Origin of the sequence: Virgibacillus profundi, from assembly GCF_002287375.1 — a bacterium.
Lineage (GTDB): Bacteria > Bacillota > Bacilli > Bacillales > Amphibacillaceae > Virgibacillus_K > Virgibacillus_K profundi.
Genome location: NZ_NPOA01000004.1, coordinates 115,344 through 167,132 on the forward strand (window position 1 = coordinate 115,344; position 51,789 = coordinate 167,132).

The 51,789-nt window shown below is 31.1% G+C and carries 102 protein-coding genes and 1 tRNA gene (2 of these 103 running past the window's edge); all 103 read left to right on the plus strand.

What is annotated here, in order from left to right; translation table 11 throughout:
- Positions 1 to 235, plus strand: partial view of a hypothetical protein gene (locus tag CIL05_RS06995; RefSeq protein WP_095654805.1) — the final stretch only. 377 nt of this gene lie to the left of the window's left edge; the window shows 235 of its 612 coding nt (coding positions 378–612); its start codon lies off the left edge, out of view; it ends in the stop codon at positions 233 to 235.
- Positions 236 to 793: 558 nt separating this feature from the next.
- Positions 794 to 1,270 carry a J domain-containing protein gene (locus CIL05_RS07005; RefSeq protein WP_095654807.1) on the plus strand — a complete coding sequence of 159 codons (477 nt, stop codon included), beginning with the start codon at positions 794 to 796 and terminating at the stop codon, positions 1,268 to 1,270.
- 99 nt (positions 1,271 to 1,369) lie between these two features.
- A complete protein-coding gene (locus CIL05_RS07010; protein ID WP_095654808.1) occupies positions 1,370 to 1,564 on the plus strand; it encodes a hypothetical protein in 195 nt (64 codons plus the stop codon).
- A gap of 32 nt (positions 1,565 to 1,596) precedes the next feature.
- Positions 1,597 to 1,869, plus strand: coding sequence for a hypothetical protein (locus CIL05_RS07015; protein ID WP_095654809.1), 273 nt, complete (start codon positions 1,597 to 1,599; stop codon positions 1,867 to 1,869).
- 24 nt (positions 1,870 to 1,893) lie between these two features.
- A complete protein-coding gene (locus CIL05_RS22095; protein WP_165769061.1) occupies positions 1,894 to 2,061 on the plus strand; it encodes a hypothetical protein in 168 nt (55 codons plus the stop codon).
- 111 nt (positions 2,062 to 2,172) lie between these two features.
- Complete coding sequence (locus CIL05_RS07020; RefSeq protein WP_095654810.1) at positions 2,173 to 2,439, plus strand: hypothetical protein; 267 nt, start codon at positions 2,173 to 2,175, stop codon at positions 2,437 to 2,439.
- A 30-nt stretch (positions 2,440 to 2,469) separates the two neighbouring features.
- Complete coding sequence (locus CIL05_RS07025) at positions 2,470 to 2,703, plus strand: hypothetical protein (protein ID WP_095654811.1); 234 nt, start codon at positions 2,470 to 2,472, stop codon at positions 2,701 to 2,703.
- Positions 2,704 to 2,804: 101 nt separating this feature from the next.
- Positions 2,805 to 3,215, plus strand: a complete 411-nt coding sequence (locus CIL05_RS07030; RefSeq protein ID WP_095654812.1) for a hypothetical protein — start codon at positions 2,805 to 2,807, stop codon at positions 3,213 to 3,215.
- 555 nt (positions 3,216 to 3,770) lie between these two features.
- Entirely contained in the window at positions 3,771 to 3,983 is a 213-nt protein-coding gene (locus tag CIL05_RS07035) for a hypothetical protein (RefSeq protein WP_095654813.1), read from the plus strand.
- Between the two features lie 35 nt (positions 3,984 to 4,018).
- Positions 4,019 to 4,258, plus strand: coding sequence for a hypothetical protein (locus tag CIL05_RS07040; protein ID WP_095654814.1), 240 nt, complete (start codon positions 4,019 to 4,021; stop codon positions 4,256 to 4,258).
- Positions 4,259 to 4,354: 96 nt separating this feature from the next.
- Complete coding sequence (locus CIL05_RS07045; protein ID WP_095654815.1) at positions 4,355 to 6,220, plus strand: LPD29 domain-containing protein; 1,866 nt, start codon at positions 4,355 to 4,357, stop codon at positions 6,218 to 6,220.
- Positions 6,221 to 6,376: 156 nt separating this feature from the next.
- Positions 6,377 to 6,622, plus strand: coding sequence for a hypothetical protein (locus CIL05_RS07050; protein ID WP_095654816.1), 246 nt, complete (start codon positions 6,377 to 6,379; stop codon positions 6,620 to 6,622).
- Positions 6,623 to 6,664: 42 nt separating this feature from the next.
- Entirely contained in the window at positions 6,665 to 6,886 is a 222-nt protein-coding gene (locus CIL05_RS07055) for a hypothetical protein (RefSeq protein ID WP_095654817.1), read from the plus strand.
- 36 nt (positions 6,887 to 6,922) lie between these two features.
- Entirely contained in the window at positions 6,923 to 7,603 is a 681-nt protein-coding gene (locus tag CIL05_RS07060; RefSeq protein ID WP_095654818.1) for a hypothetical protein, read from the plus strand.
- Positions 7,604 to 7,676: 73 nt separating this feature from the next.
- Entirely contained in the window at positions 7,677 to 7,877 is a 201-nt protein-coding gene (locus CIL05_RS07065; protein WP_095654819.1) for a hypothetical protein, read from the plus strand.
- A gap of 92 nt (positions 7,878 to 7,969) precedes the next feature.
- Positions 7,970 to 8,401, plus strand: coding sequence for a DUF7659 family protein (locus tag CIL05_RS07070; RefSeq protein WP_095654820.1), 432 nt, complete (start codon positions 7,970 to 7,972; stop codon positions 8,399 to 8,401).
- Positions 8,402 to 8,426: 25 nt separating this feature from the next.
- Positions 8,427 to 8,663, plus strand: a complete 237-nt coding sequence (locus tag CIL05_RS07075; RefSeq protein WP_095654821.1) for a hypothetical protein — start codon at positions 8,427 to 8,429, stop codon at positions 8,661 to 8,663.
- Between the two features lie 160 nt (positions 8,664 to 8,823).
- Positions 8,824 to 9,168, plus strand: a complete 345-nt coding sequence (locus tag CIL05_RS07080; protein WP_095654822.1) for a hypothetical protein — start codon at positions 8,824 to 8,826, stop codon at positions 9,166 to 9,168.
- Between the two features lie 116 nt (positions 9,169 to 9,284).
- Entirely contained in the window at positions 9,285 to 9,653 is a 369-nt protein-coding gene (locus CIL05_RS07085) for a hypothetical protein (RefSeq protein ID WP_095654823.1), read from the plus strand.
- A 103-nt stretch (positions 9,654 to 9,756) separates the two neighbouring features.
- Positions 9,757 to 9,966, plus strand: coding sequence for a hypothetical protein (locus tag CIL05_RS07090; protein ID WP_095654824.1), 210 nt, complete (start codon positions 9,757 to 9,759; stop codon positions 9,964 to 9,966).
- A gap of 82 nt (positions 9,967 to 10,048) precedes the next feature.
- Positions 10,049 to 10,186: a hypothetical protein gene (locus CIL05_RS22100; RefSeq protein WP_165769062.1), complete on the plus strand. Its 138-nt coding sequence runs from the start codon at positions 10,049 to 10,051 to the stop codon at positions 10,184 to 10,186.
- Between the two features lie 26 nt (positions 10,187 to 10,212).
- Complete coding sequence (locus tag CIL05_RS22105; RefSeq protein WP_165769063.1) at positions 10,213 to 10,368, plus strand: hypothetical protein; 156 nt, start codon at positions 10,213 to 10,215, stop codon at positions 10,366 to 10,368.
- Positions 10,349 to 10,726, plus strand: a complete 378-nt coding sequence (locus tag CIL05_RS07100; RefSeq protein ID WP_133065296.1) for a hypothetical protein — start codon at positions 10,349 to 10,351, stop codon at positions 10,724 to 10,726. The genes CIL05_RS22105 and CIL05_RS07100 overlap by 20 nt, the downstream gene beginning before the upstream one ends.
- Before the next feature lie 102 nt (positions 10,727 to 10,828).
- Positions 10,829 to 11,041 (plus strand): hypothetical protein, encoded by a 213-nt coding sequence (locus CIL05_RS07105; RefSeq protein ID WP_095654827.1) that lies wholly within the window; start codon positions 10,829 to 10,831, stop codon positions 11,039 to 11,041.
- A 34-nt stretch (positions 11,042 to 11,075) separates the two neighbouring features.
- Entirely contained in the window at positions 11,076 to 11,258 is a 183-nt protein-coding gene (locus CIL05_RS07110) for a hypothetical protein (protein ID WP_095654828.1), read from the plus strand.
- A gap of 39 nt (positions 11,259 to 11,297) precedes the next feature.
- On the plus strand, positions 11,298 to 11,489 hold the full coding sequence (locus CIL05_RS07115; protein WP_095654829.1) for a hypothetical protein: 192 nt from the start codon (positions 11,298 to 11,300) through the stop codon (positions 11,487 to 11,489).
- A gap of 57 nt (positions 11,490 to 11,546) precedes the next feature.
- Complete coding sequence (locus CIL05_RS07120; RefSeq protein WP_095654830.1) at positions 11,547 to 11,822, plus strand: hypothetical protein; 276 nt, start codon at positions 11,547 to 11,549, stop codon at positions 11,820 to 11,822.
- A 38-nt stretch (positions 11,823 to 11,860) separates the two neighbouring features.
- Positions 11,861 to 12,034, plus strand: a complete 174-nt coding sequence (locus CIL05_RS22110) for a hypothetical protein (RefSeq protein WP_165769065.1) — start codon at positions 11,861 to 11,863, stop codon at positions 12,032 to 12,034.
- A gap of 38 nt (positions 12,035 to 12,072) precedes the next feature.
- On the plus strand, positions 12,073 to 12,318 hold the full coding sequence (locus CIL05_RS07125) for a hypothetical protein (RefSeq protein WP_095654831.1): 246 nt from the start codon (positions 12,073 to 12,075) through the stop codon (positions 12,316 to 12,318).
- A 212-nt stretch (positions 12,319 to 12,530) separates the two neighbouring features.
- Positions 12,531 to 12,695: a hypothetical protein gene (locus CIL05_RS22115; RefSeq protein ID WP_165769066.1), complete on the plus strand. Its 165-nt coding sequence runs from the start codon at positions 12,531 to 12,533 to the stop codon at positions 12,693 to 12,695.
- A gap of 26 nt (positions 12,696 to 12,721) precedes the next feature.
- Positions 12,722 to 12,901, plus strand: a complete 180-nt coding sequence (locus CIL05_RS07130) for a hypothetical protein (RefSeq protein WP_095654832.1) — start codon at positions 12,722 to 12,724, stop codon at positions 12,899 to 12,901.
- Positions 12,902 to 12,942: 41 nt separating this feature from the next.
- Complete coding sequence (locus tag CIL05_RS07135; RefSeq protein WP_095654833.1) at positions 12,943 to 13,152, plus strand: hypothetical protein; 210 nt, start codon at positions 12,943 to 12,945, stop codon at positions 13,150 to 13,152.
- A 28-nt stretch (positions 13,153 to 13,180) separates the two neighbouring features.
- On the plus strand, positions 13,181 to 13,567 hold the full coding sequence (locus CIL05_RS07140) for a hypothetical protein (RefSeq protein ID WP_095654834.1): 387 nt from the start codon (positions 13,181 to 13,183) through the stop codon (positions 13,565 to 13,567).
- A gap of 43 nt (positions 13,568 to 13,610) precedes the next feature.
- Complete coding sequence (locus tag CIL05_RS07145; RefSeq protein ID WP_095654835.1) at positions 13,611 to 13,940, plus strand: hypothetical protein; 330 nt, start codon at positions 13,611 to 13,613, stop codon at positions 13,938 to 13,940.
- A gap of 120 nt (positions 13,941 to 14,060) precedes the next feature.
- The gene (locus CIL05_RS07150) at positions 14,061 to 14,750 is read left to right on the plus strand and encodes a hypothetical protein (RefSeq protein ID WP_095654836.1); all 690 of its coding nucleotides are present in this window, start codon (positions 14,061 to 14,063) and stop codon (positions 14,748 to 14,750) included.
- 102 nt (positions 14,751 to 14,852) lie between these two features.
- Positions 14,853 to 15,119, plus strand: coding sequence for a hypothetical protein (locus CIL05_RS07155; protein WP_095654837.1), 267 nt, complete (start codon positions 14,853 to 14,855; stop codon positions 15,117 to 15,119).
- Between the two features lie 27 nt (positions 15,120 to 15,146).
- On the plus strand, positions 15,147 to 15,326 hold the full coding sequence (locus CIL05_RS07160; RefSeq protein ID WP_095654838.1) for a hypothetical protein: 180 nt from the start codon (positions 15,147 to 15,149) through the stop codon (positions 15,324 to 15,326).
- Positions 15,327 to 15,395: 69 nt separating this feature from the next.
- Positions 15,396 to 15,752, plus strand: a complete 357-nt coding sequence (locus CIL05_RS07165) for a hypothetical protein (RefSeq protein ID WP_095654839.1) — start codon at positions 15,396 to 15,398, stop codon at positions 15,750 to 15,752.
- Positions 15,753 to 15,940: 188 nt separating this feature from the next.
- Positions 15,941 to 16,249 carry a hypothetical protein gene (locus tag CIL05_RS07170; RefSeq protein WP_095654840.1) on the plus strand — a complete coding sequence of 103 codons (309 nt, stop codon included), beginning with the start codon at positions 15,941 to 15,943 and terminating at the stop codon, positions 16,247 to 16,249.
- Between the two features lie 46 nt (positions 16,250 to 16,295).
- Positions 16,296 to 16,670: a hypothetical protein gene (locus CIL05_RS07175; protein WP_095654841.1), complete on the plus strand. Its 375-nt coding sequence runs from the start codon at positions 16,296 to 16,298 to the stop codon at positions 16,668 to 16,670.
- Positions 16,671 to 16,692: 22 nt separating this feature from the next.
- Positions 16,693 to 16,866 (plus strand): hypothetical protein, encoded by a 174-nt coding sequence (locus CIL05_RS22120; RefSeq protein WP_165769067.1) that lies wholly within the window; start codon positions 16,693 to 16,695, stop codon positions 16,864 to 16,866.
- Between the two features lie 59 nt (positions 16,867 to 16,925).
- Positions 16,926 to 17,162, plus strand: coding sequence for a hypothetical protein (locus tag CIL05_RS07180; protein ID WP_095654842.1), 237 nt, complete (start codon positions 16,926 to 16,928; stop codon positions 17,160 to 17,162).
- Positions 17,163 to 17,235: 73 nt separating this feature from the next.
- Positions 17,236 to 17,403 carry a hypothetical protein gene (locus tag CIL05_RS22125; RefSeq protein ID WP_165769068.1) on the plus strand — a complete coding sequence of 56 codons (168 nt, stop codon included), beginning with the start codon at positions 17,236 to 17,238 and terminating at the stop codon, positions 17,401 to 17,403.
- 62 nt (positions 17,404 to 17,465) lie between these two features.
- Complete coding sequence (locus CIL05_RS07185; protein ID WP_095654843.1) at positions 17,466 to 17,651, plus strand: hypothetical protein; 186 nt, start codon at positions 17,466 to 17,468, stop codon at positions 17,649 to 17,651.
- A 21-nt stretch (positions 17,652 to 17,672) separates the two neighbouring features.
- Entirely contained in the window at positions 17,673 to 18,431 is a 759-nt protein-coding gene (locus CIL05_RS07190) for a PIG-L deacetylase family protein (protein ID WP_165769069.1), read from the plus strand.
- A 132-nt stretch (positions 18,432 to 18,563) separates the two neighbouring features.
- Positions 18,564 to 19,130 carry a hypothetical protein gene (locus CIL05_RS07195; protein ID WP_095654845.1) on the plus strand — a complete coding sequence of 189 codons (567 nt, stop codon included), beginning with the start codon at positions 18,564 to 18,566 and terminating at the stop codon, positions 19,128 to 19,130.
- A gap of 311 nt (positions 19,131 to 19,441) precedes the next feature.
- Positions 19,442 to 19,660: a helix-turn-helix domain-containing protein gene (locus tag CIL05_RS22900; protein WP_095654847.1), complete on the plus strand. Its 219-nt coding sequence runs from the start codon at positions 19,442 to 19,444 to the stop codon at positions 19,658 to 19,660.
- 1 nt (position 19,661) lies between these two features.
- Complete coding sequence (locus CIL05_RS22130; protein ID WP_165769070.1) at positions 19,662 to 19,808, plus strand: hypothetical protein; 147 nt, start codon at positions 19,662 to 19,664, stop codon at positions 19,806 to 19,808.
- Between the two features lie 88 nt (positions 19,809 to 19,896).
- On the plus strand, positions 19,897 to 20,085 hold the full coding sequence (locus tag CIL05_RS07210; RefSeq protein WP_095654848.1) for a hypothetical protein: 189 nt from the start codon (positions 19,897 to 19,899) through the stop codon (positions 20,083 to 20,085).
- Positions 20,086 to 20,185: 100 nt separating this feature from the next.
- Positions 20,186 to 21,028: a phage antirepressor N-terminal domain-containing protein gene (locus CIL05_RS07215; RefSeq protein WP_095654849.1), complete on the plus strand. Its 843-nt coding sequence runs from the start codon at positions 20,186 to 20,188 to the stop codon at positions 21,026 to 21,028.
- A 295-nt stretch (positions 21,029 to 21,323) separates the two neighbouring features.
- Positions 21,324 to 22,370, plus strand: coding sequence for a tyrosine-type recombinase/integrase (locus CIL05_RS07220; RefSeq protein WP_095654850.1), 1,047 nt, complete (start codon positions 21,324 to 21,326; stop codon positions 22,368 to 22,370).
- Between the two features lie 68 nt (positions 22,371 to 22,438).
- Entirely contained in the window at positions 22,439 to 23,779 is a 1,341-nt protein-coding gene (locus CIL05_RS07225; protein WP_095654851.1) for a DNA sulfur modification protein DndB, read from the plus strand.
- Positions 23,780 to 23,798: 19 nt separating this feature from the next.
- On the plus strand, positions 23,799 to 24,767 hold the full coding sequence (locus tag CIL05_RS07230) for a phage lytic cycle repressor MrpR family protein (protein ID WP_095654852.1): 969 nt from the start codon (positions 23,799 to 23,801) through the stop codon (positions 24,765 to 24,767).
- A gap of 258 nt (positions 24,768 to 25,025) precedes the next feature.
- Positions 25,026 to 25,220, plus strand: a complete 195-nt coding sequence (locus tag CIL05_RS07235) for a hypothetical protein (protein ID WP_095654853.1) — start codon at positions 25,026 to 25,028, stop codon at positions 25,218 to 25,220.
- A 427-nt stretch (positions 25,221 to 25,647) separates the two neighbouring features.
- Positions 25,648 to 25,881: a hypothetical protein gene (locus tag CIL05_RS07240; RefSeq protein WP_133065297.1), complete on the plus strand. Its 234-nt coding sequence runs from the start codon at positions 25,648 to 25,650 to the stop codon at positions 25,879 to 25,881.
- Between the two features lies 1 nt (position 25,882).
- Complete coding sequence (locus CIL05_RS07245) at positions 25,883 to 26,071, plus strand: hypothetical protein (protein ID WP_095654855.1); 189 nt, start codon at positions 25,883 to 25,885, stop codon at positions 26,069 to 26,071.
- A 198-nt stretch (positions 26,072 to 26,269) separates the two neighbouring features.
- Complete coding sequence (locus CIL05_RS07250) at positions 26,270 to 26,647, plus strand: hypothetical protein (RefSeq protein WP_095654856.1); 378 nt, start codon at positions 26,270 to 26,272, stop codon at positions 26,645 to 26,647.
- 33 nt (positions 26,648 to 26,680) lie between these two features.
- The gene (locus CIL05_RS07255) at positions 26,681 to 26,902 is read left to right on the plus strand and encodes a hypothetical protein (RefSeq protein ID WP_095654857.1); all 222 of its coding nucleotides are present in this window, start codon (positions 26,681 to 26,683) and stop codon (positions 26,900 to 26,902) included.
- A 33-nt stretch (positions 26,903 to 26,935) separates the two neighbouring features.
- Positions 26,936 to 27,076, plus strand: a complete 141-nt coding sequence (locus tag CIL05_RS22135) for a hypothetical protein (protein ID WP_206207758.1) — start codon at positions 26,936 to 26,938, stop codon at positions 27,074 to 27,076.
- Between the two features lie 26 nt (positions 27,077 to 27,102).
- Complete coding sequence (locus CIL05_RS07260) at positions 27,103 to 27,336, plus strand: hypothetical protein (protein WP_095654858.1); 234 nt, start codon at positions 27,103 to 27,105, stop codon at positions 27,334 to 27,336.
- A 25-nt stretch (positions 27,337 to 27,361) separates the two neighbouring features.
- Positions 27,362 to 27,550: a hypothetical protein gene (locus CIL05_RS07265; RefSeq protein WP_095654859.1), complete on the plus strand. Its 189-nt coding sequence runs from the start codon at positions 27,362 to 27,364 to the stop codon at positions 27,548 to 27,550.
- Between the two features lie 30 nt (positions 27,551 to 27,580).
- On the plus strand, positions 27,581 to 27,898 hold the full coding sequence (locus CIL05_RS07270) for a hypothetical protein (RefSeq protein WP_133065298.1): 318 nt from the start codon (positions 27,581 to 27,583) through the stop codon (positions 27,896 to 27,898).
- 225 nt (positions 27,899 to 28,123) lie between these two features.
- Positions 28,124 to 28,381, plus strand: a complete 258-nt coding sequence (locus CIL05_RS07275) for a hypothetical protein (RefSeq protein ID WP_095654861.1) — start codon at positions 28,124 to 28,126, stop codon at positions 28,379 to 28,381.
- A gap of 100 nt (positions 28,382 to 28,481) precedes the next feature.
- Positions 28,482 to 28,886: a hypothetical protein gene (locus tag CIL05_RS07280; RefSeq protein WP_095654862.1), complete on the plus strand. Its 405-nt coding sequence runs from the start codon at positions 28,482 to 28,484 to the stop codon at positions 28,884 to 28,886.
- A 358-nt stretch (positions 28,887 to 29,244) separates the two neighbouring features.
- Positions 29,245 to 29,436, plus strand: coding sequence for a hypothetical protein (locus CIL05_RS07285; protein ID WP_095654863.1), 192 nt, complete (start codon positions 29,245 to 29,247; stop codon positions 29,434 to 29,436).
- Between the two features lie 39 nt (positions 29,437 to 29,475).
- Positions 29,476 to 29,700 (plus strand): hypothetical protein, encoded by a 225-nt coding sequence (locus CIL05_RS07290; protein ID WP_095654864.1) that lies wholly within the window; start codon positions 29,476 to 29,478, stop codon positions 29,698 to 29,700.
- Between the two features lie 27 nt (positions 29,701 to 29,727).
- On the plus strand, positions 29,728 to 30,063 hold the full coding sequence (locus CIL05_RS07295; RefSeq protein WP_095654865.1) for a hypothetical protein: 336 nt from the start codon (positions 29,728 to 29,730) through the stop codon (positions 30,061 to 30,063).
- 40 nt (positions 30,064 to 30,103) lie between these two features.
- Positions 30,104 to 30,289, plus strand: coding sequence for a hypothetical protein (locus CIL05_RS07300; protein ID WP_095654866.1), 186 nt, complete (start codon positions 30,104 to 30,106; stop codon positions 30,287 to 30,289).
- Between the two features lie 22 nt (positions 30,290 to 30,311).
- Positions 30,312 to 30,449 carry a hypothetical protein gene (locus CIL05_RS22140; protein WP_165769072.1) on the plus strand — a complete coding sequence of 46 codons (138 nt, stop codon included), beginning with the start codon at positions 30,312 to 30,314 and terminating at the stop codon, positions 30,447 to 30,449.
- 34 nt (positions 30,450 to 30,483) lie between these two features.
- Positions 30,484 to 30,738, plus strand: coding sequence for a hypothetical protein (locus CIL05_RS07305; protein ID WP_095654867.1), 255 nt, complete (start codon positions 30,484 to 30,486; stop codon positions 30,736 to 30,738).
- Positions 30,739 to 30,756: 18 nt separating this feature from the next.
- A complete protein-coding gene (locus CIL05_RS07310) occupies positions 30,757 to 30,972 on the plus strand; it encodes a hypothetical protein (protein WP_095654868.1) in 216 nt (71 codons plus the stop codon).
- 51 nt (positions 30,973 to 31,023) lie between these two features.
- Positions 31,024 to 31,302, plus strand: a complete 279-nt coding sequence (locus CIL05_RS07315) for a hypothetical protein (RefSeq protein WP_095654869.1) — start codon at positions 31,024 to 31,026, stop codon at positions 31,300 to 31,302.
- A 59-nt stretch (positions 31,303 to 31,361) separates the two neighbouring features.
- Positions 31,362 to 31,751 (plus strand): YopX family protein, encoded by a 390-nt coding sequence (locus CIL05_RS07320; protein ID WP_095654870.1) that lies wholly within the window; start codon positions 31,362 to 31,364, stop codon positions 31,749 to 31,751.
- 54 nt (positions 31,752 to 31,805) lie between these two features.
- Entirely contained in the window at positions 31,806 to 31,991 is a 186-nt protein-coding gene (locus CIL05_RS07325) for a hypothetical protein (protein ID WP_095654871.1), read from the plus strand.
- A gap of 64 nt (positions 31,992 to 32,055) precedes the next feature.
- Positions 32,056 to 32,129: transfer RNA gene (locus tag CIL05_RS07330), tRNA-Ile, on the plus strand.
- A gap of 58 nt (positions 32,130 to 32,187) precedes the next feature.
- On the plus strand, positions 32,188 to 34,110 hold the full coding sequence (gene ligA, locus CIL05_RS07335; protein WP_095654872.1) for an NAD-dependent DNA ligase LigA: 1,923 nt from the start codon (positions 32,188 to 32,190) through the stop codon (positions 34,108 to 34,110).
- A gap of 92 nt (positions 34,111 to 34,202) precedes the next feature.
- Complete coding sequence (locus CIL05_RS07340) at positions 34,203 to 35,540, plus strand: hypothetical protein (RefSeq protein ID WP_095654873.1); 1,338 nt, start codon at positions 34,203 to 34,205, stop codon at positions 35,538 to 35,540.
- A complete protein-coding gene (locus CIL05_RS07345; protein WP_095654874.1) occupies positions 35,537 to 38,101 on the plus strand; it encodes an SNF2-related protein in 2,565 nt (854 codons plus the stop codon). The genes CIL05_RS07340 and CIL05_RS07345 overlap by 4 nt, the downstream gene beginning before the upstream one ends.
- A 224-nt stretch (positions 38,102 to 38,325) precedes the next feature.
- The gene (locus CIL05_RS07350) at positions 38,326 to 39,714 is read left to right on the plus strand and encodes a PcfJ domain-containing protein (protein ID WP_095654875.1); all 1,389 of its coding nucleotides are present in this window, start codon (positions 38,326 to 38,328) and stop codon (positions 39,712 to 39,714) included.
- 1 nt (position 39,715) lies between these two features.
- Positions 39,716 to 39,925: a hypothetical protein gene (locus tag CIL05_RS07355; RefSeq protein WP_095654876.1), complete on the plus strand. Its 210-nt coding sequence runs from the start codon at positions 39,716 to 39,718 to the stop codon at positions 39,923 to 39,925.
- Positions 39,926 to 40,009: 84 nt separating this feature from the next.
- The gene (locus CIL05_RS07360) at positions 40,010 to 40,249 is read left to right on the plus strand and encodes a hypothetical protein (protein ID WP_095654877.1); all 240 of its coding nucleotides are present in this window, start codon (positions 40,010 to 40,012) and stop codon (positions 40,247 to 40,249) included.
- 231 nt (positions 40,250 to 40,480) lie between these two features.
- On the plus strand, positions 40,481 to 40,699 hold the full coding sequence (locus CIL05_RS07365; protein ID WP_095654878.1) for a hypothetical protein: 219 nt from the start codon (positions 40,481 to 40,483) through the stop codon (positions 40,697 to 40,699).
- 195 nt (positions 40,700 to 40,894) lie between these two features.
- Positions 40,895 to 41,077 (plus strand): hypothetical protein, encoded by a 183-nt coding sequence (locus CIL05_RS07370; RefSeq protein WP_095654879.1) that lies wholly within the window; start codon positions 40,895 to 40,897, stop codon positions 41,075 to 41,077.
- Positions 41,055 to 41,537, plus strand: a complete 483-nt coding sequence (locus tag CIL05_RS07375; RefSeq protein WP_095654880.1) for a hypothetical protein — start codon at positions 41,055 to 41,057, stop codon at positions 41,535 to 41,537. Before CIL05_RS07370 ends, CIL05_RS07375 begins: the two co-directional genes overlap by 23 nt.
- Complete coding sequence (locus CIL05_RS07380; RefSeq protein ID WP_095654881.1) at positions 41,515 to 41,763, plus strand: hypothetical protein; 249 nt, start codon at positions 41,515 to 41,517, stop codon at positions 41,761 to 41,763. The genes CIL05_RS07375 and CIL05_RS07380 overlap by 23 nt, the downstream gene beginning before the upstream one ends.
- Before the next feature lies 1 nt (position 41,764).
- Entirely contained in the window at positions 41,765 to 41,947 is a 183-nt protein-coding gene (locus tag CIL05_RS07385; protein WP_095654882.1) for a hypothetical protein, read from the plus strand.
- 215 nt (positions 41,948 to 42,162) lie between these two features.
- Positions 42,163 to 42,477, plus strand: a complete 315-nt coding sequence (locus CIL05_RS07390; protein WP_095654883.1) for a hypothetical protein — start codon at positions 42,163 to 42,165, stop codon at positions 42,475 to 42,477.
- Between the two features lie 12 nt (positions 42,478 to 42,489).
- Positions 42,490 to 42,663: a hypothetical protein gene (locus CIL05_RS22145; protein ID WP_165769073.1), complete on the plus strand. Its 174-nt coding sequence runs from the start codon at positions 42,490 to 42,492 to the stop codon at positions 42,661 to 42,663.
- 536 nt (positions 42,664 to 43,199) lie between these two features.
- Positions 43,200 to 44,693, plus strand: a complete 1,494-nt coding sequence (locus CIL05_RS07405; protein WP_095654886.1) for a DEAD/DEAH box helicase family protein — start codon at positions 43,200 to 43,202, stop codon at positions 44,691 to 44,693.
- 240 nt (positions 44,694 to 44,933) lie between these two features.
- Positions 44,934 to 45,143: a hypothetical protein gene (locus tag CIL05_RS07410; RefSeq protein WP_095654887.1), complete on the plus strand. Its 210-nt coding sequence runs from the start codon at positions 44,934 to 44,936 to the stop codon at positions 45,141 to 45,143.
- 129 nt (positions 45,144 to 45,272) lie between these two features.
- Positions 45,273 to 45,590, plus strand: coding sequence for a hypothetical protein (locus CIL05_RS07415; protein WP_133065299.1), 318 nt, complete (start codon positions 45,273 to 45,275; stop codon positions 45,588 to 45,590).
- A gap of 94 nt (positions 45,591 to 45,684) precedes the next feature.
- Entirely contained in the window at positions 45,685 to 46,125 is a 441-nt protein-coding gene (locus tag CIL05_RS07420; RefSeq protein ID WP_095654889.1) for a hypothetical protein, read from the plus strand.
- A gap of 85 nt (positions 46,126 to 46,210) precedes the next feature.
- Positions 46,211 to 46,516, plus strand: coding sequence for a hypothetical protein (locus CIL05_RS07425; RefSeq protein WP_095654890.1), 306 nt, complete (start codon positions 46,211 to 46,213; stop codon positions 46,514 to 46,516).
- A gap of 18 nt (positions 46,517 to 46,534) precedes the next feature.
- Positions 46,535 to 47,587: a hypothetical protein gene (locus tag CIL05_RS07430; RefSeq protein ID WP_095654891.1), complete on the plus strand. Its 1,053-nt coding sequence runs from the start codon at positions 46,535 to 46,537 to the stop codon at positions 47,585 to 47,587.
- A gap of 36 nt (positions 47,588 to 47,623) precedes the next feature.
- Entirely contained in the window at positions 47,624 to 48,040 is a 417-nt protein-coding gene (locus CIL05_RS07435; RefSeq protein WP_095654892.1) for a hypothetical protein, read from the plus strand.
- A gap of 218 nt (positions 48,041 to 48,258) precedes the next feature.
- Positions 48,259 to 48,582 (plus strand): hypothetical protein, encoded by a 324-nt coding sequence (locus CIL05_RS07440; RefSeq protein ID WP_095654893.1) that lies wholly within the window; start codon positions 48,259 to 48,261, stop codon positions 48,580 to 48,582.
- A 15-nt stretch (positions 48,583 to 48,597) separates the two neighbouring features.
- Positions 48,598 to 48,867, plus strand: coding sequence for a hypothetical protein (locus CIL05_RS07445; protein ID WP_095654894.1), 270 nt, complete (start codon positions 48,598 to 48,600; stop codon positions 48,865 to 48,867).
- A gap of 19 nt (positions 48,868 to 48,886) precedes the next feature.
- Entirely contained in the window at positions 48,887 to 49,405 is a 519-nt protein-coding gene (locus tag CIL05_RS07450) for a hypothetical protein (protein ID WP_095654895.1), read from the plus strand.
- Between the two features lie 128 nt (positions 49,406 to 49,533).
- The gene (locus CIL05_RS07455) at positions 49,534 to 49,947 is read left to right on the plus strand and encodes a hypothetical protein (protein ID WP_095654896.1); all 414 of its coding nucleotides are present in this window, start codon (positions 49,534 to 49,536) and stop codon (positions 49,945 to 49,947) included.
- 102 nt (positions 49,948 to 50,049) lie between these two features.
- A complete protein-coding gene (locus CIL05_RS07460) occupies positions 50,050 to 50,238 on the plus strand; it encodes a hypothetical protein (RefSeq protein ID WP_095654897.1) in 189 nt (62 codons plus the stop codon).
- A gap of 45 nt (positions 50,239 to 50,283) precedes the next feature.
- Entirely contained in the window at positions 50,284 to 50,439 is a 156-nt protein-coding gene (locus tag CIL05_RS22150) for a conjugal transfer protein TraF (protein ID WP_165769075.1), read from the plus strand.
- A gap of 96 nt (positions 50,440 to 50,535) precedes the next feature.
- The gene (locus CIL05_RS07465) at positions 50,536 to 51,480 is read left to right on the plus strand and encodes a YorF family protein (RefSeq protein ID WP_095654898.1); all 945 of its coding nucleotides are present in this window, start codon (positions 50,536 to 50,538) and stop codon (positions 51,478 to 51,480) included.
- A 120-nt stretch (positions 51,481 to 51,600) separates the two neighbouring features.
- Positions 51,601 to 51,789: the beginning of a DEK C-terminal domain-containing protein gene (locus CIL05_RS07470; RefSeq protein WP_095654899.1), read on the plus strand. The gene runs 1,008 nt beyond the window's last position; only the first 189 of its 1,197 coding nucleotides appear in the window; the start codon lies at positions 51,601 to 51,603; the stop codon falls past the right edge of the window.

The window sequence follows — 51,789 nt, forward strand, 5'->3', positions numbered from 1 at the left end:
AGATAGTAAAGGCTATTACATTATAGAAAAAGGATTGAACTTATTCAATCCTAACAAATTATACCTAACAGAAAAAGACGCTAAACAGTATCATAAAAAGGAATATTTAAATATAAAATTGAATGAATTAAAGAAGAACAAAAGCAATTGGATAATAAAAGAAACAATCACAGAAAAAGAATTTGCTAATAGATGTAATTTTTTAGATAGAATGAATAATGTAAAAATGATATAAAATAATTCTAAAATATGAAAAGAGGTACTACAAAATGAATCCAATTTCATTATTAAAAACCATTGAAACTATGTCACATGAGGAAGTTTTCAACTATGCATTTTACCACCTAAACGGTACACAAATAAGAAACATTATAAATTATTATGACAATGAATTTTCCACCTTCTTACAATATGATGAAAATTTACAATCATTAAATGATAACATAAAAGATAAGATGCAAATTTTCAGAGATAGACTATATTAAAAGCTTATATCTAAAAAACGAATCATTTTAAGCTATCCTACACGCTTTAAAATATGATTATAACCTATAAATCACGTATCACTCAAAAGCAGCATATTACGCTTTAAAATGATTTATAGGTTATTGTGATACTTTCAAGCATATAACCATACACAATAACTATATAATATTATATTAATAAATTTCAATATTCTTATTGACATTATCCCATAATAGGTATATAATATTATATATCAAGTCAAACAGTATCAGATCAATCACAAATACATAAACACACATTTTTATAAAATATCACTGGAGGTTATCACATGAATATTAAATTTTTCAATCAATCAGTATCAACTATAAAGGAACTAAAACAAGCTTACCGCAAACTTGCTAAACAATTCCATCCAGACTTAAACGAACACGACACAACCGAACAAATGAAACAAATCAATAAAGAATACGAATATCTATTTGCCACAGTAGAAACTACAAAGGATAACAAAGAAGGGCACACAGTCAATGATAACTACAGATCAATCATAAACCAATTACTCAAACATGAGGGTATTACAATCAATCTAATAGGCACATGGATATGGTTAGAAGGAAACACATACCCAATTAAAGATGAAATTAAAAAGCTAGGTTTCAGGTTTCAAAGATCATCAAAAAAATGGTACTTAGGAGAATTTGACACTAAAAAGAAAAAAGGCAAATTATCATGGAATCAGAAAATAGAAAAATATGGGCAGGAACAATTACATTCTAAAGGTAATAAGCCTTTCCAATTGACTTAATAAAGTGAGATTTTTCTCACTTTAAAGGTTGCAAACTAAAACAACAAATTGCAGCTTTTAAAGTTAGAAAAATACAATTACAAAAAGGAGTATTATAAAATGAATAAAGATCAATTTACAAATGAAAGAGTATGTAAGTTATTAGATGAAAAAGGAAACTGGAAATATACAGTCAAAGCAATTTATGACGGTAGAGGGTTTTATAAGTGGTGTATTCTTGCATTAGCTAAACATACAACAAAAAGTAAATGGGCAAAATTAAATAAAAAGAATACACTAGAAATTTACGAATAACAAATAAACTAAATACAAAAGGAGAAAATAAAATGGACAAATATTTTATCGATATTTCAAAAGGTGACAATCACGGATTTATTTATCTTTATGAGAATTATCTATCCAATAATGAAAATGAAATTACTGTTATAAATGAACCACAGTTTCACACTTTAACAGTTTCAAAAAATAACATTATAGAGATATCCAAAGAACAATATTCTTTATTGTTAGAAGTCAATTATCAAGGTTTGGATAATGTGGATATATTGACACAAATTTTTAAGAAATTAAATTTTAAAGATGGAATATACAATATCTAAAATAACCATAAAAGGAGAATACACATGAACAACCTAACAAAAGAGGAATCAAAAGCACTAAGAATGTTAATTGTAAATGAGATCAACGAGGTTAATTATGATATGAATAAGCATAACGAAAAAGAACTATCAGAGGAATTAAAAATATTGAAAAGCTTATGGAAAAAGTTTTCATCTGTCACACCTTTTTAAAGTAATATAAAAAACCGTACAAGTCTTTTTAATGATACATAAGCCTATTAGAACTATTAAAAAGACTTGCAACAGTCTTTAAATACATACTTTAAAAAGGAGACCATAAAAATGAATAAATTTACAGTAACAAACGAGTTTATAAATCAAATGATAGAAATTGCTAACAATCAAGGGATAGATTACAACATGTTTGAAGGTTCATTGACTGACAATTTTATATTTTACGACACAGAGAGAATAAAAATTACAGAGGTTGGCCAATCAAAATATCTCATTATCAAAGAAAATTTTGTCAATACATGGACAAGTGAATTGGAATTAATAGCAACAAATGAAATCAGCACAGTTGAAAAATATGAAGAAATTTTTATTTAAAATACAATCAATCAAAAGGAGATCCAAAAAATGAAAACAAACCTATACCAAAAGTTTAAAAAATATCAAGTTTCAAACGTATCATCTGTAAGGGAATTTATAGAAAGGTATTACAAGCCTACACGCTTAAAAGATACACAAGGAATGGAAGGCAGAAAAGAAAGGCTTATTTCCAATTATGAAAAAGAATTAAAAGAGTGTGGTTATTGCTTCATTTCACATCATGACAATATTACTGGTGAAGTAGTTTCATTCTATGGATAATCACATGCAGGATGTTTTGTTTCCTGCTTTAATGTAATAATATTATATTGGATTGTTACATTAAAGCAATAAATAAAATTCAATCTAAAAGGAGAATACAAATGACATATACTATTCAATCAAAAGAAACAGATTTAATCAATGTATTAAACAATCTCAACGAAGATCATAAAATTACAATCATAGGTATTAATGATTTTGGCTTCCCTCAAGTATCACAAACGAAATTTCATTCAATAGAGATCAAAGAAAATTATTCTCAAAGGTTTGTATATCTCATTCATAAACCAAAACACAAACGCAAGCATTATAAAAAGTCGTTGGATAGCAAAGACATAATTATACTTAATGACTGGCATGACATTAGCACAGAATCACAGCATAAAACGACATATAAGGATGACCATATTATCAAAAAATCCATATATACTTCATTCGATACTACTTTCTTAAAAGAAATAGATTTAATCTATAACACAGAAAAACTATACTCACACATTGCAGCAAATTAGTAAATTCGTTTTTCTAATATGGATATGATCATTAACACCATTCTAAACAGATCGTATCCATCCATGGACAAATGAATTACATAATAGAATAACCAACAAACATAAGTCTAAAAGGAGGTTGCAAGCATGATTAAACGCTTAATCATTGATGCATTGATAGACGTATTACCAAAGAATCGAACAGATTTTTATATGTGTATTCTATTCGTATTATCAGTATCATTCTTATGTTTCACCATGATAAACTCATAATAAATAAAAAATATTATATTTAACAAAACACTTTACACTTTTAAAATTTTATGTTATACTGTATTTACAAGGTTAAGAAACACTTAAAAACTTTGTTCCTTGTCTTAAATGTTTAATATTTATTATACTGTATTCGCATTGAACATTTAAGAGAGGGATAGGAACTCTTTTTATAGTAGGCAATATAATTTATTCTTTGCCCAAAGGATTGAAACACGTATTCTAATTGCAGCAATTCAATCTTTTAGGGAAAGAATAAACAATGTAAACTACACAATAATAACAAACTAAAGGAGCAAACAAATGTATAAGCATTATGAATTTAAAGGCACACATAAAGCAAATAATAAGCCAATCAATATCCATGTATACATAAAAGATAATACTCTTACATTACACGCATTCGGACAAATAACAAATTATCCTGCAATCATTGAAAAAGAGGTTATTCAATCATTACAACATGATTACAATTTAACTTTAATCACTGATGATCAACTGGAAAATGTTTCATAATTTGATAAACAAAATATCATTGGAGGATCATAAAAATGCAAAATAAATCAGAATTTATAACACTTGTAAAAGCAATTTTAAGCGACATGAGAGCCAATAACGATTTAATCAATACCAACAACAGGGAAAGGCTATTATCCTATCTAGGACAGTTTGATGCCAGCACAAACAAGTTAATATTAGACTTTTATAAGATTAATAAAACTATTGCTAAAAATGGAGGCATTCCAGTATTAAAAGAGATCATTAATAAATTTGAAACAAAAACATTCTAATAAATAATAAATATTGTATTGACATTTATATACTCTATATGGTAGAATGTAATTAACAGTTAAGCAACAACAAATATTATAAAAGGTGGCAATCACATGTTAAACGTAGAATTAAAAATCAATGACGAATTAAAAGGAATCGAATTATATTTTGACTCTATACCTAATCCAGAGGTTAGAAATACTTTAAAATCAAGTAAATTTCGCTTCTCAAGTCGTAAAAAATGTTGGTATGCGAAACAAAATGAAGATACTTTTAAAATAGCTAACGCATTAACAAATAGTAATATTACAACAACAGATACACAAAATGCAGCAATTAAGAAAACAACCAACAAAAATACACTATCTCTATGGGAAGCTACACAATGGATAGATATAGAAGTTAATAACAATCAAGAAACAAAACAAATGGCAAAGGAAATAAGACAACATCTTAAAAAACGTTTTCCACAATGTAAAATAAGCGTTACAAGCGATTACAACCATATCAATGTAACCATTAAACAATCACCATATAATGAAGATAGCCAGTATTTAAAAGCTATTAGAAACTATTGTAACAACTTAGTTAATGCGTATAAACATTGCTACAATGCAGGCGATCCATATACAGACATTCCTGCAAGCTATAATTTCTATTTCTTCAATACAAGTGTTAACTATGATTACAACCAAACAGAAGTCACGGAAGAAGTTAAAAAGAATATGGAATTATTTGATCAACAACAGGCATTATATGAGCAAGCAGAAGAAGCAAGAAAAGAAGAAGAGTATCAAGAATACATGAAACAACAAGAGTTACGCAATATTGAATATAAAAAGCAACAAGAAGAAACACAGAAGCAAGTTGAACATATTAACAATAGTATTAACGTAAAATCATTAGAAGATGATAAACAATACTATATTATTGGTGCAGAATTCGCAAACTTAAATAAAAACAATACTTTGGATCAATATATAGAAGAAGTACAAAAAGGTGATTATTCACTTGAAAATGTAAAGGTTACAAAAGAGCTGCATTTTGACAATCAAGAAGCATTAACAAATTATTCCAATATGTTACTAAACAATTTTGAATTTTTACAAGAGACAGGAGGAAGCTATACAGAGGATAACCGTATTAATTCAATGACAGACTTTCACAACATGGATAAAATGGAAAGAAACACCGTACAATGGAATTTAACGGGTGTAGCAGTATTCTACAATGATAAATTACAATTTGTTATAGATGCACAAGGACATGACTATGCACGTTATGTTGGATTAACTGATAACGCAACAATACAAATAGATTTTACTTTTGATCAAGTACTAGAAGGTGAAGAACTTCAAGAATTAAAATTAAAAGCTGACGAACTGGAAAGCATTTCTACTGATACAATAACAGAATTAAATATAATTGACACATGGCAAACTGAACACTGGACAGAATACAAGGACACCATAAAAGATAAATTAAAACAGTATCAATTTAAACTAACTAAAGGTATCATACAACAATTAGAAATAGAGTCACTCAAAACTAACATGTATAAACTGTTAATCGAAGTAGACGGCATACAGGATCAATTTATGGAAGCTAATATTAAACAAGGCGAAAAGCTTACACTATTCTATATATCAGATTGGGGAAGTATAGTTACAAGTAGAATTACTTTTGATAATTGTATCCCAACAAAATACGCACAGTATGACAACGCTATTAAATTAACATTTACACCAGAACGAAAAAGAAAGTTACATTATAACTATTTTCATTCCACACTATTAGTATATAAAGGATGGCACGAACTACCAGAAGAAGTATTACACACTGTAGAACATACTGGCAATATGAGAATAACAAAAAGTAAATACCATTCAGTCGATAATAGGCAATATGATGAGATATTAAGCCATTATAAGCGACAGGATATTATTCCAATCATAAACACCTACAAGCCAGTATTTTAACTGTATAGCAGCAGTTTATAGGTTTCCTGCTATAACAAAAAACCTATAAATAATTAATATTATACTTGCTTTATATATCCCATATATGGTATAATGAACTTACAGTAAAGAAACTAATAATTACCAATCACAAGAATATCTTTAGGAGGTTGTAACATGTATAAGAAGCAAGATACAAATGAATTTATCGCTTTCAAGTCTTTATTCAATCAAAATTTACATGACGCATTAATGGACAATGACATTGCAGCATTGATGGATATGCTTCATAAGGATTATAAACATGAAACATATAACGATTTTTATAATCATACTAAAATAAACACAAAGGAAATTAAAGAACAGTACAATCAATTCATGCAAGACATCGCAAATGATCCATACTTAATTTATAAACTATAACAGTATCACAGATCATGATAATATCAATAGGAGGGTTAACAAATGGAATCATTCTACAAAGGCTACAAATTTACAATTGAAGCAACAGATATTATAGGTGGAATCCGAATTTATCACAATAATGAAAAGCATGTTGTAGCACGAAAAGGAAGTTACGAAGGCAGAACATTTTCAGATTTGTTTGCAATCACTGAGGAACTAAAGGCATTAATTGATAATGACAATTTTACTTCAATTAAACAATTGCCAGATCACAAATTTTGAATTAGATTAAAAATACAATACATGGAGGAATTTAAAATGACAGTAGCAACTATTAACATTGAAGAAATCTTAGGACATATGGTAAAAGCTGAAATTAGTGTAAATGGAATGCTTGGAACAACCAGAATTAATGAAGAGGGTAGAATTGTTTACAGTTTACACAATCAGTCTTTGTTCTTTTTACCTAAAGGAAAGAGAAACAAGGGTTATGCAATTAGGGGTGAGGAAAACATTCATAGTGTAGAAATAATTAAAAAGGATAACAAAAAGCACAATGAATATATTAATGACTATTTAAATAGGGAGCAATTAGAAAGAGATCATATTGAAAGAAGAAGGGAACACAATAAGCAACAGGAGCAAGCTAGGAAAGAACAATTCGATAGAGAGCGTCAAAGAGAAAAAGCAGCAAAAGAAAAAGAGATTAAAGAAGCTAAGGCATTAGGTGGCTATGAAGAATTAGAAAATGAAGTTATTGAACTATACGAACAAGACGGAGAATTTTATAATGAAAGTTTTGTAAAAACATTCACTGTTCCTTTATTGAATAAATTGATTAATAAAAGTATTCCCAACATAAACGAATATAATAAACACTATTTCGATAAGAAACGTAATCCCAAACTTTGTAAGCTAATTGAAGCTAAACTAAACATTAAATTGGTAAACACTCAAAAAGGAAATGTAATCAAATTAAATGAGTATTTAAATCAATAAATAAACAATAACATACTTGACTTCTATATACTCTAAATGGTACAATGTATATAGAAGTTAAGGAGGGAAAATAATGAATACAAGCACGAAAGAATATGAGGACTTGATGAGATGGGTAATGAATGATATTAGAGATTTACCCAAAGATGTAAAAGGAAAGGCCAGAAAGCAATTTAACGACTATCTTATGATGACAGTTATGAACTTGGATATGTTTTGCGTAATAAATAATGAGACTGAATTTCAACGCTTTAAAACGGATCTGATAAACTGAATATAGTTACATAGCAGGTTAGCAAATGAACATGTTAGCCTGCTGCAATTCAATAATCAATCAACAATAATATTAACAGGAGGTTTCACAAAATGAATTTATACAGTCAATTAAAACAAGCACACGAAAAAGAGGTAAACAGTTTTCCCATGAAATTTGCTTTTAGTGATGATCAATTTAATCAAAGTATGCAAGAATTAGGATTAACCAAAGATGATACTGATAAAGTGATTAGTATTGGTGCAGGAGGTTTCATCCGTAAAATTGATATAGAAGCATATAGAGAGTTATTTGCACGAATGGAACGGGAACATGATCAAGCTATAGAAAACGATACAACAGGCACAGGGTTTATTAAAGATATGTTTAAATATGAGTTAGGCAACCATGAATATGGCTACACTTATGAAATAAATGATACATTAAGAGCATTAAGTTTAACATATGAAGAAGTAAAACAGTCGGATAAATTGCAGCAAGGTTTAAAATTAGCTACAGAAGAGTGTTTGCAAAGCGTAGAATAAATTAATAAAATTAGGAGGTTTGAATATGAGCAATAAATTATATATAGTCATTGAGGACAATGCAGAGGAAGGTGTAGAATCATTCCTATTCAAAGATAAGGAGAAGGCAGCAGAAGCATTTAAAGCTATCATACAAGAGTATAAAGAGAGCATAGGCAAACTAGGTAATTATTCTGAAATAAATGATACATGGGCAGATATTCTCGATGTGCATAATGATCCAGTGGCCAGAGTATTTTGGCAGGAGAAAACAGTAAAATAAATTAATAAATAAATAACATTATACTTGTATTATTATACTTTATGTGGTAGAATATTATTAAGAGTTAAGAAACAAAGCAGGGTTATTTCCTGCTATGAGGTTATAATATTATATTGTAATTTGATAGCAGAAAATAATATAATCAAAGGAGATTATTATAATGAAATTCAAAAAGACAACACACTATTTGGATCATAAATACATTGACAAAAAGGAATACTACAGAGAAGTGAAAGAAGGTTATATCTTTACTGTACTCACTAAAGACAATTACAAAACAGATTTGTTTGTTTATAAAATGAGTGATAAATGGCTTGTGAATACGGCAGATGGTAGTTTTCAATTGATCAAGGAGAAACAAGACACACGCAAACAAGCAGCAGAACAAGCACAGACAATTATATCCATGCTTAATCTTAATAAGTACAATGAAGCTATACAAGGAATGAAAGAGGTTAAAAGCAAGCTTACACAAGTTGAAAAAGCAACTTCAAATGGTAACTAAAAGAAAGTAATAAATAATTAATATTATACTTGCATTAACATACAATGCATGATACAATTGATTTAAGAGTTAAGGAAGAACAAACAAAACTATAAAAATAAAAAGGTGGAATTAAAATGAACAACAAAAAATTAATGGAAAAGGTTATTGAATTAGATACGCAAACTTTACATACTAGGGAGCAAAGCGAACGTGTGATGGTACAAATTGCCATTATCCGCAAAGCGTTTGGAGTTAAAAATTATGAAACAGACTCAAAAGTATTAGATTTTGAAAGAGAACAAATTTTATCAGATCAAGAAATTGAAAAAGAGTTTAAACGTTATATAGGTTTCTGGGAGTGGGCTATTGAAACAAACAATCCAGACAAAGCCAAGTATTTTGAGAATCGAGTTTACTACTTTATTGATGGTGTACGATTTTTCGATGAAAAACTAGCAGAAAATTTTACAAAGTCATTCATGAACAATTTAAACGCAGCATAAACTTTTAATAAATAAACAATATCATTCTTGTATTACCTAACTATATATGGTGCAATAGATTTAAGAGTTAGGTAATACAAGAAATAAATTAGGAGGATTTAAAATGAAAGAGAAATACTACTTAAACTTTAATGATTTGAATGAGGAAGTACAAGAAAGGATCGTACAGGATGCAATTATTGATTTAGAGGATGAGCAAGACAAAGAGGAATTACAAGAGGAAGCTGCATTAATGAATATGGATTATGATGAATTTATTACAGAAAAAGCAGAGCGTTATATGATCAACTTTGATTTTGAATTTAATGTTTAACGAAAATTGAATTTATTGGAGAGTGTAAAAAATGGAAATCAATAAAACCATTCTTAAATTATTGCAAGGTAGCACAATTAGAATGTCTTATGATGATTTTGAAACATTAACAGATCATATTCAGAATGAAGTAAGTGACAATGTTTATAAGCAATTCAACAGTTTAAAATCATACAATGATACACTAGGAACAATTAAAGTATTAAAAGTATCGCTGTAAAAAATATAATTAAGGAGAATCGCAAAATGTTTCAAACTAAAAAGGAATATTGTGTAAATTGTGGATACTATTCTCATGAAGTGCATGAAAAGAATCCCATCAAAAAGAAAACTGGATTAGGAAAATTATTATTTTGTAATGAACATTGTTTTGAAGAATGGAATGATGAAGAAGATTTATAAAAAGTCTATAACAAAAGGAGATATTAAAATGAATAAAGAAATTAAAGAATTGATTAGCAAAGTTGAAAGTTTAGAGTGGACAGTGGACAAAGAAGGGGATAACGAATACAGATTGAGCAAGTACAGTCCAGCAGGGCAAGACTTTAGTATAGTAGTAGAAGGTGAAGAGGTCGAAGAGTTAATCGAAAGCATTTATCAAGTTTATAATGACTTTGACACATCAGAAGAGACTTACCTATGGTTAGACAATACAGGGCATGGAACAAATGGAGCGCCATATCATATGAAGGATTTACTGGAGGATATGGAAGCTTGTGAACAAATGATATCAGACTTGTATGATGAGTTGAATAAATAAAACAATAAATAAATAATATTATACTTGTAATACTATCCTGTATATGGTATAATTAATTTAAGAGTTAAGAAGCAAGCAAAAGATCAAATAGGAGGAATTAAAATGATCATAGGGTATAACTTAGAGGGTAATATAGAGTGTTTAGAGTGTGTAAAGGGATTTATAAACGACACTTTCAACGGTAATGAGGATGATTTTTTAGACTATGTAGAAGTAAACGAGTGCGCAATAGACATATCGGACTTGAAAGATAATGGAAATACTAAAGGATATGGGCATATTGAGTGTGTTTCTTGTAAGAAAACGATTAATTAAAACTATAAATTTATCTTGAAAGGGAGAATGTAAAATGAATAAGATCGAACAAAATAAACAAAATAAGGAAATTGTAAACGGGTATAAAGAAACCATAAAAGAGATTAAAAATAATCTGTACAATGTTACTTCTATTAAGCATAGACATTATTTAATTAATACTATAAAAGAAACAGACAACTATATAAAAAGAATGGAATACTTTGCAGTGCAGTAAAAACAACATTTTATTAAAATTTGAAAGGGTTGACTATGTATGTTGGCTATTTATGGAAAGTTAAAAAATGAAAAACGTTTCAGAATGTATAATTTGAAAGAAGATTGTTTTGTAGAAAGAAAAATTTTTGTGACACTATTCCATGAGAGTCAAAAAGACGAATTACAGGAAGACGTTGACTATATGAATAAGCATAATCCTAATTATATTTTTGAATTAAGAAAAGTGTAATTTGGTAAACTTTAATAATTCACGATAAAATCAATAATTCATGAAGGAGAATGTAGTATGGAACATATAAAAGTATTGGGTTATTTTAAAGAAAGTGAAGTGGTTTTTAATCCAGAAAATGAAAAGTTATTATATTTTGTAGCATATGAGAATAGCTACAATTATAGTCAAAGAGACCAATTGGAGGGCAAGAAGTGGGTGGAGGGTTTTAATGTTATGGATGGACATTTTCAATTAATGGATAGAAATTATCTTATCTCATGTAAGGAAATATCAAAATATGAATATCTAAAAGCTACAGAAGGATACGTGACACCAGAAGTATACTTGTAATATAATAAAATTAATGCTTTATGAGAGGAGAAAATATAATGTATGTAAATTGGATTGATAAAGATGGTAGGCATTCAGTCAAATGTAGCGATAAGATAACAGCTAAAATTCTTTATAAACAAATAAAGGACTTCAAAGTAAAAGAAATTAGCAATGACGAATATGGATTCACAGGGTATAAAAATTCAAAATATAGGCTTTTAGCAGTATAGATAAAACCATTATTTCACATTAAAAGGAGAAGATGAAAATGAGATATATTATTGTAGATCAGTTTACAAATGATGATTATGTAAATATTTATGTTGCAGATGATAAGGAGAATGACTTTTTAGAAATAGAACAGGACAATGAACTTCCAGACGCTTACAAGCTAATAGAACAATTTAAAAAGGAGTACAACATTAATACTATTGAGTTTGTTCTATATGACAGTGGTCACGTAACACAGGATGGTAATAATACTGAAATATATAGAAGGTCAATAGAAGCTTAATTAAGATAAAACAAATATATTATTGGGAGTGAGCAAAGATGGTTAAATTTATGAATACCATGGAAAGATGTTTAGATTGTGGGGGGAAAATTACAAGAAAATGCAATACCAATTAAAAGTGAAAACGGGCAGCATTTTTGTTCTAATTGGTGCAAAGATAATTGGGTGTCAGATACTAATTAAATTTAATCATTGAAAAGGGGTAATACAAAATGAAGTTCACAAGAGAAGAAATGTTAGATGACTTTAAAGAGTTAGAAATGGACTTAGAAGGCAGTTTAAACAATATGAGTATTTACCTTAGTATGAACGACAAAGAACTAGAAAATACTCATAAAGATATGTTAGATGCAAAGTACATGGAAGAGTATAATTAAACAATACCATAAAGGAGTGTGTAAAAATGGAACACATACAAGCATACAATGACAACGAATTAATATTTGAAGGTGAAGTTGGTGAATTTTTAAAGCTGCAAAACGATAGTGATGGATTTTTAGAATACATTATCGAAAGTAGAACAGATGATATTATAGAATTTCCGGAAACTATAAACGGAGATTGGAAATTTATTATTAAGTAGCTTAACCATTAAGTAAACAATATTATATAAGGAGAATCGCAATGAATAGATTTGAGTATGAAACAGATAATGGATGGGTCGTTGGTTATTTTGATATTTATCAAGCTAGGAACGGATTTATTTATTTAGTCATGGGCAACAATTTTACAAAACTCACATTGGGGCAGATAGAACAATTAAACATCAATTGTTACTCACTAAAAGATTATGATCACGACGATTTTGTAAAAGCATATAATTTACCATTTTGAATTAGACCATAGAAAGGAGGTTGTCATATTGGATTTAAACAAATGGAAACAGGACATCCACGAACAATATGTTTTACTACAAACCAATTTAAAGAACATCAAACACACTTCATTATACACAAGTCTACAGAATACAATAAACAACAGAGATGAAACAAGCTGCACATTAAACGATTTTTTAGAGAATCATTTTCAATTATCCAATATATACAATCAGTTCCACCAATTACAGTCAGAGCGTTTAGAATGGCTTAAGGAATACACTAATAGCAACAGTATAAAAGATAATGAATACTATAGACATATGGCTTATAAGGTCATACATGAGGATATAGTATTATATAGTCTACAATTAATTATGAATGATCATACACCAGAGTTAACAGTACAGCAAAATAAATTGCAACATACTTGATTATATTGTATAATGTCAGACAGATAGGAGAGTGTACAACACAGTGTATGATCAAAAGACATTAGGTTTATTAGGTGGAAAAGAACTACTGGAGCAAAAAATCAAAGCTAATAATTTTATGGGGGGTAAAATATTTACTCAACAATGGGTATTACTGGCATTCTCTTTTCACGGTTGCAAGCATACTAATTTTTTAACTATTTCAAAACGTGGAAAATATAATCTCATTGGAGAATACATTTTCATATTTTACAAAATTTCATTGTTCAGACATAAAAAGATAAAAACAATTGAGGATGTAACAAATGATATTGTATTATCGACATTCGAGAAAGAAACAAAGTTAAAATTAGCGGATAAAGTGATCCAGTGAATAATATTGATTATCTAATAAATAATTAATATTATATTGACATTTATATACTTTGTATGGTACAATGTAATTAAGAGTTAAAAGACACAAAGATAAATAATAAATTAGGAGTGAGTTATTATGATTAAGAAGGTAGTGTTAACAAGCAGTGGAATTAAAAACAAACAGGTTATAGAACATGAAAAAATCAACGATTTTCAAACATATTTGCTAAAGGATCAGTTAAACGATTTAGAAAATAATTATGATAAAGAAGAACAGGAGCAGTATAAAAGACATTTATTATTATTGGTGGAAGTAGACAAACATCTATTCACTGTATGTCATTTAGATCAAATTGAAATGATAAAACAGTATGATGGCAACCAAATATTAGAAATGCTTATCAGCAATTTCAATAAAGAGTTATCGGGTAATAAAGCTATCAATTGGGGAATGGCACAATATTTAAATAAAGAAGATGAATTTAATCAAGTAAAAGAAAATAAAAGAAAAGAAAATGAACGATACAAATTAGAACAAAAACAAATACGAGAAGAAAAAGAAAAGCAACATCAGAAAGAACGTGATAGAGAGTTAGAAACATCTTTAAATGAGTTGTTAGCAGGAAATAAAATCGATAATTATGATTTTGTTGATTTATGTGACAAATACAGTATCAAATTACCTTTACGTACTAGAGGATGGGCTTTAAAGAGTTTGAACGAAATAGGCAAAGATCAATATTCATACGGTGGCAATCCTTCTAAAGTGGTGTTCAATTATGTTGAAAAATTAATCAACGTGGCAATGACAGAACAAGCAATCTAATTGTAATAAATAATTAATAATATATTATAGGATAACTATTGCAATGTTATCCTATAAATGGTATAATGTAGCTAAGTTAAAATTAAATGGAGGTTTTACAAAATGGTAGATACTTTTAAAGTCAATCAATGTAGAAAACAGTCTGCAAAAGAAATCGGCACAGCACTCAATGAGTGTAACATGTTATTCAAATGTGATATTGAAGATCAAGCAAACAAGATTGTTTTTCATATTATAACAGATAGCGTGGATATTCAATACACAGAATTAGATAACAAAAGAATGGATAACTTTCTAAGTGTATTAAAAGATTTTGTCGTCAATAAAGAGGACATTGAAGAATTGAAAGAAGAATTGTTAGTAGTATAATTCAATAAATAAATGGAGGTTTTACAAATGGAAAAAGTAATAATTAAAATCAAAACTGAAAATGCAGCGTTTGAAGAAGTTGGAGTAGGTAATGAATTAGCTAGAATATTAAAAGATATGGCAGATCAATTGGAAGATGCTTACAATTTTCCTAAAACATTAATGGATCTGAATGGTAATAAAGTTGGTACAGTGGAGTACGAATAAAATCACAGTTTTATCTGAAAATTTATGATACAATTTAAAATAATATAAGGGATAGGGAGAGGTTTAAAAATGAAAAAGAAAGTTGTCGGTTTATTAATGGTAGGATTATTATTGGGAGGTACAGTCACTTATGCAGCAACAAATTATTATGCAGATTTAATACTCAATCAAGAGGATCAAATGATGAATGAAATAAGCGAATACTATAATCAGAATTTTAAAGAAAGAGGAGAATTACAACATCGGGATATGGTGCATTACGCAACAATGGAGAGAGAATCTTTGATGGATAGAATGAAATCAAAAATAGATGAAAAAGTAGCAAGTGATGCAGATAATCGCAGAAAAGAACATGTTAAGCATATTGATAACGCAGTAACAGGACTTGAAGAAGAATTGTTGAATTATATTAATGAATTAGAATAGAGCAGGGTTTATACCTGCTATAAAGGTATATGAGCATATTCACCATGTATCCTTATAATAGGTATAAATAAACAACAATACAAGGAGATGATCTATAATGACAATAAATAAATAATATTATACTTTCGATAGTACAATAGATATGATACAATAAATTTACAGTAAGAAATCAATGAGGAGGTAATGATATGCTAACAATATTAGATAGAGATATTGAGATAGTAGAAAACATATTAGGGGATCATAGTAGTTTAGAGGTGACACATTGTTATGATGACTCACGTTCAGTAGGAGACTTCAAAGAAGCCTTAGAAGAGGTTTTAAACAGTCTAACAGACAAAGAAGAATATATAGAAGAGTATAAAGAGGAAATTGCAGATCACCAACAGGATAAAAAGGAAATGTTAAAGCATATTAAACGACTTGAAAAGATGCTTAATAAGCGTGAAGTTAAATTTAAAAACTGGGAAGCTGTAGAAGATGATTTGAATTATTAGTACCATGGATTGAAAATAACATATCATAATATATGGAGGTTATACAATGAGAAAGCAAACTAAAAAGCAATTGCAGGATTTTAACAATGAAGTCATTGAGATATTAGAATTTTACGGTGCGAGCAGGGTCGAGAATCCTCATACTAGAATGATCACTTATATAATTGACAGTGAGAAAATTGGTGAGTTATCAATCAAACTGGAATATGAAACATCACGTATATATACAATATATACTAAGTTTGATGATCCAGAGAAAGCTGTTAAGTTTTTCAATATATCAGTACACAATGGCAAAATGAATAGTCATGAATATAGTCCAGAACCATGTTTAACGTTTATTGATGAGTTATTGGATAACTACAATCAGATCAATGGAATTGATTCACATGCAGCTTATTTAGAGGTTAATAGCAATTAATATTAAATAGGAGGTAGTAAAAATGATTAAATTAAATGTTGGCAGCGATTATGAATTTACAGACACAGACGGAACAAAATATGAGGGAACGCTATTTGAAAATATCAATGGTTGCTTAGGGTTTGATCTATTTGATGACAGTAGCGTAGAGAAGAGTATTGATGAAATTAAGGAAATCGAAGAAATAGCTGTATGAAACAGGAATTTTATAGTATGACTTATGATAGAATTGCAAACAAAAGGAGAGTATATTGAATGGATAAAAAGGATTTACTTATGACATTAAAAATCGAAAGAGATTATGCTAAACGTCAAGCATTGCAGGAAATAGGTATTTTAAGAGGGATTTTAGATAAGGTAGAGCAGAGGGTTGTTGATGGTAGTATTATAGCAGATGATGGGTTGCAAGGCAATGAGTGGCGTTTATATAAAGCATTATCGAACTTAGAACAAATGAATACTCATATAAAAAATATCAATGAATTAAAATAGAAAATAGTATTAATTGGCAGTCTGAAATACGGCTGCCAATTAAGATAAAACTATAACAGGAGTGAATTATAATATGGGAACATTTAAAGTTATCTTTACCTATGAAAATGGTCTTACACATGTATTAACTTATAAAGATGTAATAAGAGACAAAGAGAAAATTTTACATGCAGCGTTAAAAGATAATGAACATGGTTATTCAGATATTCATTCCATACAGATTATCGAATATGACTTTTAAATTACAAAAGGGTTGTATAGGTATAAAAAGGTCATTTAAGGTTGCAAAAGGAGTTGTAACAATTGATAAAAATTTATATTCACTGGCAACATAGACAGGATCAATATATAGTTATGGCTGTTGATGGTGAAACAATATTATATTCAGATATAGTAATGAGCGAGGTTTTAGAACTCACACTATCCATGCTAAAAGAATCTTTTTCTAGCACTCATAAAGAAATTAAAGAATACAGGAGATATATTTAAAAATGAAGGGTGATGTTATTGATGAAAACAATTGTATTTTTAACTAGTGTATTTATAGGACTTTTTGGAGCAACGGATATTGTAAAAGCAGACGCAGAGGTAAAGGAACAACCAACAACATTTTTTATAGTACCACACCAAGACGATGAGATGTTAACATATGGAGTTGCCATATTAAACCATACATGGCATGGAGATAATGTTCATGTGGTATTAATGACAGATGGGGCTGCAAGTAGAGTGTATGAATTATTAAACAAAAAATTAGATAATCCATTAACTAGGCAAGAATTCAGTGAAGCAAGATTAAAAGAATTTAAGCACAGTATGATGATTTTAGGTGTGCCAGATGAAAATATTCATGTAAAAAATTATCCAGATGGTGGTTTACAAGTAGCAGATGTTGAGAGCACAATTTTAGCAATTCAAAAAGAATATCCTAACGCAAAATTTAAAGCTATGAGTTATTTGGATGATCACAATGACCACAAAGTGTCAGGATTAGCTTTACAAAACCTGTATGACAAAGGGATAGTAAAGGATGCACGTTTCTATTTTAAACCTTCTCAATTTGGTACAGAACGTTTTAGTGGAGCAATTAAGGATAAGTACTTACCAGAGTATAAACCATTCATCCATGCAGGAGTTGAGGTTTACAAAAAGTGGCAGCCTCAAATTGGAAGATATGCAATTGGAAACACAAGTGTTGGCAAAAGTTTTGAATTGTTAAAGAATAGTCCAACTAGTATGTACCATGTTCCGGGATATAAATTGAAATGATTTAATAAATTAAAAGTATTATATTAATAATATATAAACAAACAATTGGAACTAATCATCAAAAATTTCAATTGTTTGTAAGATCACAAATGTAGTATAATATTATTCATAATAAGAAAAGGGGAGAATATCATGTCAAACGAAAAGTTGAAACAAATTGTCAAATCAAAATGGTTTAAATTGGGTATTGTGGGAACTGTATTAGTAGCTATTGGAGCATTTCTTTTTATGAACATTAGCAGTAAAGGAGTAGCAAAAAACTTTGCCGAGGACTATATGGATGCTGTAAAGAATGGAGAAGACACATCAGACTTCATAAGTCGTAGCGAAGAAGGCTTTATTGATGTATTTGATTATGATTATTTAAAAGAAGTTGAAATGGAGCAGGAGAAGGTTATAATGTCATTAAATTATGAGGATTATGAAATATTGCAAGAGTATGGCGAAAAAAATGATTTTGATTCATACGATGAATTTAAAAAACATTATAAAGACTTGTTTTCAGATCATGAAATCATAAGGGAATCAGATATGTCTTTAGAGTTATGGGAGGAAGGAGAATTCAAAGATCGGTATAGCTTCCTGTATGATGTGACTATTGCTAACGGATTGGGACAGAAGATTTACAAGAAAGCTGAATTAACTGTTGAGAAAAATGTTTTAGGAGAACATGAGATTACATTTATTGATATTAAATAAAACGATTAGATGGCTATGAGTAATGTGCATCTTATATTTACGTTGCTCATAATATCACTGGCACACGGAGGGTTGTATGGAGAATAACAATAGCTACAAACTCAATTTAGCAATGGAAAAGACTGAACGACTATTTCAGCTTAGTGTAATCAACGCATATGAATACGGGCAATTAAATCGTTATTTTATAAGTAAGTATAGCAGCACAAAACTAAGCAGAATGTTTAAGAAGGACTACAATCCTTCTTCTGATAAACTTAAAAATATTATATGTACTGTAAATAAGGAAATCATAAAAGGAGACTAACAATATGATCAATTTAAAACTAAAGGAATATCTAAAGGAAAAGAAAATTAGTATACAGTGGCTACATGAGGTGACTGGAATTAGATACGCAACGTTATATAATATGATCCACAAGAAACACAAGAGTATAAATTTAAAATATCTATATTCTATAATGGATGCATTGAATGTTAGAGATATGAGTTTAATATTTGAAAAACAAGCAAAAGAAAGGAAGTCTTAATATGTTAACAACAGTAGGAGCTATTCCTTACGATGGATTTAAAGAGAGGGTTAATATTATAAAGATGTTAGAGAACAGTTATAAAGGTGCAAAGATTCGATTTGATGATGATATTGTATCTTATGAGTATAAAGTAAAAGATAATTAATAATATATTGACATCCTTCATATTATGTGATACACTTAATGTACGTTATTAAGAACAGTCACATGATGATAAAAGGAGGATGTAAAAGATGGGAAAAGTTATTGATCTACAGGAATACAGAATTGAGCAACAGTACATAGCATTCTATTCTACACGTTTGGACTTATCTAAGGACATACAGTATAAAGATAAAGAGAACAGACGTGATGCGGCTAAAAAGATGCAATTAAGCTACATGAGAGTGCTAACTTATGGTATTGATAATAAGACAAGTTAGGAGAGGTTGTGATATGAAATAGTTGTATTTTTACATTGATTGAAATATCGCTGGCTTTATTTACAAATGATCAAACAATAATATAAAGGGAGAGATTAAGATGAATGGATTAGCAGTTAAAGAAGTGGAGTTTAATGGTGATGTGTTGTTAGCGGCACAAGACAAACAAAGTGAAAAGGTGTATATTACAGTTGCAGGAGTTTGTGAAGGAATAGGTTTAAATGAAAACCAAAAGGATAGGCAAGTTAAAAATATACAAAGTGATATTGTTCTGTCACAAGGGGTTAAAAACCTCTCCGTCAAATTTGACGGACAGTCCAGACACGTTGTGGGAGTAGAGTTAGATTTTCTTCCATTGTGGTTAGCTAAGATTTCTATTACGCCAAAGATGAAAAAAGAATTACCTAAAATGGTTGATAAATTAATCGAATATCAGATTAAGGCAAAAGAAGTTCTTGCTAATGCTTTTGTTCATAATGTGACTCAAATTGTACCACAGAATTACAAAGAGTCTTTAAAGGCTTTACTGGCAGAAGTTGAAAAGAACGAAGAGTTAGAGCAGACTATTTTGATTCAAGAACCTAAAGTTAAGGAGCATGAACACTTTATAGCGAGTAGAGGATTGCAGGAAATGGGATCAGTCTCAAAGTCTTTAAAAGTTGGTAGAACATATCTGTTTCGCTTTCTACGAGAGGATGATGTTAAGGTTATGATGAAGGGCAGAGTTACGCCTTATCAAAGTTACATTGATCGTGGCTGGTTCACAGTTATAATGAGAACCAAAAATGGGATGACAAGACCGAAGACATATGTTACACCAAAAGGTGTTAGTGGTATTAGTAAGTTGCTAAGAAAGCATATAGACAAATATCCATATATGTATAAGTTTAAAGATGTGGTATTTACACAATCTGAATTATCGCAGGCAAATAAAGATAAATAATAACAGATAAATCAATTATATTTATCTGTTATAGTTATACATAATAAATATTATAAAAAAATCATGTATATTGCAAATACTTCTTGACTATACTTGTATTGTATGGTATTGTTTACTTAATGAGACATACATAACCAATATTATAAAAGGAAGTGAGAACATGTTAACAGATTTACTAGGCTATTACAAAAGGAATGTAAATAAAATGTCGGATCAGCAGATTAAGAAGTCTAAACATGATTTAGAACAAATTTTACGAATCATGGACAAAAAACTAATTAAGGATGTGGTATAAATGTTGGCTGAAAAGGTTGTACCAATTAAAAATGAAAATGATGATGGTAGTAAAAGAGGATTCAATACAGAAGTATATGATCAGATTATGAGATTCATCAGAGACTTCTCAAGATCAAGTGAGAATACTGGATCTGCATATGAAAGAGATATTAGAAACTTCTTTCTTAAAACTAGAGACAAACAAATTGAACATTTAATCAAAAATGATTTAGAATATACAATAGAAGAGTTTGAGGATTACTATGCTTATCTTATCGATGAACGTAAAGTCTCTATTGTTACAGCGAACAGATATATTGGAGCTATAAGTGAATGTATAAAACACTTAAGAAGAAGAAGGCTGATTAATGATATATCCTTTTTAGACATTAAGAAGCACTCGGGAACGACTGACAGATACGGTATACTAACACTCAATGAAGTTGAGAAGATGGCAGAATTAGCTTCTAAACAAGGCAGAGGGAACATAGGAAGAATTAAGCAGCTGATGATACTCTTTGCATTAGATACTTGCGCAAGGCGGAATGATTGTCTTACAATCAAATGGTCTAACTTTACAGTGAATGAACATGATGTAGGTATTCACATGATTGGAAAAGGTAACAAAGACTTTAAACCTTCAATTAGTAAAGAATTTTATAATGAGTTGTTGACTCTTAAACAATCTGAGAGTGAGTTTGTTTTCAATATACATGTTAATACAGTTAATAGAATGATGGATGATTTAAGAAGAGACATGAATATCCCAAAAGAAAGAAATATTGTATTCCATTCATTTAAGAAGACTGGTGTACAGTTTATTTGGAAAAAGACTGGTGACATTAATCAAGCTAGGAAAGCAGCCAATCACAGCAGTATCAAAACAACAGATATTTATATCAATAGAGAAGAGAATTACGGTATCATGGGTGCTATTTCATCTGGATCAAGTGTTGATGAAGAATTGTTTGAGGGAGCTAGTCATGAAGAATTATTGAAAGCAATTAGAGGATTAGGAAAAGACCAACAGATGTATATTAATTTACAATTAAACAAACAAAAATAAAATTGGTAAAACTTACCTTTACATTAATTAGATAACAGTATATTATAAAATTAGAGGAGTGTTAAATTGTGAAACAAGATAAAACTCGTCAAGAATTAGAAGAAAATTTGATACAACCGACTTTATCAGTGAAAAGAAAACGAAAGATTGTACAAGAGATTAAAGATAGCTTATTCAATAATCACAAAATAATTGGTGGAAATACACAATCTTGGATCAATGATCCAGAAACTGAATTACCATTGTTAGATTGGAGAATACTATACTTATTTGCCAAACAAATCCATTCTAAAATTAATCAATCTAATATTAACCCGGATCATTTTTACACAGAGGTAGAAGCTAAGAAGGCACAACAGTATACCGGAAACTTAACAATAATGGAAGATGTATCACTTCCTATGGTATTCAATGACGTTACAGAATTAAGATATGGAACGTATTTAACTCATATTAGCGCAAAACTACTAGCTCAAATGAGTTCAACATTGTTAAATTATAATTTTGACATACAAAGAGAAGCGACCAAAATAACAAGGAACAATGAGACAATCAAAGAAGCTACTTTAGTTTTGAAAAACGTATTAGAAATTAAAAGTCATTTAAAACAAGATTCATTAGAATCAACAAATATTGTATTTAATGCAGCAATAGGTACAGCAGACGATGGAGATGAATTAACTTACAATCCAGAAACTAAACAACTACAGATTAACAAGGGCACAATTATTGACATTGTAGATGGATATCACAGGTGCAAAGGAAGTGAGTTAGCTCTAAACGAAAATCCAGATATCAATTTTAAATTTTCATTAATTATATTAAACTATACAGATGACCGAGCTGCCAATTATCAAGGGCAGTTAGCAGAAGCAACACCAATGTCTAAACCAAAGAAGAAACAACTGTCATCTAAAAGACATTCTGATGCTATTGTAAGAGAACTAATGACACAATCCGAACTAAAGGACAAAGTGGCTGTTGCCCGTGTTCCAAGTGCACGTAATAAAGAATTAGTAACTTACGATGTCTTATCTGATACCATTGATGAACAATTTAAATTGGATAGAATGATTGATGTTCATAAAGTAACTAATTATCTAAAAACTTATTTTAATATCCTGTTAGGTGAATATGCAGAACAATTCATAGAGAACCCTATTGAGTGGAAAAAGAAATCGGTCATGGTTGAGAATAACATGTTTATAGGCTATATTGTTTTAGCAAGAAGAATGTATGAACTAGGAATAGATGCAGTAAACGTTATTGATTATATAGATAGTATTGATTTTGATAAAAATAACGAGTTGTGGCAAGATATAGGATTCTTAAATGAAGATAAAAATTTAAATAAAACTATGTCAGCGAGAAATGCTATAGAAAACTACTTTAAACAATTGGAATTGTAACCAAAAGGAGTGTAAGATAATGGAATTGTACAATCAAAGCACTAAGATGGAGTATTTAGACACACTAGCCAGCCCAGACGTACAAACATTACTAAGATCGGTTTTTGAGAAATCTAAGAATACAGAGATTCTTTATGACAAAGATTTACATTCATTTAGCTTGGGTCAAATTGAAGAAGTAATAAGAAACATCAATCCTGCAACATTAAACAGCGTCTCTAACACTAAGAGTAGAATTAACACTTATCTAATATGGGCAATTAACAATGGAAGAAGAGAGAACAACATTAATCCATTAGCAGGAACGACTAAAGAATGGGAAAGAAAATTTATAGATAATGTTTCACAAAGATATTTATCAGAAACAGACATGTTTGATCTTACAGAAATGTTATTAAATGCTCAAGATCAAGCCTTGATTCAATGTATATTTGAAGGAATATCTGGACAAGCAATGTCAGAATTAATCTCTATGAACTATCACAGAATTAATTGGAATGACAATGAAGTCACTGTTAAAGATGTTAAAACCAATAACTTCAGAACAGTCAAAGTAAGTAATAGATGTATAAAATTTATTGAGAATGCATATAGACAACAGGTATTTACCGCAGAAGATACAGAAAATGAAAAGCAATTAGCTGAATTTGAAGGGTCAGTTTTTAAAAACACGGTATGGAAAAACACAAGAAATCATAAGGTTAGCAGAGGAAACTTAGCGAAAAGATTGTATATAATAAAAGATAAATATGAAATGGATTCTTTAACTGTAAATACAATCAGTGAATCTGGAAGAATTAAAATGGCTGCCGATTTATATAGAGAACGAGGAAAACTTGGCAAACAAGAGTTTACTGAAATAGGAGACAGATTTAACATTAATAAAATGACTGTAAATGGTTACTCTTATTACGATACAGCAAAAATGAAAAATTATATTGATAGTGAAAATTTAAAAGAGATGTATAATTTAGATGTAGAGTTTTAATCCCAAATTATTTTTTTGGGATACATAAAAAACAAAAAATAATATATTGATTGAGGAATACGAGTATATAAAGTGAAAGCATGTTATATATTGGTGTGGCTTAATCAATGTGACAAAAAGTGCTAACTTTGTAATATAGCTGTATTAATTGTCACAAAAGGTATTGCCAAAGTTACCAAAAAATAGTATACTATTTCTACAAACATTTGTTCTATAATTTGTTCGTACCAATAAAAAAGTAGAGGAGATTATTACATCATGGGGACTAAAAATCGATATTATGGGGAATTGGTTTTAGGTGTTGTAGCAAAGTCAAAACTGGAACTTGAAGAATTTCAAAACGCATTTGATGAGGATGGGCTTAGAGCAGAATTGGTTTTGCAGTTGTTAGATGGTACGAAGAGTGTTTCAGAGGTTTTGGAAATATATTCTACAAAGTGGGAATCATTCTGATATAGTACAAAGGTAGAGAATGAATTAATATGTTATATAATTAATGTCATCAAAGTATACATAACTCACAGTAAAATGTACTTTGCATCGGACGTAATAAAAACGCAGATCACTTTGATGACAATACTTTTAGGGAAAGATTGACTTTTAGGATATAAAGTTATATAATTTAATTAACGGATAATAAATATTATATAATGATATGTAAGTTAAGAGAATAATTAGGTGTGTCACACAGTTACTTATGGGAGTACAGTAAGTGGTAGAGATAATTGAGAATGAATTTGAGGAGGAAGGATAGTAATGAATAATGATTTAGAGCATCCAGACATAACTAAAATACGTAAAGATGGATATTTACATATGGAGAGACAAACAGATAATACAGTTGAGGAAAATGAAGAAGACGAGTGAAAGGAATATGGATATGAAATTGGATATATTAGAGGATGATGAGTTGTTTAGACTTGCTGCACATCAAGGTGGATATAACGAATATATAGATAAAGAATGGAAGAGCAGATACAGATTAAGTTTTCCGTATCAATTAGTGGCAGATGAACAAAAGGTATATAATGCTTTATTGGATCAGAAGATTGATTACGTTGACTGTGATATAAAAATTGTGGAGCAATCTAAAATAATAAAAGGAGTGTGCTAAAATGAATATTGAATTGATTAATTATCTTGAGCAACGCATAGAACAGTCTAACAATCTTAAATTTAGCAAGGAAACACATAAGGCAGACCAGTTGTTTTTCAATGGTCAAGAACAGGCATTTAAAGAGATTGTAGACTATCTACAAGGAAAATACTTCATTAATGTCGAAGGAAAAACAGATACATTCTAATTATGATACGGTATAAATTATTAATTTATTGGGAGGAATTAAAATGAAAATAAGTAGGCGAGACGTTTTTAAGATGTTAGACAGAGATTGTGTCGATTCGCAATCGGCTGAATTAATCAAAGAATACATTAACAGAATTCTAAAACAAGTACCAAATAGCAATGTAAAATAAAGCTGTTACTTGAAGGAGAAGTGAAGATGAAGATAAAAACATTTGACAATGGATTAGTTGTTAAGCATCGTAAATCTGCAATTATATTTGAAAATGCAAATGGCAAAAAAGAAAAAGAAGAACATTTTTCTTATCACTTTTCAGATGAAGATTTTAAAAGGTTTATGGAGTATATTAAAGAAGCTGCCAATGAATCATGGGCTAATATAACACCTAAAGAAGCAAATAGCATGGGAACTGATTATGATGAATACTATGACCGTAGATATGATGATAATGGGTATTTAACTATCGGAGACTATGGCATCAAAATAAGAGCACCATATTGGTCGACTGATACTTTATACCAGTTCAATAAGCCTAAAATACAATCATTTATTTACGACTTACAAAAGGCTAATTAAAACTATTGATTTATTCAGATAGGAGGTAGGGGAATGGAGTTATTAAAGTGTGCAAAATGCGATACTGAATTGTCAGACAAGATGGAGATAGAATATAGTCGTTGGGTCACAGAATACTTTTGCAATCCAGACTGTGCTATGTCGTATTACTTTGAATATATGGGCAGTGTTCCGTTTGATGTACACGACTTACCAGAAAGCCTTAAACATAATAAGGTGAAAGCCGTCAATGGAAAACTATATGATATCAGTTAAAACAATTATTTTATTGAGAGAAGGAGCTGAAAGATGATGAGCGAATTAAAACTAAAAACATCTATGGAAGTTGAGATTGATAAAGAAGTTCCAAATAACGAAATTCATGTGTATGACAAAAATGGAGAATTTGTTGGTAAAATTAAAAACATTAGAGAAGAAAATTCTAAATGAAAACTATAATTTAAGGAGATGAACAAATGATAAGAAAAGAGAAATCATGCGTATATTTTCTGATTAAAAATGGTACAGAAATCAACACAGAAGTAATACATCTAAATGATGCTTCGGAATCAGATGTTATATTGAAAGCCAAAATGAAACTAACTGTAGAACTAGGAATAAATATTGACTTCATAGCAGATAAAGTTGGCAGAAACAAAGTACACGATGGTGATTGGACGTTTGTTGATTTTGTGGAATATATAGATTAAATATTATAATATGCTGAGGTGAAAAATGATAAACCATAAATTAATCGAACAGGATATATTGGAAGGTGGCTATCCTGAGAACATTAAAGATCAAGTTGTTTCTTTAGTTAAACGGATTGAAGAATTAGAAGGAGAAAATAGATATCTGAAAAATAATAGTGATAATAGCATTGAATTTGAAACTTATAGAAAGTGTGTAAGAGGAGACATTTAACAAATCTAAACTATATATGGGAGTGATATTATGACAAACTGCAAGATATGTGGCAATCATATGGGTATGTATTTTCAATATGCAGGTAGAGTTATAGATGTTGATTGTGAGCGTTTCGGAATATATTGTAGACGGTGTGCAATGGTTGATACAGAAAAATTACAGAGCAAGCGCTTTGTTGAGTATTATAAGGATAATGCAATTTATATGAAAGAAGGAAATTATTATCCATATTGGGAGTGTCCATATCATTTTAAAAATATTGAAGATGTAAGAGCAAGAATAGATGATTCACATGCAGCCATCGTTGATATGGAAAACCTTAAATTTGTAAACAGTTTGAAATAAATTCCAATACTTACTTAAAAGGAGAGACATGTGATGGAAGTAACATTAGAACAATTAACAACAATTAATCCAAAGGACTTAAAAGCACCTTATTATAGAATGATGCTTAAATCAGCAATTAAACACGTAGAAGAACAAGGTGGCAAAGCATGAGTACATCCTCATGTACTGGCTGACTTTGGTATTAAATCCAATTAAATCTAAATTTATTAAGGAGGAGCTAAAATGAAAAAAGAGGTTTCTGGAAAAGCTTATACAACTGTAATTATGGAAATTGAAATAGACGATAGTGAGTTAGAGGGTTTAGCTCAAGAGGAAATTAATGAACTGTTTGTTGAGAAAGCCTATGATAGCTTTGGTGGCATTGACAGCTTTCTTGGAAATGGAGGAGCAGATAAGCTGATAGGTGTTACTGGCATCAATGAAAGTATCTATGGTGATGGTGAAGTGGATTTTGATGAAGTAGAGAATGTTGAAGATTGAATAAAAGAATACTTTCATTGTAATTTAACAGCGACTTGGAAATATCACGGTGATTTTAGATCAAATAGAGATTTTAAATAAATATTAGGAGATGAATTAAATGGGATTAGATGTAAGTCACGATGCTTTTAATGGCGCATATTCTGCATTCAATCGTTTTAGATGGTTCGTATTAAAATCAATTGGAGGTAGTTATCCACCACATGGAAACAAAGAACTAAATGAGGGTTATTGGTATTTCGGAGATGGGTACTCTCCAGAAACACACAAAGGATTAACGGAATTTTTAAAACATTCAGACTGTGATGGAGAAATTAGTCCAGAAATGTGTAAGATTGTTGCTGATGAATTGGAAGAGATTATGCCACAGATCGAGAAGTTAGCAGAAACAGAAGAGTCTTATGGACATATTAAAGGAAATGGTGGATATGTAGAAGTTACTAAGAGATTTATAGAAGGATGTAGACTGGCACATGAAAGAAATGAGCCTTTAGAATTTCTTTAAAACATGCATTATAACGAGAAAAGGAGAAGTGAAGAATAATGAATGAGACTAAATATCAATATTTACTATTTGCATTTGACAGTCACGAAGCAGGCGGTGGCATGGAAGATTTAATTTTTTAAATTCAATACACTAAAAGATATTATAAGTTTTGAATATCAAAATTTATATCATTATCAATTAGTTAGTACAAGGGATTTTTCTTTTAAAGAATTTACGACTAATATTATTTATCGTGTAGGCGATGACGATTTTGAGGAAATTATCGGACGAAGACGAGTGGAATTTATTAATTGGCTGACTAGAGAATTAGTCTAAATAAAATCCACATTTTAAATGAACAATAGGAGGAGCTTAAATGACTAGATTTTATGTTGAGCACAACAATAGTACAGATATGTATGAAATATTTGATGGATTTAGGGATAAGCCCATTGAGGATAACAGTGATGAAAAATATATCAGCAACAAATGTGGTCGGTTAAATCAGGATGTTGAACAAGGTGTCATAACTGAAAATAACAACCCTGAATATTCACATGATTGGTAACACAATTAAAGCAGTCTCACACTAAAAGGAGATGGAGAAATGTCATTATCAATAGCAATATTAGTATGGTTGATTATTGGGTTTATTGTGGGGCTATATTCAGTTAAAGACTTTGATGAACAGGATCATAGAGAATATTGGGAGTCATCTGGTCTAGGTAAAATGACTGGATATCCCAAAAAACCTAAAATGTTTGATATAGTCATCTACACCTCACTAGGGTTATACGGTCTATTCGTTGTAATTAAAAATCGATTGAAATAACAGACTTATTAAAAGGAGAATGAAAAAATGGACAGAAAATTATTTAATATAGTGCAAGGGTATAATGGTTTAGCAAATGACATTTATTTTAAGTTGATAGACGAATTAAAAATTGATATGGATGTAGCTGAAGAGTTGACACAAAAGGTGTACGACTATAGTGACAAGGTACTTAAAACTGGCAACTATGTTGATCGAGACATGTTTGTAGATAAGTGGACTCATTTAAATAAGAAATATAATGAGTTGGAAAAATATCATAAGTTTCATGTTATTTACGAATACGATAACGGATTAATTTTGGGTGAGACAACATCTGGGCTAGGTTATCTAATTCCAAAAGATCACTTGGAAAAATATTAATAAGTTGAATGTTTAGTTCAAAATAGTGAGGTGATGACAAATGTACGAACCATATTTTTTAGAATATCGAAGAGATGGAAGATTAGAACTCTATGAAACCGATGGAACTTTTTACAACCATGATTCACAAGATTTGCTAATTGCTACACTGTATGACGATGAAGAAGCAGAGAGATTGTGTAGGATTCTAAATGATATTTACTATGGAAAGATTCAATTAAAATAATCATTTTAAAAGGATGGAAGATATGAGTGAATCTCAAGGTCTGTATAAGATGTATTTAAGAGGGTTGGTAACATTCGAACAATTGACAGGCTTTATTCATGACAAATTAATAACCGAAACGTTCGAAAGTTTGGGTGTTAGTTCTGAACACTTTAAATAAAAGAGCGAATTTATATAAAAGGGGGGTATGTTAATTGGAAATTAAATTTAAAAATGGCAGTCTCATAAATACACTAGAATCAGAAAACATAATCAGAGGTAGTCAGAGTAAAAATATTGAGTGGGTCAAAAGTGATAAGCCAATGAGTGAGTACTTTATTAAGTATATTCTTAATGGTGAAAAATTCGATTTTAATGATTTTAGAACAAAAGAAGAATTTAACAACTATGAAAAAGAATTGAATGAGTTTTTACAATCATATTTCATAATTGACAATGAAGGTATTTAAGCAAATGAGGTGTTACTTATGGAGACTGCTTCTGTTCTGACCAACTTAGAACGAAAAATAATAACTATTATTCAACACCATAATAAAAGAGGTCGATCCACATCATTAAGGGAATTAAAAATGCGGTTGAGTCATGAAGAATCTAAGATTCAAAGTACAATCGAGGATCTAATCAAAAGAGAGTGGATCAAGATTCATGAAAATGAGTGGACAGTAGTTAAGAAGTTATTTTAAATTACTTTATAATTGTGGATGCCTTTACAACGAATAACAGGAGGATGAAAAATGACTTATATGAACATGAGCGACTTTGATATAGAAGTACTAGAAGTTAGACGTAAGGCAAAAGAACACTTTAATAATATGAGCAGCGAAGAATTTAGGGAGTTTATGGGTGATATGTTAATAGACAAAGAAGATGATAACAGAGTGTTAGTTGGTAAGAATTATGAGGAGATTTTAGAAATAATAAACGAACAAGTGTATTCCGCTGATATATCTAAGTTGGCAGATATTGCGAGAGAGTTGTTGGACTGTTCTTGGTATGCTGATCATACACGATAAAAGGCTCGTTTTATTTTATTTTATAGTTGACAGAAAATGCGAAGGAGTGATTTTTTTAAATGAGAGAGATTAAATTTAGAGCTTGGATAGAAAAAGATAAAAAAATGGTTGATTTGTCTAGTTTAGAGTTTGATCGTTGCGGATTCCCCGAAGCAGAAGGAGACCAAATTTTATTCGAAGTGGGTTACAGAAAAAGAAAAAGTGATTGGGTCTATAAAACTGCCAGAAACATTGTTGTCATGCAATACACAGGTTTGAAAGATCGCTATAACACTGAAATTTACGAAGGTGACTATGTAATCGGTATTAATCGAATTACCGAAGCAGAAATAGAGCACGAGGTAACATTTTTAAATGGTTGCTTTATGTTCGGCAACTGGAACGCTCATGAATACTTCAATAAACATGCAGAAATATTTATTTCGGGGAACAAATTTGAAAATAAGTAATTCGCATTCCGATTATGTTGCGAACCAGTAGATAAAAAAATGAGGTGATTAAAAGTGAATAACATCATAAATCAATATGCATATAAGAAAGCAGGGCATTTATCCAATTTAATTGGTAAAGTTGAGATCAGTGAAAGCATCATGTATACATATCAGCTAAAGTTTCACTCTGGAACAGTTACAGGATTTGATCATGTTGATGATATTGTGGTTGTGGAGTTTGGTGACACTGGAGAATGAGCACAAATTATATCATTGACATTTATCATCAAACGATGTAATATGTACAAGTGTTAGCAACAATGTACCCTTAGCTTAGTTGGTCAGAGCCATCGGCTCATAACCGATAGGTCGTAGGTTCGAATCCTACAGGGTACACTTTAAATTTTTTACAATGGGTAAATAGTGCTATACTATATAATAAGGAGATGTGAATATGCGGAGCAAATTACAGTTATTGATTGAACAATTGAATCACGCCAATCATGAGTATTACAATTTGAATGAACCTGTTCTTTCAGATAAAGAGTATGATAAGTTGTATGACGAGTTGTTACAACTAGAAAAAGAATCCAATATTTTATATTCCAATTCACCTAGTCAAAATGTAGGCTATGAAGTTAAATCAGAACTAACAAAAGTCAAACATGAAATTCCGTTATTGTCACTTGACAAAACAAAATCATTGGATGAGTTAGAAGAGTTTATTGGTGATAAAGAGTGTATTTTAAGTATAAAATTAGATGGTTTAGCTACTAAAATATCTTATCAAAATGGACAGTTGCGGCAAGGTTCAACGAGAGGTTCTGGAACAATAGGGGAAGATATTTCACATAATGTTAAAGTGTTTAAGAATGTACCACTGAATAGCGATGTGGATGTTACTGTTGTAGGCGAATCAATTATAACTGACAATGACTTTAATATTATAAATGAACAATTCAATGAGGAAGATAAGTATAGTAATTCGCGTAATCTTGTAAGTGGATCTGTTCGACAGTTGAATAGTGAAATTTGTAAAGATAGACATGTGAAATTTATTGCTTATGGGATTCAAAGCAGTGATTTTAATTTCAAAAAGAGCGAGTTGGAGAGCCTAAGTAGACAAGGATTTGATGTTGTTCCATATAAATATGTCAGCAGTGAAAACTTTAGAGAAGCAGTTGTAGAATTACAATCCATTGCTAAAGAATTAGGATATCCAACAGATGGTTTGGTATGCACATACGATAATATTCAGTTTAGCAATTCATTAGGAAGTACATCAAAGTTTCCAAGGCATTCAATTGCTTTAAAGCATGATGATGAGGTACATGAGACGACTTTCAGAGGATTGGAATTGAACACAACAAGAACAGGAATTGTTTCATTGGTAGGTTTGTTTGATCCTGTGAATATCGATGGAGCTATGGTCAGTAAAGCTTCATTACACAACGTAGATATATTTGAATCATTGCAACTAGGCATAGGTGACACAATCACTGTAAGACGTGCTAATATGGTTATTCCTCAGATTATGGACAATCTAACAAGAAGCAACACTTTTAAGATACCACAGACTTGTAATGAATGTGGTTCACAGGTAGAAGTTAGAACACAAAAAGAAGCAAGATTTCTACATTGCCCTAATAGCAATTGTAAAGCACAACTAATGCAAAGAGTCGTTCATTATGCAAGTAGAGATGCTATGAACATTGTCGGACTATCTGAAGCAACAGTAAAGAGATTCATTGAACAGGGATATATCAAGAGTGTTAGTGACTTATATGATATAGACAAGTTTAAAGATGGAATCACACAGCTAGAAGGATTTGGTAAGAAGTCATACGACAGATTGTTTAATTCAATTGAATCTACTAAACATGTTAATTTTGCTAATTTCATATATGGATTGGGAATACCGAACACAGGTAGAACAGCATCAAAGATACTGGCAGAAGTTTACAATAGCGAAACATTCTTATCTGCAACAAAAGAAGATATTCTTAGACTTGATGGAATTGGAAATGTTCTAGCAAGTCATATATATAACTGGATCACTAATCAGAAAAATATTGATCTGTATAATGAGTTATTGAGTAAAGGAATCACATTTGAAGAGACAACTGAATCAGAAGAAAGTTCAATTGCTGGATTGACATTTGTAGTCACAGGAAAAGTAAATCGTTTCAAAAATCGAAAAGAGTTGAGTGCAGATATTGAACAAAATAGAGCAACTGTAAAAGGAAGTATCAGTAAAAATACAGATTATTTGATCAACAACGACAAAGAATCAAGTAGCTCTAAGAATGTAGCAGCTAAGAAACTAGGTGTGCCAATCATCTCAGAAGAAGAATATTTAAATTTAATAAATAAATAATACTATATCCCTTGTAATATAATATCTGTTGTGCTATAATGAACTTAGATAAGAAAAGCAGACAATACTATATTACAAGGGAGTTTTTATTTATGGTACTTGAATCAGCCTCAAAAATGATGTTTTACCCTACTGACGAAAAAATCATCTATCGCATGATTGGTGTACTAGGTAGACTTTCAGTAAGCGCAGAATCAAGAACATATCTTCAAGAATATCTAGGTAAAACTACATATCAGCAACAAATCCTCAAAGCCATGGACACTGGTGTAACTAATCCAATGACTATAATGTATGACTATCTACTCAACCAAGGTGATCTTGAAACCATACACAAATGTTTCAATGTAGCTTTTGGCTATTCGTCTAAGCAAACAATCACAATTGCAGATTTATTTGCAGGTGAAGGTAAATGGCTAGAACTATTCAAGTCAGCAATTCCACATGAAGAGTTGGGTGCAGCTAACTTACATCTCATAGCAAATGAATTAGAGACTAATCGTTATAATAAGATAAAGGATAATGAACTAATAGATGAGTCATACAATGGTACGTTTGAGGAGTTTAATCAGCTACCACAAGGATCAATCTCATTGATGTTGTATAATCCTCCATACGGAGATACGAACCAACAACGCAACGTTAAGCACTATCTACAGATGATTGTAGACGAGAAGTTACTATTCAATAGTAAAGGTAGCAACCATACAAATGATAATGGTAAAATTGTAATGGTCATTCGTAAAGATGATGTATTGGATAGTTTGCCATTGATAGTTGAACACTTTCATGTAGAAAAAGAACATCTATATAAAGTAAACAAAGAAGAATATGCAAAGTATAAGCAGTTTGTCGTATATGCAGAATTAAGAAAGAATCCACTAAACAAAGGTAATGTAACTCAAGCTATGGTGTTGCAACAAGAAGTAAAAGAAATTAGTGATATTGTAAATAGTAATCCAGAGTTTAATGTTAAGATGTATGACATGAGAAGATTCTATATTCCAGAAGTACCATATAGTGAAATGAAACGTAATCATAAGGTTGTATTGGAAGCTAATTATCATAACTCTAATTTGAATAATGATAATTGGAATTGGATTAAGGAAATGACTGAGGTTAAGGATATGGGAGAAAGCGTGATTATGAAGCCTACAAAAATAAAATCCGGTGAGCTGGCTAACATAATCGCTTCAGGGATGATTAATGGAGATATGGAAATCAACGGAAAAGGTAAGCATATAGTTGCCGGAGGTATGAAACAAAAAATACATGAGGAAGAAACAACTGAAGAGTTAGCAAACGGTGAAGAACAAGTTATAAAAAAGAAAATGCTATACTCAGAGCCATATTTGAATGTATTGGTTAGTAAGAATGGAAAAGCTAAAGTTAAAGAGTTATCTGGCGGAACTGGAGGAGATTTAGAATGAGTAAGAAAATGATACCGTATGTTGTTGCTGAGAGAAATCAAAATGTAGCTGAGGTTAGTGCAGATTTTTTAGTACTGCATAACTCAAGTTTAATACTCGGTTCTTTTGTAGATATATCTGGAAAAATAAAGAAGGCATTTGCCGATCTTATCCAAGGTAAATCAAGTATTACATTAAGAGATCGTTCTAATATCTTCTTTGAAAATAATATTCGCACTTTCGATGAAAAATTTAAATACAAATTAAATAAACATGACAGTAAAAATACTCATGGAGTCATTCATAATGTCAAACAAGAAAATTACGTGTTTGATTGGAATGGTGAAGGATTAGTTAAATCACTAACAAAATATATGAGTAACAAACAATATCTACCTGTTACTGAAGATATAGTTGAGAAAGTATTAGCGAAACAAACTGAATACTACTCAATAGTTGAAGAATGTGATATCTATAGTACACAAGAGGGATTGAGTAATGTAGGTGTATGGTATGTTAATTCAACGGCGTTTAAGCAATCATTAGAACAAGTAGATATGGAAGTAGATGAGAGTTTTAATTGGGATGAGATTGAGGATATTTCAGATTACTTAGTTACGTTTGTTGACCCGATTAAGGAGAAGCTGAATAAGAATATTCGCGTATTATATGATGAGAATAAGATTGATGAGAAGATGTTCGAGGGTGAAAAGAAGCCCTATGACGGTCAGATTCCGTTGATTCAATCAGGCGTGCAAGTTTTACAGCAGAAGGATAGTAGATTTGTTTATTTGGCAGCAGAAATGGGAGTTGGAAAATCTTTCATTGCTTCAAAGATTAATCATCTATATCACCACGAAAAAGGCAAAAGTAATTATATTTCACTTATTGTCGCACCAGCTATTACTCTTACACAATGGGAAGATGAACTGAGAACAGCAATTGCTGAAGATATTGATGTAAAGATTATTAAGAACACCAACGAATTTATTCGTTTTCACACTCAAACAAAAATGAATGTAGATAAGCCTACATATCTATTGGTAGGTAAAGAGACATTCAAATTGTCATATAAAGTAAGACATGGTGTTATTCCTGTTAAACGTACAATGACTATACAAGAAAAAACAGAATACGGATGGACAAGAGATGTGGATAAAGAGATTGAAGTATGTTTATGTTCTGACTGTGGAAAACCATTGCAAAATCCTTTACGAAAAGACACAGTATTTTTCACCGAGAAAGATTTTAATACACCTAAGAAAAGCAATTACAAATGTTCTGAGTGTGGTGGCGTATTATTTCAAGCCGTATATGACAAAACAAAGAAGACAAGTATCATCAACTACATGAAGAAAAAGAATATTAGACTGGACAGCGTGACAATAGACGAGATTCATGACGCAGGAAACGCACAGAGTCTCATTGGCGTTTCCTCCCGTGACGTTATGAAACGTGCCAAAAAAGTTATTTTATTATCTGGTACAGTATCTAATGGATATGCAAGCAGTGTATATAATGTTTTGTCTGCGTTGATTCCCAACCAATTAAAAAAAGATAATGTGTTTGATCAGGACAAATTTGTTAAAGCTTATGGGACTTTATTAGGGAAGACTAAAATTAAAGACAGTGATTTTTATAAATCAAGTAGAATTGAGGTTAAAGACAGTTCTCTTCAGGAGATAGAAGGAATTAATCCAATTTTATACTCTCGATACTTAGCTTCATCGTATATCTTTACGGAATTGAAAGATGTAGCCGGAAAACGATTACCTGAATTAAAAGAGGAGTATGTTGCCATAGATGTTCCTAAGGAATTGCAAATTAGCGAAAAACGATTGATGGATGATATAGAAGGGGCAAGCGCATTTAATGCGAGTTTTTATAAGGATAGTGTAGTTAAACACTATGTTAATAATCCATTCAATTGGAAAGAGATACCTTTCATCTTTAAAGAAGGCTCTGAAAAGATGGATACGTTTGTACAGCCGACCAACCTTGAAAAACAAATATTGCCAAAGGAAAAGAAATTGGTTGAGATTTGTAAACAAGAGAAAGAGAATGGGCGTAAAACTTGGGTGTATACTGAGTTCGTTACTAATGGAAAATATACAACAGGAATTAATATGCAGGATCGCTTGAAAACTATTTTAGAAAACTATGGATTAAGCGTCTATGTACTAAAGTCAAATGTGCCAACGATTAAGAGAGCCGAAGTAATTAATAAAGCCCAAAAGAGTGGAAAGTACGATGTTTTTCTTTCCCACCCACAGCTAATTTCAGTCGGTGTAAACTTGCAATGGTGTACCAACTATGTGTTCTATACGCCTAGTTACAAAGTTAATACAGTTAAACAATCATCTAAAAGAGGTTTACGTATAAATAGTATCGAGGACAACAAAATTTTTCACCTCTATGGGAGCACGGGTATTGAGGCTGAAATAATGGAACGTTATATTCTGAAGAAAATGGAATCAGATGCGCTAGAAGCTAAATATGATAAAAAGGAGACTGGTGTTAAACGTACAGCAAGTGGGCTTGGTGCTAAAATTGAAGAAAGTTTAAGCAAACAAGTAATGTAATTTAGTAATACCAAAGAGCTAAAAATATTATATTCAGATAAATGAATTGACTTTGCGGATATATGTGGTAAGATAAGAATAGTAGAGGTTGCGCTTTAAAAATCTATTCTCCTAGATTCGGCTTCCTCTACTATAACATAAATAAGAATAAAAGAAAGTTTCAAAAAGCATTGACAATAGATAATTAATACTATATTATATCAATAAGGAGGAAATACACCAAAATGAAAAAGTTAACCATGTCTCAGAAAATCGAACAAGAGAAGACAAGGATCAGAAACGCAGGATACGAAAGTATCCCCATCAATTCAAAAAATGATTCTGTTGAGGATATTGAGTTAGGAACAATGTACATCAAAGAAAAGATGGATTATGGATTCCATATCTATTTTATTTATAATCCAGATTCAGGACACCCCTTAGCAGGTAAGAATGGGATACTAACAGAATTATACTATGACTTAAGACACAAAGAATATTGGATTAAGCGCAATCTAAAGGATGTAAAATTTAGCGAAAGGAATATTGATACAATCTTTCCCAATTCCTATAAAGATAGAGAAGAGATATTCACTAAACTATCCACCAAGCACAATCAAGGATTGTATACTAACGCATACAGATACCTTGGTGCTATGGGAGAGGAATATTCAAATCGTATCAGCAGATTTTTCTATAGATTAATAACACGACACAGCTACTTTGAAATTTTATATAAGGCTGGACTTAATTTAAATAGCAACCGATATTATTACTCTGATGTTATCAATCCAGATGAGACTTCACCACGAGGTATTCTAGGTGTATCTAAAACAAGATGGAAGATGATTTCTCGATATGGTATCTACCCAAGAGACCTTAGAAACTTGGGTATAAACGATAAAGCAGATCAGAGAATGATTAACCTGTTGAGCTATGTTGCCAAGTTGGGAGAAAAATATGGGGTTGATAAATCACAGACATTTTTCGATAATGAATCCGACTATACTTATGGGAGAAATATGTATCGATATGAATCATGTATAAAAACAAGTGAAGATTACAATCTCAGTGAGAAAAGGGTTATTGAATATGTATATTTTGAGTGTGAGACAACTCAAGGATTAAGCGAAAGACATTCTGTAGATACATACCACGACTATGTTCGTATGAATGTAGAAATGGACAATATTAATTTTGAACGTTATCCTAGATACTTAAGAACAATGCACGATATTGCAGCAATGAACTATAAGATCAATTTGGATGAAATTCAGAAAAAGAATTGGGAGAAAAAAGTTAAAGAACATAAAAAGTATGAATATAATTACAAAGGGTATAAGCTATTTCCTCCACAAGAACCGGAAGACTTAGTAAAAGAAGGTAACGCTTTATCACATTGCATTGGGAGTTATATAAGAAATGTTACCAATGGGAGTTCTACAATTTTATTCTTACGTAATAAGGAAGAAGTAGACAAATCACTGGTGACAGTTGAATTGCGTGATGGAATGATTACCCAAGCAAGAGGGAAAATGAATCAAGATGTAACAGAAGAACAGAGTCGTGTACTAAGTTATTTTGCAAAAAAGTTTGAATTAAAATATAAACCAATATATGAGGAGGCAATTTAATATGAAACAAATGAAATGTACTAAAGACGTTGTTGTACAAGGTAGGACGGTGTTTGTTAAAGAGAAGGTTTATGATTTTGAAGCAGTGAAAACGAATGGTGTATCGGCTTATGAGGTAAATGGTGAAGGCGGAGTAGGTGTTATTTCTAAAGATGATAAAATCTTGAAGAAGAATTTTGTTAAAGTGAAGAAGAAGTTGTTTAGAAAGTAAGTTGACAATAGCTAATAAATATTATATAATATATACAGATAAATAAAACCAATCCACAGCACACAACAGAAAAGAGGTGAACATATGAAAATTTGGAGTTCTAACAACAAAAATCACAAACAAGACTTCACTGAACTACTTCGAGACGTATTAACAAACAAAGATACAGACAACTCTGACACGCCTCAGAAGTGTGACTATGTAACAGTAGTCGATAACGACACAGGTGCAGAAACAAGTGGCAGAATTGTCGACTACACCAAAGACAGTATTGTATTAAAAACAATCACAGAGTTTGATGCGCATAAGGTACATTTCAAATAACTTTACCAAGAGGTGAAAGAGGATTATTAATTTGTACACTGTATATTATCAAAGACCAGATGGACTAGTTTGCAGCATAGAAACAATAGGTAGATATGAAAATGAAGTGTTAGCACAGTTTGAAAGGTTTGACGACTATAATGTAATTTACATAATCGAGACTAATAAACTCATCTAATAAAGCTACGATTTTATTAGATAAAAAATATTATACTGGAAGGAAGTTATACAATGGATGTTTACATAGTGCTTTATGAACACCACAAAGATGGGATAGTAGATGTGTTAGACGTTTACTCAGATGAAGAAAGAGCGAATAGACGAGTTAGATTTGAGAGAAGTGTGATTGAGTCCAATCCTGAAACATATTTTAGAAATGAGTGTTGGTATCAGGGAAGAGAGATTATACCACCAGTACAATTAAACACGAATGCGATTATCAAGGAGTGAAGTTATGAGCACATGGATACCCATAACGTTATTTTATGCATTATTGTCTTTTGTGAACTTAATCTTAGCTGACGGTCAGGACAACAAATATTGGAAAATCGCACATGTAGTAGTTGCATTGTTTTGTCTAGGAATGTTTATAAGAAATGTTATTGTGTATATTTGACAAAAATGCGACATAGAAAGGATGGAATTATGAGTAAATACAAATTAGCTTTTTCAATTGATATGCATGATTCAGATGGAGACACTTATGAGGAAGGAATCTTATTACACCTTGGAAATGGAGTTATTCTACATTTCAATAACTTAAAAGAATATGACAATTTTATTGATAGTATGCAAGGTATGCGGGATGAAATTAGAGAAAATCTGTAACGTTGTATTCCGACTTAAAGTAGACAAGAAAGGAGCGATCAATATTTGTAAACATGGTACACATACATACGTAAATATAATCAATAAAGGGCAAAACAGAAGTAGTGTTCCTGTTGATGCTTGTATAGCCGAAGAGATCAGAGAACTTAATGACGCAGGAATTATAACATTAGGCTGTTGTTGTGGACATGGTAGGGCTGGACAACTTATTGAATGGGAGAATGGCTTCGGGAAGTGGAAAGGTTATTACGATCCACCTCATGCATTAATAAGAGCTGAGAGTGTTGTATTAGCTAAAGAAATGGGATATCAGCCCTATCCATATTATTATGCAGATGGTGTACATAATGATGTTTGGCAAATGCACTTAAAGACTGGATGCATCACAGAAGAAGATGTGAAAGAGTGGCATAAAACTGACAAAGGGGTTTATAACATTGAATCAAGAAATAATTATTAAACGTGAACAATATTATACTGAGACTGAGGAGAAGAATATTTCGAAATTACAAATGGAATTTAGGCATATGCATTTCAGTACTTACGATGCTTATAGAAACTATTTGCATGTTCGAGTAGGAGAGTATGACGATTTTAATTTTTATCTTGAAATGTCACCCCGTGAAGCTGAGAAGTTATTCTTGAAGTTAGCAGAAAAAGCAGGCAATGTAGAAAGAGGTTTTTGATTTGACGAGACAGGACGTAACAATATTGAAATACGACTATCAACTAATAGGTGGAAAATTAAAGGTTAAAGTGACAGATGTTGAAATGTGGGATATTATAGCAATCCGAAGTGATGATGGAAAAGAAGATATTTTTCCATTGGGATATTTTCAGAAACATTTTAAAAAGATTGATAAGGAGTGAAAATGAATGTCAATAGGAACATTAATGTTAAATCTAATTACCATAATTATCTTATATTTACTTATCGCATTCTCATGGCAAGGTGCGGAGAGGTTAATTTACGGTAAAATCACATCAAGAATTATAGATGATGTAGTTGCTATAATTCTAGCTGTATCAATATTCACCAATTTAAATTAAGACAAATAATAAATAGCCAAAAGGAGGAAACCAAAATGACAATGAAAGTATACAAAATGAACAATATAGAAAACGTTGCAGCTAACTCAGCAGAGGAAGCCAAGCAATTCTATGCCGAGCTTTGCGGATACACATATGATGAAGTGCAAGAGGATTTTGAAGGTGAAGTTGATCTGCAAACTAAAATGTTAGTAGATGTGAAAGATTTACCAGATGATGTATTCATTAGAGTAAACAACTTAGAGTTTAAATATGGAACAGCTTGGGCATATATGACGTTCCAATGGGTATTAGAAAATGATCTATATGATGATAGTGAACCATTCGTAATTAGCTCAACGGAGCACTAGAAGGAGATAACAATGAGTAAACAATATTATGTTTCTATAGTACGGGATCATGATGGCGGATGGAGATTAATTATGGATGGATTGTGTATACATACATTCTATAGAAAGAGTAATGTTAAGGCATTCGTTGTAGAGATGATTGATACGAATAAGAATGTTGAGTTTGTTATTGAGGCTGATGATTAGAATGACAGACTTAACTATTGTTCTAATCCTCTTGGTTGTTAATGTGATATCGGTATGTGTGATTGTAACAAGCGAAGAAAGAAAATATTCCAATATTCATATTGATATACTTTTTGTAGTTATTATGAATACAATTGCAATAGTAATTATACTTGTGATTGTGTATTTGCTCAATGTATAAGTTGCATGGGGGATGTTTTGTAGTGGGACAGAAAGGTGAATAATAATTAAAATAGTTTGTGGATTAGGTTGACTATAAGTAATAAATATTATATAATGTATATAGATAGTAAATAGGTTAAAATTATATTCTAAAAGGAGAATTAAAAATGGATCAACAACCATCAAGCAGCGAATTTCTGTTTTGTTATAACCCAAAACTCTCAAAGCATTTAAGTAATTTGGGAATAAGGTACATAACGAAAGGAATTAGCCCAAAGGAAAAAAGGATATTCACTTTATACTACAAGAATAAGGAGTTACAGGAAGCACTAGATAGCTACCAAGGATAAAATTAAATTAAAGGAGATTCTAATATGAGAGTAACAGACAAAGTAACGGATTACAAAGATTGGCAACAAGGAGACTTAATTACAATATCAGCCGGAACAGGCAAAGGAAAAAGTTATTTTGTAAAACATAGGCTATACGAACATGCCAAAGCAAACGGTAAAAAGATACTGTTTTTAGTGCATAGGTTAAACTGTTTGAAACAATTTCAAATGGAGATTGAAGAAGATAACAAGACAGATGTAATAACATTGACTACATATCAAGCTATTGAACATAGAAAAATCAAAAGAAGTAACAAAGAAAACATTGATCCTAGCACATATGATTATATAGTTTGCGATGAATTTCATTACTTCTTTAGCGACGCATCATTCAGTCGAACAACAGACCTATCACTTGAATCAATCCTCGATGCCAGTAATAGTATTAGGATTTTTATGAGTGCAACAGGAGATTATGTGGAGAGATACTTAGAGAATTACAGGAAGTTGAACATACGTCATAAATATGAATTGCAAACTGAATATGATTTCATTAAAACTTTAACATTATATAACAAAGCAGATGATCTAGAAAGTTTTGTTGAAGAGGCAATAAAAGGAAAATATAAATCAATTTTCTTTATCAATAACACAAAACTTGCTGTTGAATTACATAAAAAGTATAAGAAGCATTCTATGTTTAATTGTTCGCCACACAATAGTTCCTATAAACATGTTGATGAAGATAAAGTCAACAGTATGCTGAAAAATGAACGCTTTGAGGATTTAATTCTTTTTACGACTAGTGTTCTAGACACAGGAGTAAGCATAAAAGACTCGGAAGTAACTAATATAGTCTGTCATAACTTTAGGGATGTTCGAGTATTAACGCAATGTATCGGCAGGAAAAGGCTTGTAGATGATAACGATCATTTACATTTAGTGTTAAGTAATTTGAACAATAAGCAATTAGGCGGCAGCAAAGGGAATATTAGGAAGATGATAGAGAAAGCGAATTATCTTAGAGAATATGGTGTAGAAGATTACAATAAGAAATATTATCGTCAGGTTGATAAGACTAATATAATTTACGATGAGACAGATGAAAAATCAGCCAACAGAAAAGTAATTAAGAAAGTAAACGAATTAGCATACTTTAAGTGTCTTATTGACATAGAGGACATTAATTTGATGCTTACTAAAGGTAAATATGGTTATACAGAGTTTATCAAGGAGTGGTTCGATATGAGTAAGGTTTTCATTGAGACTGACGAAAGTTACAAAGAAAACTTGGAGTTTTACTTGGATAGCATAGTTGACAAGAGATTATTTAAAGACGAACAGAAAGAGTTAATCAACAAGATTCTACTTAAAGATTCAAGAGGTAGACTTCAGAAAGGGATAAGCACAATTAATGCTTATTTTAAAGAAAATAAGTTAAGGTATGAAATTGTGAGTAAAAGAACTAGCGAAAGAGTAGAAGGGAAAGTCAAATCTTTAAGATACTGGCAGGTGATAGGCGATATTGACATATAATCTCGTATGTCAAAAATAGGAATAAGCTATTAATAAGGATAATCCATTTATTAGCATACACAGATCAGCAAAGAAAAGCGTTTGCCGATCTTTTCTCTACGCTACCTGTTAGGTAGCTAGGAGAGATATTGTTTTATGGATAGAGAAATCATTCCATCTATACCTCTAAAGGTTTTACATTTAGGGAAAGAAGTGGAATGTTTTTGAAAATCTTTCTTACTAGAAGTGGTTGGTCAAATTATGAGAGAAGGTGAACAAATGAATAAAAAGAACAAAAGGATTCTCAAAGAAGCATTCATATATTTCGGAGTTTTCGTTGGTTTAATTGCATTAGTTATGGGAATCTTAGCGTTAGCGGCATTAGAAAGTATGGTTCTATTTGTGATAGTGTCATTGATCGTTATTTTTATCTTATGCTATGTAATGGCTTGGTTGGGAAATAATTATTGAAGATTAAAATATAAACAATACTATAATAAAAGGTCAATTTTAATTAAAGGAGGGTGAGTACAGATGTTTATTAAAAATGAAATAGAACTACACCAGAATAGCGTTGATCATATAGAAGAAACGTTCGCAATGTATACAGAGATATATCAAATAAGCGAACAAATAAAGAATCCAATTATGCATATGTATCCGATCAAAGATACTTATGATCCTGATGGTGGACTCAGTGGATACATTGACGCTTTATTTTTCAAGATGAATGTGTACGACACAGAGAATATGACAGTTTACAAAGACGAGAATCTTCATGATGGGATTCTACCTTTTAAAGAGTTAAATGTGTCTCAGATTAAAATCTTTAAAGACTTGAGTACTATGATTGTATTAAGAGGTGAGTATGCTATTTCAACCCATCATACAGATGTTAATATTTACATTAAGGAATAATTTATCCAATGCTTGACTATAACTAAATAATATTATATACTGTATTAATATACGGAATTGATTTACAAATAATATAAAAGGAGGAATAAATTAAATGGATAAAACAATTAAAAGAATCATAATCACATTAGCAACAATTTTACTACTATCGGGTGTATTTGCAGTAGGAGCATACGCAAGTGCAACATGGCTATCGTTTGAGGGTGATGAGAAGGTAAGTAACACAGAAAGTAATATTGATGAGATTATGGATATTCTACGTCAGGTGAATGAGGATAAATTGTCTGCTGAGGAAGCTTTGGAGGAATTAGAGGATATGAATCCTCCGGGATTAGTTGAGCAGATTAAAGAACTAGAAGAACAGATTGAAGTGTTGAAAGATGAGAAACAAGTGTTAGTAGATGAGAATGAAGCTTTAAATGAGTATGTAGAACATTTGGAAACAGAGTTGACTAGAGCAAATGAGAAAGTTGATGGATTGAGTGGTAGGTCGGAAGATGCTGTGGAAGAAGCTAGAGAGATTGTTGGAGAGTAATTGATTGTGAAATTAGTAAATTAGTAGCTGACAATAAAATAATAATGTTATATAATTAAGTCAGATGAGAAAAGGAGGTGCTTAAATGGAATACACTACACGTCCAAAATCGTATGAGCAATCTATCAAAGAGAAAGTCGAAATATTCTTCAAGGTGTTGACAGGTGGTATTTATATTGTGGAGAAGGATCGGCATGATGTATTTGGCGAAGGAGCTTTTGTAACAACTGAGGAGTTGGTAAAAGTGTTAAATACATCAGCAATGACAATTGGAATTTATACTGGAAGAGGAATTAAGGTGGTAACCAATAATGAAGATGAGTTGAATTCGATTGCGGGAAATGAGAGTGATATGTATTTGGAAAGAAGTCGAGGGATTGATTACATGTAAGATGGAGGAGGCAATAAGGTGATCTCAGAGAAGATTAATGAGATGGTGAACGAAGAAGTTGGAAGAGTTATTGGCGATAAAATAGCAGAATTAGACGAAGCGAGAAAACATTTATGCGATGTAGAAGAGAAAACTCGTTATTTAGACAATGATAACTATGAATTAAATCAGAAAGTAAGATCATTGAGCAAAGCAGAGGATCTCATCGCTAAATTTACACCTTTGGTAAACAAAGACAACTTTGAGGATTTTCTGGATAGTTTAAATTTAGAAGGTACAGGAATTGTAATAGATGGAATGGATAGTGGAAAGATTCCTGTATGGTTTCAAGCAGTGGTGAAATATTATGATCATAAAGAATTGGTTATTAGTTTAATGAATTTGTTTAATATTGACTATCCTAACTGGGCTGCAAATTTCAAGTTACCATATGATTACAATGAAGAAGAATTGGATTTATTCTTTAGGAATATTAGCTATGCTAGTGTGACTAATGGTGCAGATTTTCAACATAATACAGGTTTCTTTTATGAAAAACTAAAGAGAAACAATGGTGATGTGAAGCTGTTGTTGACAAAATCTGATTACTTTAATATTCCATGGAATTTGTTATTGCAGAATAAATTGTTAGTTACAGGTGAATATTTCAATAAGATTCTAAATGAGTTGAAAGAGAATAGCATGGGTTACATGAATTCATTTAACTTTTTCTACATACAAAAGTATCAAGAGTTAAGCAGTTATCAAGTGTCGCAAATGTTGGATTTACTACCTGAGAAAAGGTTAATGGATTGTCATAGAGCATTTATTAATCAAAATGTAGATATATTCAAAATTAAACCTGAGTTGGTAAATAGATTCTTGAATAAGATTAGTGATAATCAATTCTCTACATTTTATTATTTAAATTATCCAGTGGAGATACAGAAGGATTATGTTAAAGATTACACTGAAAGATATGGATATAGAGATAAATTTGAAATGGTGAAGAAGATGGATATTAGTAAAGAGGATAAGATAAAATTGCTTAGTGAGATTGCTGAGATGGAGTTGGGAGAATCAGAGGATTGATAGAAAATACGATATAATGGAAAGGGGATGGAGACAATGGTAGAAATAATGGGGCAAAATTTAGATAATGCATTTGAACAATTAGATGTTAATGCAGACAGGATGGTTGAAACAGAAGAAACTAAATTGCAAGTTTGGCAAATGTCTGAATTAGAGTTTGATAGGTTAGCGGCTATTCCCGATGAAGATTGGCATGAAGATTTCGGATGGTGGCGTAATGGCAGATGTATTTATGAAGGACGTGCAACTACTGAATACATTGTCAATGGTGAAAAAATGCTGGGATATGGATCTGATATGGAGTTATTCGGGAATGAATTTATAACCTATTCTCAATGGTTTAATGAAGCGATGAATCTATCCACAGATACGAATCTCGTTATATTCGCAAAGAGTTTAGCAAGTGATAATGGAATGAGTTTATCTGAGTTTATTTCCAAATATGAGAAGTAATATATTGCGGTTCAAATAAAAGATGGCTTTTATATGAATTAATCAGAGAGGATGATAACAATGAGTAGTGCAGAATTGGAAATTGCAAGAGAACAAAGAGCATGGGAGAAATATTGGAAAAGTTATCGAAGTAGTTTGTTTTGTGAAAACTGTGAAAAGAAAATACCTGAATCGTTTTTCTCTCTTTCATATTGTTCTCAATTGTGTAGAGATAAATCATGAACCGATGCCCTAACGAAATTGGAACATACAAAGGCTGTATATACCTTGAGTTCCCTAAACACATGTTGAAAGAATACGATGGATTCTATGAAACCGTATTTGGATGTGATGTTGATTACTGTATTGCTGGTGAGATTCAGGATTTGTGGGATCAAGGTGTTACAACATATGGCTCTTGTTGTGGTCATGGGATCAATGAAGGAATGATAAATGTGGATGAGAAAGATGTATCTAAGATGTATAAACTGGGTTATAAATTGTTTCCATCTCAAAAAGGGATGTATCCATATACTTTTATTCCGAAGTCTCGACATAAGTAAGGTGGTGAATACGCAGTGTTAAAAATATTTGAAACCAAAAATAAGAAAGAACATGATAATGTGATGGAACATCTAAATAATTGGGCATCTCAAATGTATAGTAGTGAATATGATAGATGTATGAAAGTAGCTAAATCACGCAATGAAAATGTTGTTGCTATTTTTGATGATTGGTGGCATGGTAAGCGTGTGTATACTGATGAGTATAGATTAAAATATTCTAAAGATGATTATGATAATGCAAGTGGTATTATATTAGAAACTGTTTCTAATGGATTTGGGTAACAAATGGAGATGATTATAGATGGATGTAGAATGGAAGATGAATGGTGAGATTGTGATTAAGCTTAGAGAAGATGATTTGTTGGATGAAGATAAGAGACAGAAGATAGCTGAGTTTATATCGGAGCAGTTAGGGTTTCAGGTATGCGATGTTAAACAAACAGTAGAAAGGAGAATAAATATGGGAGATTGGCTAACTACTGGGCAAATGATTGATAAGTTAAAGGTTGGTGAGAGAGCAGATTCTGTTAAAAAGTTTACAGGTTATAATGTCACAAAAACAAATCGAGGAATAGTTTTTGGTGATGGTGAGCCTTTATTTATGAATAGTGTGGCATTAGATATTAAGTGGAAAATCACTCCAGTGTATGTGACTTTTGAAGAGGCGATGAAAGCATTGAAAGAAGGTAAAGAAAAAGTTTTCTTTCATGATGGAGAATGGAAAGCACACGTAGTTTATGATGAGTGGATTGAAAATAGTTATGTCAGTGGATATACATTTGAACAGCTATTAACAGGAAATTGGACTGTTGAAGACTGAATGAATTTCAATTTACACATGGAAGGTGATAGTCAATCATAGACTTAATAGATGCAGTTACATATGCACTGAAAGAAACAAAATGGAGTTTGCCAAATATAAATAAAAATACAGAGGAGAGAGTGAATATGAGTAAAATTACACCTACGAAAGAAAAGTATGAGGAAGCGTGGGAGATTGTGCAGCGATACGAGGATAGACAAAAGGATTTAGCAAAGTTGAACAAGGATTTAGGATTCTGTTTGAAACAATTTGTTCAGTTTAAATTTGATGTGAATGAGGGCAAAGGCGAGGTTACGTTTAGTGGATTGACTAAAAGTGGAGAATTGAAACTGACTAAGAGTGCAGTGAGACATGGAGATAAGTTTGAAGATGTTATTGGGAAATTGATTTGTGTCAAACGTGCGATTGGAGAAGATGTAGAATATTTAGAAAGATATATCGAAGGCGAACTGATTATAGGAGTGTTACATACTGATATAGTCAATGGATTGGCTTTAAGAAATCCATTGGGGAATGGAAAAACTTATTACAAAGCATAAAAATAATTAAAAGAAATTTTAAATCTGGTTGACTATAGGTAAATAATATTATATAATGTATATAGAGTAGTTGGTTCTATTAATTTTAAGGTGGTGAGATAAATGACAAATAACGCAGAGAATGCCATTAACATTATTAAAGGTGCTACAGTATATGGTGCTTTAAATTCTTCAGAGATTGTTACTAGAGAGGATGGGAGTACAACTTATACTCAGAAGAATGAACATGGACATACACAAGTTGACGTATCATTTGATGGGATTGAGATCAGTATGAAGAAGTATCAATAAATGAACAATATTATATATAATACGTTCGGAGAGAGGGTGAGGTAAATGGAAGATAGATTAAGTAAATTGGAATCAGAGGTTGATTCGTTACACAGCGTTGTTAAGCAGCTTAGTTCAGGTTTGAGTGAAAGAATCAGTAATGTGGAAGCTGATTTAGATTCTCTTGCTGGGCAAGTGGCATTGAAAAGTGATGCGCACTGATTGATAGGAGTTTTAATGGTAAATTAATAATATATAATTGTTTTGTAGTATATAGAGCAAAAATAAAATTAGAAGAAAAAGGGAGATTGAATACATATGACAACAGAAAACAATGGTAATACAACGATCCGTGAGGCAAAGAATATTGTGACCGTGGAAGGTTTGTTACTTGAAATGGAAAGTCGAGAAGGAACTTCGGCTGCGGGCAAGGATTTCCTTTCGGCTAAATTAACTGTAGCAACAAATGAAGAAAAAACAGAACAACATGTCATCGAATTGTTTTCAATGAAATTGAAGGCAGACGGAAATGTGAATGGTATCTACAGTAGCTTAAAGACTGTTGTTGATGAGTATAAATCGGTAGCACAGCACGGAGATCAGGCTGATTATGTGCGAACTACAACTGGTAAAATTGCCCTGAACGACTATGTGGGTGGAGATGGACAATTAAAATCGTTTCCTCAAATTAGTGCAACATTTGTAAATCGTTTAGACGCAGGCGAGGAACCGAATTACCATGCAGGCTTTGAAACGGAACTAGTTGTATCCAAGGTAGTTGAGGAAATTAACCAAGATGAAGAAGAGACTGGTAGAGTTAAATTAGGTGGATATATTCCATTATATGGTGGAAAAGTAATTCCATTTGAATTTGTAGTCAATGAAGATGGATCACCTTACGTACTGGATAATTATGAAAATGGTGACACTGTTTTCGTTTATGGAGATATTATCAACTTTAAAGAGAAGACTGTGAAGACTATTGAGTCGGCGTTTGGCGCAGATAAACAGGAAGTAAATTACAAAACGACCAGATCTTGGACTGTGAGTGGTGGTGTCGAACCATACGAAGAAGATAATGTTAATACATATAATGTAGATGCTATTAAGAAAGCGTTAGCTGAGCGAGAAGTTTACTTAGAAGGATTGAAAGAAAAAAAGAAAAAAGGTGGAGAGAAGAAGAAAGGCGGATTTGATACAAAGAGTAAGACTAAGAAGAAATCTGGGGCTGCCAGTATAGACCAGGATTCACTACCTTTTTGATAGCAATAATGAGGTAAATAATACATATGATATGTTTAGTTATTTAGAAGTTGATCCATGGTGGATGAATGTAATGGGGTATTAATAACCAAATAATGATATATTATATAACGGAAGGAGGTGGTTTCGATCACCAACAAACAAGAAGAAAGAGAGAAAAGAATTATACAAGGAATAAAAGATGCGCAAAAACTAATCCAATGTGAAGACAGGATGCCGAGCGCTACTGAATTAAGCAATAATAACTATGAATGGTTAAGAAGCTTGATTGGGACTAACGGTGGATTTAAAAGGTGGTCAAAAGAGCTA

Coding starts and splice junctions, on each gene's coding strand:
- CIL05_RS07005 (WP_095654807.1), top strand. CDS start 794: ATGAATATTAAATTTTTCAATCAATCAGTATCAACTATAAAGGAACTA.
- CIL05_RS07010 (WP_095654808.1), top strand. CDS start 1,370: ATGAATAAAGATCAATTTACAAATGAAAGAGTATGTAAGTTATTAGAT.
- CIL05_RS07015 (WP_095654809.1), top strand. CDS start 1,597: ATGGACAAATATTTTATCGATATTTCAAAAGGTGACAATCACGGATTT.
- CIL05_RS22095 (WP_165769061.1), top strand. CDS start 1,894: ATGAACAACCTAACAAAAGAGGAATCAAAAGCACTAAGAATGTTAATT.
- CIL05_RS07020 (WP_095654810.1), top strand. CDS start 2,173: ATGAATAAATTTACAGTAACAAACGAGTTTATAAATCAAATGATAGAA.
- CIL05_RS07025 (WP_095654811.1), top strand. CDS start 2,470: ATGAAAACAAACCTATACCAAAAGTTTAAAAAATATCAAGTTTCAAAC.
- CIL05_RS07030 (WP_095654812.1), top strand. CDS start 2,805: ATGACATATACTATTCAATCAAAAGAAACAGATTTAATCAATGTATTA.
- CIL05_RS07035 (WP_095654813.1), top strand. CDS start 3,771: ATGTATAAGCATTATGAATTTAAAGGCACACATAAAGCAAATAATAAG.
- CIL05_RS07040 (WP_095654814.1), top strand. CDS start 4,019: ATGCAAAATAAATCAGAATTTATAACACTTGTAAAAGCAATTTTAAGC.
- CIL05_RS07045 (WP_095654815.1), top strand. CDS start 4,355: ATGTTAAACGTAGAATTAAAAATCAATGACGAATTAAAAGGAATCGAA.
- CIL05_RS07050 (WP_095654816.1), top strand. CDS start 6,377: ATGTATAAGAAGCAAGATACAAATGAATTTATCGCTTTCAAGTCTTTA.
- CIL05_RS07055 (WP_095654817.1), top strand. CDS start 6,665: ATGGAATCATTCTACAAAGGCTACAAATTTACAATTGAAGCAACAGAT.
- CIL05_RS07060 (WP_095654818.1), top strand. CDS start 6,923: ATGACAGTAGCAACTATTAACATTGAAGAAATCTTAGGACATATGGTA.
- CIL05_RS07065 (WP_095654819.1), top strand. CDS start 7,677: ATGAATACAAGCACGAAAGAATATGAGGACTTGATGAGATGGGTAATG.
- CIL05_RS07070 (WP_095654820.1), top strand. CDS start 7,970: ATGAATTTATACAGTCAATTAAAACAAGCACACGAAAAAGAGGTAAAC.
- CIL05_RS07075 (WP_095654821.1), top strand. CDS start 8,427: ATGAGCAATAAATTATATATAGTCATTGAGGACAATGCAGAGGAAGGT.
- CIL05_RS07080 (WP_095654822.1), top strand. CDS start 8,824: ATGAAATTCAAAAAGACAACACACTATTTGGATCATAAATACATTGAC.
- CIL05_RS07085 (WP_095654823.1), top strand. CDS start 9,285: ATGAACAACAAAAAATTAATGGAAAAGGTTATTGAATTAGATACGCAA.
- CIL05_RS07090 (WP_095654824.1), top strand. CDS start 9,757: ATGAAAGAGAAATACTACTTAAACTTTAATGATTTGAATGAGGAAGTA.
- CIL05_RS22100 (WP_165769062.1), top strand. CDS start 10,049: ATGTCTTATGATGATTTTGAAACATTAACAGATCATATTCAGAATGAA.
- CIL05_RS22105 (WP_165769063.1), top strand. CDS start 10,213: ATGTTTCAAACTAAAAAGGAATATTGTGTAAATTGTGGATACTATTCT.
- CIL05_RS07100 (WP_133065296.1), top strand. CDS start 10,349: ATGATGAAGAAGATTTATAAAAAGTCTATAACAAAAGGAGATATTAAA.
- CIL05_RS07105 (WP_095654827.1), top strand. CDS start 10,829: ATGATCATAGGGTATAACTTAGAGGGTAATATAGAGTGTTTAGAGTGT.
- CIL05_RS07110 (WP_095654828.1), top strand. CDS start 11,076: ATGAATAAGATCGAACAAAATAAACAAAATAAGGAAATTGTAAACGGG.
- CIL05_RS07115 (WP_095654829.1), top strand. CDS start 11,298: ATGTTGGCTATTTATGGAAAGTTAAAAAATGAAAAACGTTTCAGAATG.
- CIL05_RS07120 (WP_095654830.1), top strand. CDS start 11,547: ATGGAACATATAAAAGTATTGGGTTATTTTAAAGAAAGTGAAGTGGTT.
- CIL05_RS22110 (WP_165769065.1), top strand. CDS start 11,861: ATGTATGTAAATTGGATTGATAAAGATGGTAGGCATTCAGTCAAATGT.
- CIL05_RS07125 (WP_095654831.1), top strand. CDS start 12,073: ATGAGATATATTATTGTAGATCAGTTTACAAATGATGATTATGTAAAT.
- CIL05_RS22115 (WP_165769066.1), top strand. CDS start 12,531: ATGAAGTTCACAAGAGAAGAAATGTTAGATGACTTTAAAGAGTTAGAA.
- CIL05_RS07130 (WP_095654832.1), top strand. CDS start 12,722: ATGGAACACATACAAGCATACAATGACAACGAATTAATATTTGAAGGT.
- CIL05_RS07135 (WP_095654833.1), top strand. CDS start 12,943: ATGAATAGATTTGAGTATGAAACAGATAATGGATGGGTCGTTGGTTAT.
- CIL05_RS07150 (WP_095654836.1), top strand. CDS start 14,061: ATGATTAAGAAGGTAGTGTTAACAAGCAGTGGAATTAAAAACAAACAG.
- CIL05_RS07155 (WP_095654837.1), top strand. CDS start 14,853: ATGGTAGATACTTTTAAAGTCAATCAATGTAGAAAACAGTCTGCAAAA.
- CIL05_RS07160 (WP_095654838.1), top strand. CDS start 15,147: ATGGAAAAAGTAATAATTAAAATCAAAACTGAAAATGCAGCGTTTGAA.
- CIL05_RS07165 (WP_095654839.1), top strand. CDS start 15,396: ATGAAAAAGAAAGTTGTCGGTTTATTAATGGTAGGATTATTATTGGGA.
- CIL05_RS07170 (WP_095654840.1), top strand. CDS start 15,941: ATGCTAACAATATTAGATAGAGATATTGAGATAGTAGAAAACATATTA.
- CIL05_RS07175 (WP_095654841.1), top strand. CDS start 16,296: ATGAGAAAGCAAACTAAAAAGCAATTGCAGGATTTTAACAATGAAGTC.
- CIL05_RS22120 (WP_165769067.1), top strand. CDS start 16,693: ATGATTAAATTAAATGTTGGCAGCGATTATGAATTTACAGACACAGAC.
- CIL05_RS07180 (WP_095654842.1), top strand. CDS start 16,926: ATGGATAAAAAGGATTTACTTATGACATTAAAAATCGAAAGAGATTAT.
- CIL05_RS22125 (WP_165769068.1), top strand. CDS start 17,236: ATGGGAACATTTAAAGTTATCTTTACCTATGAAAATGGTCTTACACAT.
- CIL05_RS07190 (WP_165769069.1), top strand. CDS start 17,673: ATGAAAACAATTGTATTTTTAACTAGTGTATTTATAGGACTTTTTGGA.
- CIL05_RS07195 (WP_095654845.1), top strand. CDS start 18,564: ATGTCAAACGAAAAGTTGAAACAAATTGTCAAATCAAAATGGTTTAAA.
- CIL05_RS22900 (WP_095654847.1), top strand. CDS start 19,442: ATGATCAATTTAAAACTAAAGGAATATCTAAAGGAAAAGAAAATTAGT.
- CIL05_RS22130 (WP_165769070.1), top strand. CDS start 19,662: ATGTTAACAACAGTAGGAGCTATTCCTTACGATGGATTTAAAGAGAGG.
- CIL05_RS07210 (WP_095654848.1), top strand. CDS start 19,897: ATGGGAAAAGTTATTGATCTACAGGAATACAGAATTGAGCAACAGTAC.
- CIL05_RS07215 (WP_095654849.1), top strand. CDS start 20,186: ATGAATGGATTAGCAGTTAAAGAAGTGGAGTTTAATGGTGATGTGTTG.
- CIL05_RS07220 (WP_095654850.1), top strand. CDS start 21,324: ATGTTGGCTGAAAAGGTTGTACCAATTAAAAATGAAAATGATGATGGT.
- CIL05_RS07230 (WP_095654852.1), top strand. CDS start 23,799: ATGGAATTGTACAATCAAAGCACTAAGATGGAGTATTTAGACACACTA.
- CIL05_RS07235 (WP_095654853.1), top strand. CDS start 25,026: ATGGGGACTAAAAATCGATATTATGGGGAATTGGTTTTAGGTGTTGTA.
- CIL05_RS07240 (WP_133065297.1), top strand. CDS start 25,648: ATGAAATTGGATATATTAGAGGATGATGAGTTGTTTAGACTTGCTGCA.
- CIL05_RS07245 (WP_095654855.1), top strand. CDS start 25,883: ATGAATATTGAATTGATTAATTATCTTGAGCAACGCATAGAACAGTCT.
- CIL05_RS07250 (WP_095654856.1), top strand. CDS start 26,270: ATGAAGATAAAAACATTTGACAATGGATTAGTTGTTAAGCATCGTAAA.
- CIL05_RS07255 (WP_095654857.1), top strand. CDS start 26,681: ATGGAGTTATTAAAGTGTGCAAAATGCGATACTGAATTGTCAGACAAG.
- CIL05_RS22135 (WP_206207758.1), top strand. CDS start 26,936: ATGATGAGCGAATTAAAACTAAAAACATCTATGGAAGTTGAGATTGAT.
- CIL05_RS07260 (WP_095654858.1), top strand. CDS start 27,103: ATGATAAGAAAAGAGAAATCATGCGTATATTTTCTGATTAAAAATGGT.
- CIL05_RS07265 (WP_095654859.1), top strand. CDS start 27,362: ATGATAAACCATAAATTAATCGAACAGGATATATTGGAAGGTGGCTAT.
- CIL05_RS07270 (WP_133065298.1), top strand. CDS start 27,581: ATGACAAACTGCAAGATATGTGGCAATCATATGGGTATGTATTTTCAA.
- CIL05_RS07275 (WP_095654861.1), top strand. CDS start 28,124: ATGAAAAAAGAGGTTTCTGGAAAAGCTTATACAACTGTAATTATGGAA.
- CIL05_RS07280 (WP_095654862.1), top strand. CDS start 28,482: ATGGGATTAGATGTAAGTCACGATGCTTTTAATGGCGCATATTCTGCA.
- CIL05_RS07285 (WP_095654863.1), top strand. CDS start 29,245: ATGACTAGATTTTATGTTGAGCACAACAATAGTACAGATATGTATGAA.
- CIL05_RS07290 (WP_095654864.1), top strand. CDS start 29,476: ATGTCATTATCAATAGCAATATTAGTATGGTTGATTATTGGGTTTATT.
- CIL05_RS07295 (WP_095654865.1), top strand. CDS start 29,728: ATGGACAGAAAATTATTTAATATAGTGCAAGGGTATAATGGTTTAGCA.
- CIL05_RS07300 (WP_095654866.1), top strand. CDS start 30,104: ATGTACGAACCATATTTTTTAGAATATCGAAGAGATGGAAGATTAGAA.
- CIL05_RS22140 (WP_165769072.1), top strand. CDS start 30,312: ATGAGTGAATCTCAAGGTCTGTATAAGATGTATTTAAGAGGGTTGGTA.
- CIL05_RS07310 (WP_095654868.1), top strand. CDS start 30,757: ATGGAGACTGCTTCTGTTCTGACCAACTTAGAACGAAAAATAATAACT.
- CIL05_RS07315 (WP_095654869.1), top strand. CDS start 31,024: ATGACTTATATGAACATGAGCGACTTTGATATAGAAGTACTAGAAGTT.
- CIL05_RS07320 (WP_095654870.1), top strand. CDS start 31,362: ATGAGAGAGATTAAATTTAGAGCTTGGATAGAAAAAGATAAAAAAATG.
- ligA (WP_095654872.1), top strand. CDS start 32,188: ATGCGGAGCAAATTACAGTTATTGATTGAACAATTGAATCACGCCAAT.
- CIL05_RS07340 (WP_095654873.1), top strand. CDS start 34,203: ATGGTACTTGAATCAGCCTCAAAAATGATGTTTTACCCTACTGACGAA.
- CIL05_RS07345 (WP_095654874.1), top strand. CDS start 35,537: ATGAGTAAGAAAATGATACCGTATGTTGTTGCTGAGAGAAATCAAAAT.
- CIL05_RS07350 (WP_095654875.1), top strand. CDS start 38,326: ATGAAAAAGTTAACCATGTCTCAGAAAATCGAACAAGAGAAGACAAGG.
- CIL05_RS07355 (WP_095654876.1), top strand. CDS start 39,716: ATGAAACAAATGAAATGTACTAAAGACGTTGTTGTACAAGGTAGGACG.
- CIL05_RS07360 (WP_095654877.1), top strand. CDS start 40,010: ATGAAAATTTGGAGTTCTAACAACAAAAATCACAAACAAGACTTCACT.
- CIL05_RS07365 (WP_095654878.1), top strand. CDS start 40,481: ATGGATGTTTACATAGTGCTTTATGAACACCACAAAGATGGGATAGTA.
- CIL05_RS07370 (WP_095654879.1), top strand. CDS start 40,895: ATGAGTAAATACAAATTAGCTTTTTCAATTGATATGCATGATTCAGAT.
- CIL05_RS07375 (WP_095654880.1), top strand. CDS start 41,055: ATGAAATTAGAGAAAATCTGTAACGTTGTATTCCGACTTAAAGTAGAC.
- CIL05_RS07390 (WP_095654883.1), top strand. CDS start 42,163: ATGACAATGAAAGTATACAAAATGAACAATATAGAAAACGTTGCAGCT.
- CIL05_RS22145 (WP_165769073.1), top strand. CDS start 42,490: ATGAGTAAACAATATTATGTTTCTATAGTACGGGATCATGATGGCGGA.
- CIL05_RS07405 (WP_095654886.1), top strand. CDS start 43,200: ATGAGAGTAACAGACAAAGTAACGGATTACAAAGATTGGCAACAAGGA.
- CIL05_RS07410 (WP_095654887.1), top strand. CDS start 44,934: ATGAGAGAAGGTGAACAAATGAATAAAAAGAACAAAAGGATTCTCAAA.
- CIL05_RS07415 (WP_133065299.1), top strand. CDS start 45,273: ATGTATACAGAGATATATCAAATAAGCGAACAAATAAAGAATCCAATT.
- CIL05_RS07420 (WP_095654889.1), top strand. CDS start 45,685: ATGGATAAAACAATTAAAAGAATCATAATCACATTAGCAACAATTTTA.
- CIL05_RS07425 (WP_095654890.1), top strand. CDS start 46,211: ATGGAATACACTACACGTCCAAAATCGTATGAGCAATCTATCAAAGAG.
- CIL05_RS07435 (WP_095654892.1), top strand. CDS start 47,624: ATGGTAGAAATAATGGGGCAAAATTTAGATAATGCATTTGAACAATTA.
- CIL05_RS07440 (WP_095654893.1), top strand. CDS start 48,259: ATGAACCGATGCCCTAACGAAATTGGAACATACAAAGGCTGTATATAC.
- CIL05_RS07450 (WP_095654895.1), top strand. CDS start 48,887: ATGGATGTAGAATGGAAGATGAATGGTGAGATTGTGATTAAGCTTAGA.
- CIL05_RS07455 (WP_095654896.1), top strand. CDS start 49,534: ATGAGTAAAATTACACCTACGAAAGAAAAGTATGAGGAAGCGTGGGAG.
- CIL05_RS07460 (WP_095654897.1), top strand. CDS start 50,050: ATGACAAATAACGCAGAGAATGCCATTAACATTATTAAAGGTGCTACA.
- CIL05_RS22150 (WP_165769075.1), top strand. CDS start 50,284: ATGGAAGATAGATTAAGTAAATTGGAATCAGAGGTTGATTCGTTACAC.
- CIL05_RS07465 (WP_095654898.1), top strand. CDS start 50,536: ATGACAACAGAAAACAATGGTAATACAACGATCCGTGAGGCAAAGAAT.